This window comes from Runella sp. R5_40 (assembly GCF_057652295.1).
On record NZ_JBYFCH010000024.1, the window covers coordinates 1 to 57,671 of the forward strand.

37 protein-coding genes (1 of these 37 running past the window's edge) are annotated in these 57,671 nt (G+C 45.7%); 17 read left to right on the forward strand and 20 right to left on the reverse strand.

Annotation, left to right across the window (positions count from 1 at the left end; all coding sequences use genetic code 11):
• Nucleotides 1-358: 358 nt before the first annotated feature.
• Nucleotides 359-1,030 (reverse strand): hypothetical protein, encoded by a 672-nt coding sequence (locus AC23N5_RS26595; RefSeq protein WP_487757869.1) that lies wholly within the window; start codon nt 1,028-1,030, stop codon nt 359-361.
• A 202-nt stretch (nt 1,031-1,232) separates the two neighbouring features.
• On the opposite strand from AC23N5_RS26595, the gene AC23N5_RS26600 reads away from it, so the two are divergent.
• The 6 genes from AC23N5_RS26600 (at nt 1,233) to AC23N5_RS26625 (ending at nt 11,337) form a co-directional block, all read left to right on the forward strand.
• The gene (locus tag AC23N5_RS26600; RefSeq protein ID WP_183971528.1) at nt 1,233-3,428 is read left to right on the forward strand and encodes a peptidase domain-containing ABC transporter; all 2,196 of its coding nucleotides are present in this window, start codon (nt 1,233-1,235) and stop codon (nt 3,426-3,428) included.
• Nucleotides 3,429-3,432: 4 nt separating this feature from the next.
• Nucleotides 3,433-4,794: an HlyD family secretion protein gene (locus AC23N5_RS26605; protein WP_183971527.1), complete on the forward strand. Its 1,362-nt coding sequence runs from the start codon at nt 3,433-3,435 to the stop codon at nt 4,792-4,794.
• A gap of 218 nt (nt 4,795-5,012) precedes the next feature.
• On the forward strand, nt 5,013-6,437 hold the full coding sequence (locus AC23N5_RS26610; RefSeq protein ID WP_487757870.1) for a TolC family protein: 1,425 nt from the start codon (nt 5,013-5,015) through the stop codon (nt 6,435-6,437).
• A 121-nt stretch (nt 6,438-6,558) separates the two neighbouring features.
• Complete coding sequence (locus tag AC23N5_RS26615; RefSeq protein WP_487757871.1) at nt 6,559-8,886, forward strand: glycoside hydrolase family 65 protein; 2,328 nt, start codon at nt 6,559-6,561, stop codon at nt 8,884-8,886.
• Nucleotides 8,887-9,081: 195 nt separating this feature from the next.
• The gene (locus tag AC23N5_RS26620; protein ID WP_487757872.1) at nt 9,082-10,983 is read left to right on the forward strand and encodes a S9 family peptidase; all 1,902 of its coding nucleotides are present in this window, start codon (nt 9,082-9,084) and stop codon (nt 10,981-10,983) included.
• 3 nt (nt 10,984-10,986) lie between these two features.
• Nucleotides 10,987-11,337, forward strand: coding sequence for a DUF2200 domain-containing protein (locus AC23N5_RS26625; RefSeq protein ID WP_487757873.1), 351 nt, complete (start codon nt 10,987-10,989; stop codon nt 11,335-11,337).
• Between the two features lie 65 nt (nt 11,338-11,402).
• Here the strand turns inward: AC23N5_RS26625 and AC23N5_RS26630 are convergent, their stop codons facing one another.
• The gene (locus AC23N5_RS26630) at nt 11,403-12,479 is read right to left on the reverse strand and encodes a glycine zipper family protein (protein WP_487757874.1); all 1,077 of its coding nucleotides are present in this window, start codon (nt 12,477-12,479) and stop codon (nt 11,403-11,405) included.
• 646 nt (nt 12,480-13,125) lie between these two features.
• On the opposite strand from AC23N5_RS26630, the gene AC23N5_RS26635 reads away from it, so the two are divergent.
• On the forward strand, nt 13,126-19,311 hold the full coding sequence (locus tag AC23N5_RS26635) for an ExeM/NucH family extracellular endonuclease (RefSeq protein WP_487757875.1): 6,186 nt from the start codon (nt 13,126-13,128) through the stop codon (nt 19,309-19,311).
• A 334-nt stretch (nt 19,312-19,645) separates the two neighbouring features.
• Here the strand turns inward: AC23N5_RS26635 and lgt are convergent, their stop codons facing one another.
• The 4 genes from lgt to AC23N5_RS26655 all read right to left on the reverse strand — a co-directional run bounded on the left by lgt (nt 19,646) and on the right by AC23N5_RS26655 (nt 22,257).
• Nucleotides 19,646-20,491 (reverse strand): prolipoprotein diacylglyceryl transferase, encoded by an 846-nt coding sequence (gene lgt, locus AC23N5_RS26640; protein ID WP_487757876.1) that lies wholly within the window; start codon nt 20,489-20,491, stop codon nt 19,646-19,648.
• 19 nt (nt 20,492-20,510) lie between these two features.
• Nucleotides 20,511-20,708: a hypothetical protein gene (locus tag AC23N5_RS26645; RefSeq protein ID WP_122929350.1), complete on the reverse strand. Its 198-nt coding sequence runs from the start codon at nt 20,706-20,708 to the stop codon at nt 20,511-20,513.
• Nucleotides 20,695-21,210, reverse strand: coding sequence for an RNA polymerase sigma factor (locus AC23N5_RS26650; protein WP_487757877.1), 516 nt, complete (start codon nt 21,208-21,210; stop codon nt 20,695-20,697). The genes AC23N5_RS26645 and AC23N5_RS26650 overlap by 14 nt, the downstream gene beginning before the upstream one ends.
• A gap of 87 nt (nt 21,211-21,297) precedes the next feature.
• Nucleotides 21,298-22,257: an alpha/beta hydrolase gene (locus tag AC23N5_RS26655; protein ID WP_487757878.1), complete on the reverse strand. Its 960-nt coding sequence runs from the start codon at nt 22,255-22,257 to the stop codon at nt 21,298-21,300.
• A gap of 149 nt (nt 22,258-22,406) precedes the next feature.
• Between AC23N5_RS26655 and AC23N5_RS26660 the strand changes: the two genes are divergently transcribed.
• From AC23N5_RS26660 to AC23N5_RS26670, 3 genes are all read left to right on the forward strand, one after another.
• Nucleotides 22,407-22,733, forward strand: a complete 327-nt coding sequence (locus AC23N5_RS26660) for a rhodanese-like domain-containing protein (RefSeq protein WP_487757879.1) — start codon at nt 22,407-22,409, stop codon at nt 22,731-22,733.
• 77 nt (nt 22,734-22,810) lie between these two features.
• Nucleotides 22,811-23,050, forward strand: a complete 240-nt coding sequence (locus AC23N5_RS26665) for a hypothetical protein (protein ID WP_487757880.1) — start codon at nt 22,811-22,813, stop codon at nt 23,048-23,050.
• Nucleotides 23,034-23,240 (forward strand): DUF6132 family protein, encoded by a 207-nt coding sequence (locus tag AC23N5_RS26670; RefSeq protein WP_487757881.1) that lies wholly within the window; start codon nt 23,034-23,036, stop codon nt 23,238-23,240. Before AC23N5_RS26665 ends, AC23N5_RS26670 begins: the two co-directional genes overlap by 17 nt.
• Nucleotides 23,241-23,405: 165 nt before the next feature.
• Here AC23N5_RS26670 and AC23N5_RS26675 read toward each other — a convergent pair whose 3' ends face one another.
• Genes AC23N5_RS26675 through AC23N5_RS26685 form a run of 3 tightly spaced genes read right to left on the reverse strand, consistent with a single transcriptional unit; the run spans nt 23,406 to nt 38,353 of the window.
• Nucleotides 23,406-33,443, reverse strand: coding sequence for a DUF7933 domain-containing protein (locus tag AC23N5_RS26675; RefSeq protein WP_487757882.1), 10,038 nt, complete (start codon nt 33,441-33,443; stop codon nt 23,406-23,408).
• Nucleotides 33,444-33,478: 35 nt separating this feature from the next.
• Nucleotides 33,479-36,646 carry a hypothetical protein gene (locus AC23N5_RS26680; protein WP_487757883.1) on the reverse strand — a complete coding sequence of 1,056 codons (3,168 nt, stop codon included), beginning with the start codon at nt 36,644-36,646 and terminating at the stop codon, nt 33,479-33,481.
• A gap of 48 nt (nt 36,647-36,694) precedes the next feature.
• Nucleotides 36,695-38,353 (reverse strand): tetratricopeptide repeat protein, encoded by a 1,659-nt coding sequence (locus AC23N5_RS26685; RefSeq protein ID WP_487757884.1) that lies wholly within the window; start codon nt 38,351-38,353, stop codon nt 36,695-36,697.
• Between the two features lie 358 nt (nt 38,354-38,711).
• Between AC23N5_RS26685 and trxA the strand changes: the two genes are divergently transcribed.
• The 6 genes from trxA (at nt 38,712) to AC23N5_RS26715 (ending at nt 43,323) form a co-directional block, all read left to right on the forward strand.
• A complete protein-coding gene (gene trxA, locus AC23N5_RS26690) occupies nt 38,712-39,035 on the forward strand; it encodes a thioredoxin (protein WP_487757885.1) in 324 nt (107 codons plus the stop codon).
• A gap of 34 nt (nt 39,036-39,069) precedes the next feature.
• On the forward strand, nt 39,070-39,276 hold the full coding sequence (locus AC23N5_RS26695; RefSeq protein ID WP_487757886.1) for a YgaP family membrane protein: 207 nt from the start codon (nt 39,070-39,072) through the stop codon (nt 39,274-39,276).
• 124 nt (nt 39,277-39,400) lie between these two features.
• On the forward strand, nt 39,401-40,021 hold the full coding sequence (locus AC23N5_RS26700; RefSeq protein ID WP_487757887.1) for an arsenate-mycothiol transferase ArsC: 621 nt from the start codon (nt 39,401-39,403) through the stop codon (nt 40,019-40,021).
• 412 nt (nt 40,022-40,433) lie between these two features.
• Complete coding sequence (locus AC23N5_RS26705) at nt 40,434-41,036, forward strand: transposase (RefSeq protein WP_487757888.1); 603 nt, start codon at nt 40,434-40,436, stop codon at nt 41,034-41,036.
• Between the two features lie 577 nt (nt 41,037-41,613).
• The gene (locus AC23N5_RS26710; RefSeq protein WP_487757889.1) at nt 41,614-42,171 is read left to right on the forward strand and encodes a Tll0287-like domain-containing protein; all 558 of its coding nucleotides are present in this window, start codon (nt 41,614-41,616) and stop codon (nt 42,169-42,171) included.
• Between the two features lie 201 nt (nt 42,172-42,372).
• Nucleotides 42,373-43,323, forward strand: a complete 951-nt coding sequence (locus AC23N5_RS26715) for a hypothetical protein (RefSeq protein WP_183971501.1) — start codon at nt 42,373-42,375, stop codon at nt 43,321-43,323.
• Nucleotides 43,324-43,668: 345 nt separating this feature from the next.
• On the opposite strand, the gene AC23N5_RS26720 is transcribed toward AC23N5_RS26715, so the two are convergent.
• From AC23N5_RS26720 to AC23N5_RS26760, 9 genes are all read right to left on the reverse strand, one after another.
• Nucleotides 43,669-46,791, reverse strand: a complete 3,123-nt coding sequence (locus tag AC23N5_RS26720; RefSeq protein WP_487757890.1) for an efflux RND transporter permease subunit — start codon at nt 46,789-46,791, stop codon at nt 43,669-43,671.
• 12 nt (nt 46,792-46,803) lie between these two features.
• Nucleotides 46,804-47,862 carry an efflux RND transporter periplasmic adaptor subunit gene (locus tag AC23N5_RS26725; RefSeq protein WP_487757891.1) on the reverse strand — a complete coding sequence of 353 codons (1,059 nt, stop codon included), beginning with the start codon at nt 47,860-47,862 and terminating at the stop codon, nt 46,804-46,806.
• 2 nt (nt 47,863-47,864) lie between these two features.
• Entirely contained in the window at nt 47,865-49,190 is a 1,326-nt protein-coding gene (locus AC23N5_RS26730) for a TolC family protein (protein WP_487757892.1), read from the reverse strand.
• A gap of 58 nt (nt 49,191-49,248) precedes the next feature.
• Nucleotides 49,249-49,725 (reverse strand): MarR family winged helix-turn-helix transcriptional regulator, encoded by a 477-nt coding sequence (locus AC23N5_RS26735; protein WP_487757893.1) that lies wholly within the window; start codon nt 49,723-49,725, stop codon nt 49,249-49,251.
• A 302-nt stretch (nt 49,726-50,027) separates the two neighbouring features.
• Nucleotides 50,028-50,468 carry an SMI1/KNR4 family protein gene (locus tag AC23N5_RS26740; RefSeq protein ID WP_487757894.1) on the reverse strand — a complete coding sequence of 147 codons (441 nt, stop codon included), beginning with the start codon at nt 50,466-50,468 and terminating at the stop codon, nt 50,028-50,030.
• A gap of 190 nt (nt 50,469-50,658) precedes the next feature.
• The gene (locus AC23N5_RS26745) at nt 50,659-51,402 is read right to left on the reverse strand and encodes a hypothetical protein (protein WP_487757895.1); all 744 of its coding nucleotides are present in this window, start codon (nt 51,400-51,402) and stop codon (nt 50,659-50,661) included.
• A 182-nt stretch (nt 51,403-51,584) separates the two neighbouring features.
• The gene (locus AC23N5_RS26750; protein ID WP_183971493.1) at nt 51,585-52,316 is read right to left on the reverse strand and encodes a hypothetical protein; all 732 of its coding nucleotides are present in this window, start codon (nt 52,314-52,316) and stop codon (nt 51,585-51,587) included.
• A gap of 242 nt (nt 52,317-52,558) precedes the next feature.
• A complete protein-coding gene (locus tag AC23N5_RS26755; RefSeq protein ID WP_183971492.1) occupies nt 52,559-53,119 on the reverse strand; it encodes a Uma2 family endonuclease in 561 nt (186 codons plus the stop codon).
• A 52-nt stretch (nt 53,120-53,171) separates the two neighbouring features.
• The gene (locus tag AC23N5_RS26760) at nt 53,172-53,921 is read right to left on the reverse strand and encodes a TrmH family RNA methyltransferase (protein ID WP_487757896.1); all 750 of its coding nucleotides are present in this window, start codon (nt 53,919-53,921) and stop codon (nt 53,172-53,174) included.
• Between the two features lie 20 nt (nt 53,922-53,941).
• On the opposite strand from AC23N5_RS26760, the gene tamL reads away from it, so the two are divergent.
• Nucleotides 53,942-56,578, forward strand: a complete 2,637-nt coding sequence (tamL, locus tag AC23N5_RS26765) for a translocation and assembly module lipoprotein TamL (protein ID WP_487757897.1) — start codon at nt 53,942-53,944, stop codon at nt 56,576-56,578.
• A gap of 86 nt (nt 56,579-56,664) precedes the next feature.
• Here the strand turns inward: tamL and AC23N5_RS26770 are convergent, their stop codons facing one another.
• Complete coding sequence (locus AC23N5_RS26770) at nt 56,665-57,324, reverse strand: lysoplasmalogenase (protein WP_183971489.1); 660 nt, start codon at nt 57,322-57,324, stop codon at nt 56,665-56,667.
• A gap of 6 nt (nt 57,325-57,330) precedes the next feature.
• Nucleotides 57,331-57,671, reverse strand: partial view of a methylmalonyl-CoA epimerase gene (mce, locus tag AC23N5_RS26775; RefSeq protein ID WP_183971488.1) — the 3' portion only. Its footprint extends 67 nt past the window's final position; only the last 341 of its 408 coding nucleotides appear in the window; the start codon falls outside the window, past its right edge; its stop codon occupies nt 57,331-57,333.

Below are 57,671 nucleotides of genomic sequence, written 5' to 3' on the forward strand. Positions count from 1 at the left end.
TAGGGAAGCCCACTCTGGTACTGTTTGTTAAAAATACTCAATCTTGAAATTTTACCATAGTACAAACCTAAAGGGCGACCCCGTCTGCATTCTACCTTCGACATTCTCTCGTCGGGTTGTGAGCAACCCTCACCACGTTTGTAACCCTCCCCACAATTCGACATCGCTCGGGCGACCCCGTCTGCATTCTACCTTCGACACTCTCTCGTCGGGTTGTGAGCAACCCTCCCCACGTTTGTAACTCTCCCCACGATTCGACATCGCTCGGGCGACCCCGTCTGCATTCTACTTTCGACACTCTCTCGTCGGGTTGTGAGCAACCCTCACCACGTTTGTAACCCTCCCCACATCAGCAACCCTACTCCATACCTGTGCGCTTGAAACGTACAAACTGCCGTGTTCCAAAGTCTATTTGTGCCTTGCCGATGCAAGAAGGTGTGGATGAGCAAAATTGCACATTAATACGTTCCCGATAAACCAGCCCTACGCCCGCTGCGTATGTTTCTATCCGTTTATCTTGATTCACCAGCGTCGAGTCGTTTTGCTGAACCACCGTTGCTGTTCGGTCAAAGGCAGTTCCTGCTATTTTCAACGCTTTGTTTACGTCTTTTAGTACATACTCATCTTCCCCCAAATTGTTGTAACTGTTCCCATTCCACGAACGTTTTTCGGAGGGAGGAAATACCATTTTTACGTAGTCACGCCCACTTTCGTTGCGGACTGCGTAATCAATTTTTAACCGTACTGTAAACGTAGAATCTGGCGTCCACGGTTGACCTTCCAGTGTTCGGCGAAAACGAGCAATGCGATACACTTTCTCTCCCGCAGGGTCAAGATAACTTTCTGCCAACTTTTCTTTCCATTGAAACGCCCGAACCACCGCAGGACGTCCAAGGGCTACTTCTTCTTCGTTTACGTCATATTCCACAAATCGCCCTACTTCCAGTGGAAAAAAATCACTACCTTTCACAGTGGTTTCGCAATCGTCGCAGGGAGAGGTACAAGAATTTATCCCAAAAGTCAAAACCATGCCTATCAAAGTCCAGTTTAGTAAAGAACAACTTCTTAACAAAATGGTCATACGAAAAGCAAAATGTACATGCCTCATTGTCCTATTTTCGTCTTTGTTTGCCAAAATAGACCTATATTAGAATTGAGTTAGAATTAATTAATATTGGAACAAATATAACGGTCTATTGCTTTTTCAACTATCAACCCATCCAAGAAACCGCATGAATTCGCAGTATATAAGGCAAATTGTAGAACAACTTGCCATTTCGACTGGGCAACCCGTTGTAACCCACCGAACGACTTACGATCAAGTCGAGCAAACGTCTTCGTATTCAGGAACCGACATCCATCGGTTTATTGAAGACCTTCACCGAAGCGCACGGCACAACAACCTCACATTGGTCGTCAATTGTTTACCAAAGAATCAGTTTGTTCCATTTATTGAATCCGCGACCCATCCCGTTCTTTATTTTGAAAAACATAATTTGGGTCTAACACCCGTGATTGTGGGTAAAGATGACCAAGGAACTCCCATTCTCTGGAGCCCCATCATCGAAAATCGCCCCCGTCATACAACAGCAGAGGTATTATCTCCGCTGGTGTTTGAAAACCAGTCCGACACTTCCAAAAATGGCCAAGTACTGTACATCACGGCTTTTCCGATGCAGCCTTTGGTCAGCGACGACAGCACGCTAAGTCAAACCGAGAACGAAATTCTCAGTCCCGTTCAGCGGTTGATACGTCTGTTGCGTAACGAACGCAAGGACATTGGTTACATTTATTTTTATGCCGTTGTAGTGGGGCTCATCAGCCTTGTGTTGCCCTTGGGCGTGCAAGCCATCTTTAGTTTGGTTTCGAGTGGTTCGGTGTTTAGCTCGGTTTATGTGCTGATGGGCTTGGTCGTTTTGGGTCTTATTGGAAGCGGTATCATGCAAATCATTCAAGTGTCGCTGGTAGAAACCCTCCAAATGCGGATTTTTGCCAAAGCTGCCTTTGAGTTCACTTATCGTGTGCCGCGTTTGAAATACGAAGCCCTACGTCAGGACAATCCTACGGAGCTTATGAACCGCTTTTTTGACGTGTTGACCATCCAAAAATCGCTTCCCAAGTTTTTGATTGAGCTTAGTGCTGCTTTATTACAAATCATTTTTGGTTTACTTTTACTTTCATTTTATCACCCCTTCTTTATTGCTTTTAGCTTATTTGTCATCCTTATTTTCTTGGCCATCATTCGCATCAATGGTCGTAAAGGACTGGAAACTAGCATCAAAGAATCAAAATACAAATACCGCGTTGTGGCATGGCTCGAAGGAATGGCCAGCACGTTATTTTCGTTTAAAACCGCAGGCTCAACCCACCTCCCCATTCAGCGCATGGACGGGCTCGTGACCAATTACCTCACGTATCGCAACAAACACTTTAAAATCTTACAAGGGTTTTATTACTATTCGTTGGCATTTAAGGTCGTTGTCATTGGTGGTTTGTTGATTTTGGGTACCTACCTGCTTGTCAACCGCCAAATTTCGTTGGGGCAATTTGTGGCTTCCGAAATCGTGATTGTGTTGTTGACGGGAGCCGTTGAAAAATTACTTCTAAGTATTGATGTGGTTTTTGACCTTCTTACTGCCGTCGATAAATTGGGGTACGTTTCGGATTTAACGTTAGAAAAAGAAGGTGGTTTTCGCTTTTCGGCCACTCAGTTTCCCAAAGGACTTGAGCTTAAAACACGCCATTTAAGTTATGCTTATCCGGATGCGTCTCATCCCGCCATCAAAGATATTTCGATGGATATTCAGCCTGGTGAGCGGGTTTGCTTGACAGGACAAAACGGTTCGGGAAAACATACCCTTCTAAAATTGCTTTCTGGCATACTTACTGAGTATGAAGGCAGTCTTATCTACAATGGCGTTTCTATGCGTGACTTAGACATCACTACCCTCCGCAATTACCTGAGCATGAACTTTCCCAACCAAGAAATTTTTGACGGTACTATCCTCGAAAATTTGACCATGGGGCGGGCAGGAATTACGTTGGAACGCGTCAAAGATGCCTTAGAAAAATTACACCTTACGGAAGAAATTGCTCAATTGCCCGATGGCCTTGCCACCTCCATTATTTCGGGAGGGCGTCATTTTTCGTTGAGTTTTGTCACCAAAATAGCCCTTGCTCGTTGTTTGCTCACTCAGCCTAAATTGCTCTTATATACCGATGCTCTTCGACAAATCGAACGCAGCGAACGCATCCGAATCATTGAGTTCTTGACTGACCCTGCTCATGATTGGACGCTTGTGGTGCTTTCCAACGACCCTGCATTCATGGGAGCCTGTGATCGTGTTGTGGTCTTGGAAGAAGGCCAAATTATTGCCGAAGGCCCCTACAAAACTGTATTAAAGCACGTTGCAACGCTCGAAAACTAAGACCATGCTCAATATATCAAAACAGCGGGTCAATGTACCTGCCATCGAAAACGAAGTCAATTCACTTCATACCCTCCATTCCCCCAAAACAGCACGGATTGTGTATCGCTGGATTTTGGGTATTGTCATTGTTTTAATTCTAGTGATGTTTTTGCCGTGGCAACAAAACATCAACGGAAAGGGCTACGTCACGGCACTTACCCCCAAAGACCGCCCACAAAACATCCAAAACGCCGTAGCAGGACAAATCCAGCATTGGTACGTTCGGGAAGGTGATTATGTCAAAAAAGGAGATACGCTTTTAACGATTTCCGAAATCAAAGACGATTATTTTGACCCTCAAGTACTCGTCAGAACGCAGGAGCAAATTGAGGCCAAACAAGCCGCCATCAATGCTTACAATGCCAAAATTCAAGCCACTGACTCTCAAATTTCGTCCCTACGTCAAGGGCTACAATTGAGCCTTGAAAAAACACGCAACAAATTGCTTCAAGCCCGCCTAAAAGTAAAAAGTGACAGTGCCGATTTTATCGCCATAAATCGTGGTTTTGACATTACCAAAGAGCGACTCGAACGCGGCGAAGCCATGTACAAAGATGGAACGATTTCGCTGGTGGACTTGGAGAGTCGTCGGGTGAAGTTTCAAGAAGACCAAGCAAAAGTAACGTCCCAAAGCCAGAAATTGGCCATTTCGCGCAATGAGCTCATCAACGCACGCATCGAACTTAGTTCGGTTCAAGTTGATTACCAAAAAGATATTGCTAAGTCATTTTCTGACCGTAGTTCAGCTTTGTCAAGCCTCGCCGACGGAGAATCTGAGTTGTCTAAACTCAAAAACAAATACGAAAATATCCGTATTCGTCGTGAACAGTACGTTGTTCACGCCCCGCAAGATGGCTACATTATCAAAACCCTCAAAGCGGGTATTGGAGAAACCATTAAAGAGGGCGAATCCATTGTTACGCTGCAACCCGACAAACCCGATTTGGCCGTAGAATTGTACATAAAAGCCATGGATTTGTCGCTCATCAAACCTGGACGCCACGTACGACTGGAATTTGACGGATGGCCTGCGTTGCAGTTTTCGGGCTGGCCTGGTACTTCGGTCGGAACTTTTGGTGGAACAGTCGCCATTGTTGACCGCGTCAACAGTAAAAACGGCGAATACCGCCTCCTTATCAAGTCGGACCACGAAGGTAACGAAAACGACAAATGGCCCGACCAACTACGGATTGGTTCGGGAGTGAACGGTTTTGTGATGCTCAAAGACGTCCCGATTTGGTGGGAAGTATGGCGCCAACTCAACGGTTTCCCGCCTGACTACCTCAGCGATATTTTGCCTGCGGAAGAGAAGGAGAAAAAATAAAAAGGGGCAAAGGGCAAGTTCGCAAGAGGCAAGTTCGCAAAGGGCAAATTTACGTGCGTCGGGTTGCTCATAAATCAACAAATGCGTGCGTTGGGTTGCTCATAAATCAACAAAAGTGTGCGTCGGGTTGCTCACAACCCGACGAAACTGCAAGCTAAATTCCCACACGGACAACCTTTTCCTTAGTCGGAATGAAAAAAAATAAAAAGTGTACATCGATGAAATTCGTCATACAGTTATTTGTCGTCCTACTTTGCTGCGTGGGTTTTTTACCTACATGGGCACAGACCGACACAGGCAAGGTGTTTTCTTACCGCGATTTTTATGAGTTGGTGACCAAAAACCACCCCGTATTGCGGCAAGCCAGTAACCTTTCCGACCAAGCCAAAGCTGAGTTGCTGATGGCAAAAGGAGGCTTTGACCCAAAACTCGAAGCCAGCTTCGACCGTAAATATTTTGACAACAAAGCTTATTTTAACTTTTGGGACAACCAACTCAAAGTACCACTTTATTGGGGGGGAATTGATGTAAAAGCGGGTTTTGAACGAAATGTAGGCGACGTACTGGGAACCGATATTCGTACCCCACTCGATGGGCTCAGTTACGTAGGCTTCACCGTTCCCGTCTTGCAGCGATTTGTTATCGACGAACGCCGTGCAACCCTCCAAAACGCCCGTTTGTTTCAAAATATGGCCGAAGTAGAACGCGTTAAGTTGGTCAATAAATTGATACTTTCGGCCGCCAAAGAATACTGGACTTGGTACTTTGCGTACCGAAACTACGCCCTCGTCCAAGAATTTCACGACTTGGCCGTACAACGGTACGATTTGGTCAAAAAACGCGTAGCGCAAGGCGACTTACCCGCGGTGGATACCGCCGATGCCCAAGTTACGCTCCTCGACCGACGAATTATGCTCGACCAAGCCTTGGTAGATTTTCAAAATGCCCGACTCATTCTTTCCAATTATTTGTGGGACGACAACAATGGCCCGCGTGAGTTACCCAGCAATGCCGTTCCTCAGCTTAGTCCTGCCCAACGCATTGATAGCAATACGCTTACACAACTATTGGACATTTCCCGACAAAAACATCCCGAAATTCAAAAGTTGGACATTAAGACCCAGCAATTACGCATTGACGAGCGTTTAGGTCGCGAAATGCTCAAACCCAAATTCGACATTGGGCTATCGTCGCTCAACTATACCCACCGCTTTATCACGGGGCTCGAAATACCCAATACAGGGCCGTTTCCTGCTTTTTACAAGCTGAACGTTGATTTTTCGATGCCGTTGTTATTTCGCAAAGAGCGCGGTAAGCTCGAAACCATCCGCATCAAACAAGCTCAAAACAACCTCGAACTCCAGCAAGTACGTCGCGAAATCAACAACGACGTGCAGGCATCGTACAACGAAGTGCTGAACCTCGAAAAACAGATTCAAAACCAGCAAATTGCTATTGAACGCCAAGCACAAGTGCTACGTGCTGACGAGCAGCGGTTTGCCATTGGAGAAACCCAATTGCTTCAGCTAAATATGCGCGAGTCGAAACTCAATGAACTGAAAGTAAAGCTCGAATCCATGAAATCGAAGTACGAAAAAGCGAAGGCAACCCTGTTGTTTTCAGCGGGTTTGAGTGAATGGTAAACGTCCAAAAAGTTAACTAGCCATTAATTATTGAAAAAATCGTTATAAAAACCCTCGCTCGAAATGCCTAATTTTGGGGTCTGATTAAACACTTTCCCTAGTGGGTGGGGCTCTTCTAACGATGAAAAATTACATAAAACACGACCCTTGGTGCATTATTGAGGAAGGATTTTATCCTGAATACAACGAAATCACCGAAAGTCTTACCAGCCTTGGCAACGGCCGCATGGGCCAGCGAGGTAACTTTGAAGAACAATTTTCGGGCAAAACACTACTCGGAAACTACGTAGCGGGCGTTTTTTATCCCGATAAAACCCGCGTAGGTTGGTGGAAAAACGGCTATCCGCGCTATTTTGCCAAAGTACTCAATGCTTGTAATTGGATTGGCATCAACGTTGACATCGAGGGAGAAACGCTCGATTTGGCAACCTGCACCGTTTCGGATTACTCGCGCGTGCTCAACATGAAAGAGGGTATTTTGGAGCGTACTTTTGTGGCTACCCTCGCGAGCGGCAAACAGGTACGTGTTCACGCCCAACGTTTTTGCAGCATCGTTGATGACGAAGCGGGAGCGATTCGCTATTCGGTGACGCCGCTCAATTTTGACGGCACCATCACCCTGACGCCCTCGCTCGATGGCGATATTAGCAACAAAGACTCCAATTACGGCGAGAAATTTTGGGACGAAATCCATAAAGAAACGGCCTTCGGGGAAGCTTATCTTGAGATGCGTACGAAAGACACCCCGTTCAAAACGGAGTTGTTCAACGTATGTACAGGAATGAAAATTGACATTCTCGTAAACGGAGAAAGTGTTGATTTTCAAAGCAAACCCGTTAAGTCTGCGAAATATGTTGCGTGCAAAATTGAGCTAAAAGCCAAAGCCAACGAAGAGATTACGTTGTACAAATATGCCGTTAACTTGGCTTCGTTGAACCACGCACTTGAAGATCTTCTCCCCAATGCCAAAGCCTATATCGCGCGCATTTCGGCCAAAGGTTTTGAGCAAATGAAAGCCGAACACGCCCAAGCATGGGCCGAACGTTGGGCACAAAACGACATCATCATCGAAGGCGATTCGGACAGTCGCACTGATGCGGCGCAGCAAGGGATTCGTTTCAATATTTTCCAACTTGAACAAACCTACACGGGCGAAGACGCTCGCCTTAATATTGGCCCGAAAGGCTTTACGGGTGAAAAATACGGAGGTAGTACCTACTGGGATACGGAGGCGTACTGCTTGCCGTTTTACCTCGCTACGGCCGACCAAAAAGTGGCGCGTAACCTCTTGGTTTACCGCCACAAGCATCTACAAAAGGCCATTGAAAACGCCGCAATGCTGGGCTTCAACAACGGTGCCGCGTTGTATCCGATGGTGACCATGACGGGCGAAGAGTGCCACAACGAATGGGAAATTACGTTTGAGGAAATCCACCGCAACGGCGCGATTGCCTACGCTATCCACGATTACATCCGCCACACGGGCGATGAATCTTATTTAGCCGAGTATGGCCTAGATGTATTAGTCGGAATTGCTCGTTTTTGGGCACAACGCGTCAACTGGTCGGCAGACAAGAAAAAATACGTGATGCTGGGCGTAACTGGCCCTAACGAATACGAAAATAACGTCAACAACAACTGGTACACCAACTACCTAGCGGCTTGGTGTTTGCGTTATACGTTGTCAGCGGTCAGCAGTTTGCAGGCAGCAGACAGTGGGGTGCAGCCTGCGGTGTTGGGTACATTGAGTGAGGAGGAATTAGCCAAATGGCAGCATATTGTGGACAATATGTACTATCCTTACGATGCCGAGCGGCAAGTGTTTTTGCAGCAAGATGGATTTTTGGACAAAGAACTTTTGACCGTCGAAGACATCAAAGAACACCGTCCTATCAACCAAAAATGGTCGTGGGACCGCATTTTACGGAGCTGCTTTATCAAACAAGCTGACGTATTGCAAGGGCTTTATTTCTTTGAAGAAGAGTTTGATACCGAAACCATCCGTCGCAATTTTGATTTCTACGAACCCATGACCGTACACGAGTCGTCGTTGTCGCCTTGCGTACACGTGATTCAAGCGGCGAAATTGGGTTACAACGAAAAAGCGTACGAAATGTACCTTCGTACCTCACGCCTCGACCTCGACGATTACAACAACGACACCGAAGACGGCCTACACATCACCAGTATGGCGGGTACGTGGATGTCGGTGGTCAAGGGTTTTGGGGGAATGCGTATCAAAGACGGGAAATTGGCCTTTACGCCCTTTTTGCCTGAGCAATGGAAAGGTTATTCCTTTAGAATTGGTTTCCGTGGGCAAGTGGTTCGCGTCGCCGTTCGCCCAGGCGAAGTGGAAGTAGAAAACCTTTCGTCACAAGCGTTAAGTTTGGCCATTAATGGAACAGAAATTACCGTAGCGGCACAAGCAACGGAGGTTGTGAAAGGGTAATAAAATCAAAAATAGTACTTACCAAAAAGCGGAGTTTGACGACTCCGCTTTTTTATGTTACAAATATTTTACCTCTCCGAAGCTTTTGGTAGATGATAGAAAATGACAGAAGCCCTTTTACACCACTACAGCTTTTTTGGGCTTTATGTTTTCCCTCTCTATCTTTGGTTGTTAAACACTATCCTGAAAATCAGCATGAAAAATCTAGGCTTCCTTGGGCTACTTTTCATGGGCTTAACGGCCCAAGCCCAAACGCTATTAACGCCCGAACAACTCTGGAAGTTGGGGCGGGTAAGTGGTAAAGGCATTTCTAAAGACGGTAAATCAGTCGTTTATAGCGTCAGTACGCCCAATATCGACGAAAACAAAAGTAGTAGCAAAACGTACGTTATCCCCATCGGCGGCGGAAATCCCTCACTCATTACCAACGTGGACGACCTGCTCGTTAATCCTAAAATTTCGCCCGATGGAAAGTTCAAAATCAGCAGTGAAGAAGTAAAAGTAATGAAAGTGACGGGCAAAGATGCTTACCCTCAGCTTTCAAAAAGTAACGTCCTGATTTATGACCAACTCAATTACCGCCATTGGGACGAATGGGAAGATGGGAAGTTTGGGCACGTGATGCTCACGCCCACGGGAGGCGGAGCCGCCAAAGACCTCATGGAAGGCGAGCCCCACGATTGCCCGCTCAAACCCGACGGCGGTGATGAAGATTTTGTGTGGAGCCACGATGGGAAAAAGATCGTATATGTGACCAAGAAAAAATTTGGAACGGCCTACGCTATCAGCACCAATACCGATTTATATGCGTACGATTTAGCCACGGGCACAACAACCAACCTCACCGAAGACAACAAAGGGTACGACCTTCAGCCCGCCTTTAACCAACAAGGGCAACTCGCGTGGCTACAAATGAAACGCGACGGATACGAATCTGATAAACAAGACATTATTGTAAGTAACGGCACGACCAAAATGAACCTTACCGCCCAGCGCGACGACCTACACGTGGACGGTTTTAAGTGGAGCGAAGATGGGCGTAGCTTGTTCTTTACCGCCGCTACCAACGGCACGTCGCAGTTGTTTCAGGTGACCTATCCTGGCTTGACCAAAATGATGCCCATCATTACGCAAATCACCAAGGGGGATTTTGACGTAAATGGAATCATTGGTCAAAGCGGTAAAACCTTGGTCGTAAGCCGCGCGGACATGAACCACGCCAGCGAATTATATACCGTGGATATTGCTAGCGGCACCATGGCCCAACTCACGCACGTCAACGACGAAGCATACGCAAACCTCGGAATGTGCAAAACCGAACGCAGATTTGTCAAAACCGTGGACGGGAAAAGCATGTTGGTATGGGTGATTTATCCGCCTAACTTTGACAAAAACAAAAAATATCCTGCCTTACTTTACTGCCAAGGTGGCCCACAAAGCGCCCTGACGCAGTTTTATTCGTTCCGTTGGAGTTTTCAACTCATGGCGTCCAACGGGTACATCGTCGTAGCTCCCAACCGACGCGGTATGCCTGGCCACGGTACGAAATGGAACGAACAAATCAGCAAAGACCACGGCGGTATTGTGATGCAAGATTATTTGGCAGCGATTGACAACGTGAGTAAAGAGCCTTTTGTCGATAAAAATCGGTTGGGCTGCGTGGGGGCGAGTTACGGAGGCTACTCCGCATTTATGCTCGCAGGTATGCACAATAATCGCTTCAAAACCTTCATTGCCCACGATGGCATTTTTGATTTTCGCAGCATGTACGGCTCTACCGAAGAGCTTTGGTTTCCTAATTTTGACTACGGTGGTCCGTACTGGGACACCAAAAATGCGGCAGCTCAAAAATCTTATAGCCAATTTTCACCCAGCAATTTTGTCGCTAAATGGAACACGCCTATCTTGATTTTTCACGGTGAAAAAGACTACCGAGTTCCCCTCGAACAAGGCTTGCAAGCATTTCAAGCAGCGCAGTTGAGGGGTATCAAAAGTCGATTGGTGGTGCTGCCCGAAGAAAATCACTGGGTACTCCGCGCCCAAAATGCCCAAGTTTGGCAAAATGAATTTTATCGATGGTTGAAGGAAACTTTATAAAAAATGAACAATACCCGAGTTTATAAAATGGCTTTTGCGGGCGTTTATCCGCATTATGTTCAGAAAGTTGAGAAAAAAGGACGTAGCAAAGAAGAGTTGCACCAAGTGATTTTGTGGCTAACGGGCTACGACGAAACTGCTCTCCAAAAAGTGATAGATGAACGCACCGATTTTGAAACGTTTTTTGCGCAAGCCCCTCTGATAAACCCCAATGCTAACAAAATTACGGGGGTCATTTGCGGATACCGCATCGAGGACATTGAAGATCCTTTGATGCAACAAATCCGTTATTTGGACAAACTCGTAGATGAACTGGCGAAGGGTAAAACGATGGAGAAAATTCTACGGAAATAGAAAAAAAGTGTCCCGACATACTCTACTGTCGGGACACAAATGGCATTAAGCCTCTGACTGTTCACTTAGCTCGCGATTTGCCAACTATAGCGCAGTTGATAGTGGCCTCCGTGGTCGATGTAGTTCAACGTTTGAATGGGCGAGTTAGCGCTACCGTTAAAAGTAGCATTGATGCTTCCAAACTCGGCAATCGCCACTTGAGGCGCAAAAGTATCATCTTGGATAAGTCCAACAATCCACTCCACCAAGGCGCCCAAAATAAACCCTACCGCTGCCCCAACTACGATGCCAATGGGCCCACCAACAGTGCCACCAATCGCAGCGCCCACTGCCGTCCCAATAGCACCACCTACGGCCGTAAAAACCAATTGGAGTTTGTCTTTGATAGCATCGTAAAGGTCTTTGATAAAACTCGCAAAACCACCGCCGTCTTTTTCTGAAAGTGCTAAAAACACCGCAAAGCTTTTGGGAAATTTCCCTGCTGAAGTAAGGGCAAATTGCTTAATGGTTTTGGCAGGATTGTACGATTTTACGTCGCCATCGTCAAAATCTCCGCCCACAAAAATTTCACTGATGATAGATTCTTTTTTGGCGTCGTCGAGGGCAACACCACCCATGGCAATTTCATCACTTCCAGGCCATTCAGGATTTGTCTCGTCCACACATTTAACCGAATGAACATTAAACCGCAGTGATTTGTTGACCACTGCTCCACCCACATTGCCCAATAACTGCACTCCAAGGTACTTTTCCGTAAACTTCTGATAATACGCCTCATTGAAAGTCGTATTGACAAAGGCAAACTCGCTTTTGAGGTTTAACTGCGCTGAGGCAATTTTCGTAGCCCGCAAATCAACTCCCTTTAAAACAGCAAAGCTGTGCAGCTCAGGTGCCATTAGGTTGGTTGTTTTTACGCGCGTTTCAAAAGCCGCTTTACGATTTGCGGGCATTTTAGCGATGCGGTTTGCAACTGCCGTCCCCGCTTTACTAGCCCCTTTTTTCATTTTAAATACAGTTGGCTGAGAGCGCACCTGAAGCTCTTGCAAAATTTCTAGTTTGAGGATGTCGGTCACTTTTTTAACCAATGAGTTAAATACCTGATCATCCAAGGTTGCAGCATTTCCTAATCGAATTGTTTCCATACTCGTTGACAAAAGAGTTAAAGGTGAAAGGAAATAAACGTTGAGAATTCTCTCTGCAAAGGTCGCTGATAACCTCCTAAGTTTTTAGAGTGGAAATACGGGAAATAAAAAATGCGTTTTTTTACTTAATAGCCCGTTTTTATTCCCACTAATTACGAAAAACTACTTACGTATTTCTACTGATAATCAAAATATTACAACAATAAACGGAATATATTTTCTTCTAATTAAACATACATACAGCAGTAAAAATCGCCTTACAGCAAAAAGCACACCTTTTGCCAATATTCATATTTCTACAAATGGTTGATTTTTTCAAAGAACAGTAAATAAAAGGAACAAATTAATACTTCCTTTTGGGCACTTTTTTACAAATATGCTACGTATATATCTGAAAATTACGCGTAACCTGTTGTATATTTGGGATGTTACTTAGACAGGTCGCTATCCCAAATATAACATTTTGGTAATGTAGTAGTGGGTAATTTCGTGGCTTGTTATGGTAAGAAAATCAACAATACTTTTAATCCAAATTACAATATCAACACAAATCAAACTAATTTCCATGGCTCAAATTCTACATCATTTTTTTAGGCGAAGGTATTCAAAAACCTTTTTGGCGAAACTAAGCTTTCTCCTCCTCTGTATGTTTACTGCTCAAGTAACCGCATTTTCTCAAGCGTCATTTACAAAAGGGAATATTGTAGTTGTGCAAGTGGGAGACGGGGCAGCATCACTAGGTAGTACTGGAACAGTCGCATTTTTAAGAGAATACACTACTGCAGGAACGGCCGTTCAGTCCATTTCTTTACCTACCACTGTTAATGGGATAAATAAACGCCTTGTGTTATCAGGTACAGCTACTTCTGAAGGTGCTTTAGCTCGTTCTGTTGATTTTAAATATTTAACAGTGGCAGGTTATGATGCTGAAGTCGGAACAGCAAATATTACTACTTCAACTTCAAGTACTATTAATCGAACAATTGCAAGAATAAAATATGATGGTACGATTGATGCTTCTACTGGGCTAACAGATGGGTTTAGTGGAAGTAATATTCGTTCGGTTGTAACAACTAACGGTACAGATTTTTGGGTAGCTGGTACAGCTTCTTCAGCCTCTAATGCAGGAGTACGCTATACTACCTTAGGAGCTACTACCTCAACGCAATTAAGTAACACCGTTACAAACATACGTAATGTTGATATTATTAATAATCAACTTTATGTATCTCATGCTTCAGGAGCGGCTAACATCAAAATTGCAACAGTAGGAACAGGGACTCCAACTACGAGTGGACAAACTATGACTGGTCTTCCAGGCATTCCTACGACAATTACCCCATATGGTTTTTTCTTTGCTGATCTTGACGCATCAGTTGCAGGGGTTGACGTACTCTATATTGCTGATGATGGAGGAGGGTTAAAGAAATTTTCACTCGTAAGTGGCACTTGGACTGCCAACGGTTCTATTTCAGGAACGTATCGAGGCATAGTAGCAACGGTCAATGCAGGTAGCGTTACATTGTATGCTACTGGTAACTCTACTTTGGTGAGTTTTGTTGATAATTCAGGCTACAACGGTACCCTATCAGGAACAGTAACAACACTCGTTACTGCTACTAATAATACTGCATTCAGAGGAATAGCCTTTGCCCCATATGACGATGCGGCAGTAGTGGTTCCTAACCTCTCTATCAATGACGTAACAGTTACTGAAGGGAATGTTGGAACGACTACCATGACATTTACGGTGACGCTTTCTTCCCCAGCACCCGCAGGTGGAGTTACTTTTGACATTGCAACCGCCGATAATACAGCGACTGTTGCTAATAATGACTATGTCAGCAATGCGCTAACAGCACAAACCATTGCCCAAGGCGAAACGACTAAAACATTCTCAGTCACTATTAACGGAGATACAGACCCCGAGTCGAACGAGACATTCTTTGTCAACATCACCAATGTTACAGGAGCCAATGTAAGTGATGCCCAAGGTCTTGGAACCATCACCAACGATGACGTTAACTGCGCCACGCCAACCTTAATTTCTACCATTCAGGGAACAGGAGCTACCACTTCATTTTCGGGTACGCAAGTTATTCGTGGGATAGTTGTGGGTGATTTTCAAAACACAGGAGGGGTTACTCGCTTAGGTGGTTTCTACGTGCAAGAAGAAGATGCAGACCAAGATGGAAATCCTGCCACCGCTGAAGGTATCTTTGTTTTTGAAGGAAGTGGAGCCGCTATCGTTGATGTAAATGTAGGTGACCTAGTTTGTGTATCAGGTACTGTAGCAGAATATGCCTCAGGTGCTTCAAGTAGTTTGACCCAATTAACCAACCCCATTATTTCTATTGTAAGCTCGGGCAACCCACTTCCCACGCCCCAAAATGTACAGTTACCCATCGCTAATGCTTCTGATTGGGAACGATACGAAGGGATGCGGGTAATAGTAAAAGCGGCATCAGGAAACCTAGCCGTTACGGACAATTATACACTTGGTCAATACGGTCAGTTGACGCTTTCATCGGGCGGAGGCAACAACCAACCTGGCACCGATGCCCGTCTTGACCAATATACGCAGTTCAACGCGCCAAGTACGGCAGGCTACGCCACACACGAAGCTGAAAACGCCAAACGTATTATCATTTTAGACGACGGCCGCAGCGGCTCTTATCCCGACCCCATTATTTTTGGGAGAGGCGGTAATCCATTGAGTGCTTCTAATACCCTTCGTACGGGCGACGAAGTCGAAGAACTTGCGGGTGTCCTCGACCACCGTTTTGAAGGATATCGTATCCAAACCCTCACTAGTCCCAACTTTATTGCTACCAATACTCGCCCTGCCACGCCGCCATCATTAGGCGCTGCAACACTCAAAGTAGGAAGTGCCAATATCCTTAACTATTTCAATGGTAACGGTGCTGGGGGTGGTTTTCCTACCTCTCGCGGTGCTGATAACCTCAATGAATTCAACCGTCAACGGGCTAAAATCATCAACGGTATTGTGACAGGCGGTGCCGATGTAGTAGGTTTGATGGAATTAGAAGATGATGGCGCAGGAGCAGCTAGTGCCATCCAAGACCTTGTCAACGGACTCAATGCTGCTACAGCCAGTGATACGTACGACTTTGTTCGCTCTGGCGATATTTCAACCGACCAAATTACGGTTGGAATGATTTACAAACCTGCGGCAGTAGAATTAGTAAGTCCTTCAGCAGCAATTCCATTAACTGGCGATTTTGCCATAGTAGGACGTAGTTCTTTGGCTCAAACCATCCGTCAAAAATCAAATGGGGCTGTTTTTACATTGGTTGTTAACCACCTCAAATCAAAAGGTTCAAGCTCAACTGGCTCGGGAAACGTCGATATTAACGATGGACAGGGAGCTTCCAATGGCACACGTGTACGTCAAGTTGAAGCTTTACTAGCTTGGTTAGCGACAAAACCAACAAGCACCAACGACCCCGATTATTTACTCATTGGTGATTTTAATGCCTATGCCAAAGAAGACCCAATGACAGCTCTTGCTACGGGTGGATACACCAACTTGTTAAGTCCAACATCTTATTCTTATTTGTTTGGAGGGGAATTTGGTTCGCTTGATCATGCTGTAGGTAATGCTTCAATTACAAGCCAAGTAACAGGTGCCGAAAAATGGCACATCAATGCCGACGAACCTACATCTTTGGACTACAACACTGAAAATAAAACAACTGGACAGCAGTCAAGTTTGTACAGCAATGATGTTTTCCGCTCATCGGACCACGACCCAATTCTGATTGGATTAAACCTTTGTGCCGACCCAACGATTATGCTTTCGTCGGCAGTAGGTAGCAATGTGCAAACAGTTTGTGCCACAACTGCCATCACATCTATTACCTACGCCATCGGTGGCGGTGGAACGGGTGCGACTGTTTCAGGTCTCCCTGACGGCGTAACGGGAAGTTTTAATGCAGGTGTCTTCACCATCAGTGGCAGTCCAACCACTGCCGTGGGTAGTCCGTTCAATTATACCGTAACAACTTCAGGCGGTTGTTCGCCAGCAGTTACTGCCACTGGAACTATTACTGTCAATCCAGTTCATACGTTGACGCTTACTTCAGCCACAGCTACTTCTAATCAAACACTTTGTATTGATAATGGCATCACAGCCATTACGTACTCAGTTGGTGGAGGAGCAACCAATGCCACCGTTTCTGGCCTTCCAACAGGAGTCACTGGCGCTGTTACAGCAGGCGTATTAACCATTAATGGTACACCATCTGTTAGTGGCTCTTTTAACTACTCCATTTTGACTTCAGGAAATAGTTGTACTACAGCCAGTGGCTCGGGCACCATCGTTGTTAACCCTAATCACGTTATTAACCTTACCTCCGTTCCTACAACTACCGCTCAAACTGTCTGTGTAAATACGCCAATTACGGACATTACCTACGGATTTGATGGTGGAGCAACAGGAGCAACCGTAAATGGTTTACCAAACGGAGTGACTGCAAACGTTGTTGGCAAAGTCCTAACAATTACTGGAACACCTACGCAAAGTGGTAGTTTTAACTACACTATCGTGACAACGGGAAACAATTGCATAACAGTTAGTGCAACTGGCTCTATGACAATTTCTCCAGCGCATACGTTGACGCTTACTTCAGCCACGGCTACAGAAAATCAAACTGTTTGTATCAATACCCCTATGGTACCCATTACCTACAAGTTAGGTGGTGGAGCGACAAACACTACGGTAACTGGTTTACCCGACGGCATTACAAGCTTGCTCAGTGGAAACGTACTTACCATTAGTGGAACACCTACCAACAGCGGTAGCTCAAATTACAGCATCGTGACTACGGGTAATAGCTGCGCCGTGGCCAATCGCGCTGGCACGATTAAAGTAAATACCAAACCTTCCGTGGCTATCTCTTACGTAGGCATTCCATTGGAAGAAGGTAAAACGCTCGAACTTTGTGACGCTGACAGTAATCCAGTTAACAGTTTGCAGTTTTCAGTTTCGACATCTTGCGTTTCGGGTGCACCGTTTTGGCGCGTTCAGGCGGGCAGCGGAGCATGGAGCGATTGGTCAACAACAGCTCCTACATCTCAACCTTCCAACAACCAAGCCTACCGCTACCAAGCGGCGTGCTCAGACGTGACTTGTACAACAACCGTGACAGGAACATACACCTTGACCATCAATTACCGCGCTGCTGTTCCACAAAATGTATCTCTGCTAGTCGATGGTGTAACTGTAGCCGCAGGTGAGACGAAAGAAGTCTGTAGTTCGTCAGCCAATACGTTGACGATTAACGCTACGTGTGGTGCTGGAGAAATCATTCTTTATTCGGTAGATGGTAGCGAATATAGCACAGGAATCCCACAAGCATTACTCGACAATCAGTTTCACAACTACCGCGTCCGTTGCCGCCAAGCTGGTGGAACTGGTTCTTGCGTCGAAAGCGAATCTGGCGTAATGCGCTTAAAATTAGTGACCATCCCAGCCGCTCCTACAGCATCCTTATCTGCTACAGGAAGTTGCAATTCTTCGGCAAGCTTCAGTGGTCAGTCAACTTGTGGTAGCTTAAAAACCATTTGGTACAATGCCACTACAAACATCGCATTGCCCAACTTACCTACCACCGTTCCTACCGAAACTACTTCTTATTATGCCCGTTGTCAAACCGAAAACGGCTGTGTAAGCGAGAAAAGTAACGTAGTCACCTTTACAGTGTCGCCTACTCAGATTGCCCCTGTAGTGACTGCCTCTCAGCAGATTGTGTGTATGGGAACGTCCGTAACTATATCTGCCAACTGCCCAGCGGGAAGCACTACGTCTTGGAACACAGGCGTAAATACGCCAAGCTTTGAGGTTTCTTTTAATAATGTAACCAAACAAACCTACTGGGCGAAATGTATCTTTGAAGGAGGATGCCAAAGTGCCGAAAGCGCACGAATCGACGTGTACTGGAATGCTTTTGTGGTGACACTCATTAACATTGGTGAGTCAAAATCGGCCGTTAAAACCAACGACCGTTCGGCATGGACGAGCCAGTTTATCACCCGAGACGGCGGTCCAGAATTAGAACAGAGTACGCAGCAAAACCCGACTTTGTATTTTGTGGAGAATGCCAACAAAATCGCGCCCCGCTACTGGACCATCAATGTGGAAGCTTGTGGTTTGGGAACTGATGGCTCATTGACGTTTGATATGTTAGCAACCCCCGAAATGGGCGTGGTTCGTTCGTTTAACACCCACGAAAACAACGCCCCTTATTTTATGTACGCCAACCGCGAAGGCTGGACCGAACTTTATGCCCAAAACCATCCTGCCTATGGATTCTACCAAGACAATGGAAGCGGTCAAAACGTGTATGACGCAGGTTTACCAAAAGGGTTGTATAAGTTAGGTATTCGCTATTGGGATATGAAAGGCTGGGGAAGTATTTACCCCGCTACGCGTAAGGCCCAAGGCAACGTGCTTGCTTACCAAGAATATTGGTTCCGTATCCAATCGAAAGATGGTGTAGGTATTGGAGCAGCCAAGCAAGCAGCAGCGAACTTAGATCCCTACGGGATGACAAAAGGAGCTTTCGCTGAAGTAATGCCCAACCCAATCACTAATGTCCTTCGCTTAAACGTACAAAATAGCAAGGGACAAGAAGTGAAAACAATCTTAACGGATATTTCTGGGCGCCAGGTTACAGGCCGTTCGTTTATGGCTGACACCAATGCGCACCTCGAAGAATTCGATACAAAAGGACTCGAAACTGGGGTCTATCTTTTGAAAGTTTCTACTTCGGACAAGCACACTACGCTTAAAGTAGTGAAGCTACCGTAAAACAGAATTGTGTATCAACAAAAAAGCCCCGACCTTGCAGTCGGGGCTTTTTTGTTGCCTTGACTCAAACTACAATTTGGGCCAAAATCGGTTTTATGTATTTAATCAAAAATTTTAAAGTAATTCAAAATAGCCTCGGTAGAGGCGCAACATTTGTAGTAGCAGGGGCGATTTTTTAATTATTGCTTCGGAGAAGCATAACAAATCAACAAGTTATGCTTCTCCGAAGCAATATAAACTACTAATACACTAAAATTTATGCTTAACTACTTAATACTACAAATGTTGCGCCTCTACCGAGGCTATTTTCAATTACTCTAGAACTTTTGCTTTACTACTCATCCGACACAGCAGTGACTCGTCGCTTTTGGGCATAGACCAGAACAAGGAAACCCATCAAAATAGCAGGTAAACTGAGCCATTGACCCATATTTATAACCATCTCATTTTCAAAATTTTCCTGCGAATTTTTAAGAAATTCGACCATAAAACGAAAGCCAAAAAGCAACATCAAAAACAACCCTAAAATGGTTCCTTCTGGCAGCACTTGCCTTTTTTGTTTCCATAAATAAAAAGTCAATGCGAATAAAAATAGGCAGAAAAAGGCTTCGTAGAGTTGGGTAGGATGACGGGGAACTAGAGGCAATAAACGAAAGTCAGTTTCGTGGACAAAAACAAATCCCCAAGGCACGTCGGTAGGTTTGCCATAAATTTCGGAATTGAACAAATTTCCAGTTCGAATCAAAGCTCCACCCAACGCCACCGCAATGACGACCCGATCGGCCAACCATAAAAATGAAGGGTTACCTGCCTTCCGACTGTAAAGAATCAAGGCCAAAACAATGGAGATAATAGCCCCGTGGCTGGCCAAGCCGAAGAAAGGCAGGCTCACCAACGACAACAACCATTCCTTGGGTTGGGAAAAAAGAAGCTCCCATTCGTAGAATAAATAATGCCCCAAACGAGCACCGATGACGGTAGCAACTGCCACATAAACCAATAACGAATCAGCTTTGGCAGTATCCACTTTTTCGGCTTGAAAAATGAAGGTAATTAGCGATTTTCCTACCAAAAAGCTAAAGGCAAACAACAAACTGTACCAATGAATCGGCAAAGCCTTTCCCAAAAAGTCAATAGTGAGGAGGTCGGGATGAATATCCCAAATGATATATGCCAACATGTGAAAAAGGGTTATGAGTTTAACAACCAGAAGTAATGCCCATCAGAAAACAACTTACGCAAAAGTGGAGCAAAGGCCGTTGGACTCTTTGGTACCAAAGCACTGGTGCAGGACGGGGTTGGATGAGTCGCGAAAGCTCCGCAGCACTCCACTCCGACTGGTCGTTTACCTGCGTTTTGTAAGACTCCCACAGTGGTTTTAATTCATCTAAATTCATGGCCATTGGTTTTTAAAATTCGTTCGAGTTTTGCTTTAATTCGATTGATTCTGGTACTGACATTGGTGCGACTCAAGGTCAAAATAATTGCGATTTCGTCGTAGCTGTGTTCTTCCAAATAAAGCGTAATGATGGCCTTATCCAAATCGGAAAGTTGCTCAATCGCCCCGTAAAGTTCTTGGGTAGCCTGCGTTAGTTCGAGTGAACTTGTTGCCTCCGAAACCTGATACACATCGTCCGAATAAGGTTCATTTTTGGGGCGCGACTTATCCTTTCTCAGCTTCGTAAAGATGGTATTGAGCGCAATTCGGTAAATCCAAGTAGATTCTTTCGACTGGTGTTTAAACGAAGGAAATGACTTCCAAAGCTGAAGAACGATTTCCTGAAACATGTCTTTTCGGTCTTCGCTTTGGGAAAAATAAAGGCTGCAAAGGCTATGAATTAGCTTTTGCTGGGTAGTTATTAGCCGTAAAAATTCTTCCTGCAACGAAACTTTTGCCACAACAATAAAGGCTTAATGTGTTTTGAAGTATTAGTTGCAGGAAGGGCTATAAAAGTCACACTTTATCAAAAATAGAGTGCATTAATTCTAATTTTTCGGTTCGAGCAGCCCCATTCCTTCCATCCACGCTTGGCAGCCGTCGGGCCAATGTTTGACCGAGCCTTTTTGTTTTTTCCCCAAACCAAAGCCATGCCCGCCGTTTTCATATACCAAAATAGAAGCAGGTATTTTATACTTTCTTAGGGCATCGTAGTACATCAAACTGTTTTCTACGGGTACACCTTTGTCGTCGGTGGCATGTACCAAAAGCGTAGGAGGTGTTTTTTCGCTCACTTGCTTTTCGCTAGAATAATAGTCTATTTGTTCGGCAGATGGGTTTTTACCCAACAACAACTCAAACGAACCTGCGTGTTTGAAAGGTCCCGAACTAATCACGGGATAAATCAAAATCGAAAAGTTAGGTTTACAAATTTCGACGTTAGGGAGATTTTTCAGCCCTGTCATCGAAGGCGCTGATTGCCAATGCGTACTTACCGTTGAGGCCAAGTGCCCTCCTGCCGAAAAGCCCATGATACCAATGCGATTGGGGTCAACTTTGTATTTGGTAGCATTGCTACGCACCAATTGCATGGCTTTGAGCGCATCTTGGAGCGCTACTTCGTGTTTGTTGGCCCAAAGTGCATCGTCGGGCAAGCGGTATTTTAATACAAACGCCGTTACCCCAAAACTATTAAACCACTGCGCCACATCCACTCCCTCGTGGCCAGAGGCTTCAATGCGATAACCACCGCCTGGGCAGATTACCACAGCCGCCCCCGTCGGTTTTTCGGGCATATAGACCGACAGCGTGGGTAGCACAATGTTGCTAATGCGCAAAACTCCGTCATTTCCGACTTCGATTTTTTCCTGAATGTTACGATTTTTTAGGTCATTGGGAATTTGTCCATCGGGCCAAAGAGGAATGACGGTTTGAGAACGCGACATAGTACAACTGAAAAAGAGAGCTATAAGACCAAAAACAAAACGCAAAGATAAGGCGGATTTCATGGGGTTTGTGTTTTTTTCATTCGAGTTTAACATTGCTCTAAGTTTATTTTAGTACGATTTCTACTCATGTGTAACAAATATCACGCTTTTAGGCTGTTTTCTTCCTGACCTTTGTACCATACATTCACAATCTTAAACACCTCAAAGCCATGTTTAGCTTTTTTAAAACCAAGAAAAATTACGAAAACGTAAACGCAGCTACGTTCAAACAATTACTATCAGAAACACCCAACGCCGCAATAATCGACGTAAGAACAGCCGCTGAAGTGCGTTCAGGAGCCATCAAAGGAGCGGTGAACATCGACCTAATGAGAATGGATTTTCAACAAAACATTGCTAAATTGGACAAAAGTAAAACGTATTTTGTTTATTGCCGTAGTGGTAATCGCAGCGGCCAAGCTTGCCAATTGATGGGTGATTTGGGCTTTGAAAAAGTCTATAACCTCTCGGGCGGCATGATGAGTTGGCCTTATTAGGCAAGTTGGCAAAAGGCAAGGAGCAAATTTGCAAGGGGCAAAAAGTTCAAATACACATTTTAACAAAAAACAATCAAATGCCTGCAATACTTAGAAATTGGGATCTAATGCGGATGTTACGCATGGGCATGGGGCTTTGGCTCATCTACTCGGCCTTTGCCGACCACCAGCCGTTGTTGGGTCTTATGGGGGGATTGTTTGCCCTCCAAGCTGCGCTAAATGTCGGTTGTTGTGGGTCGAATGGATGCGCTTCTCCCAATTACCGTCAATCCAAAACTTCACTTCACGAAGAAACCGTTTATGAAGAAGTTAAGTAACCTCAACTGGGCATGGATTGGCGCGGGCATTGGCGCTGTGGGCGGCTATTGGTATTGGAAAGAAATTGGCTGCGTCACTGGCACATGCCCTATCAAATCGCAGTGGCAAACCATGGTCCCTTATGGTACCTTGCTGGGCTACTTAGGGGCTGATTTAGCACAGTCTTTATTGAAACCCAAAGCATCATAAATTTATTATTTTCAGATTAGTTTTTATACGAAACAGCCCGTCGGCAATGCTGACGGGCTGTTTTTTCTTCTTACTCAACGTTATGAAAACTATCTTTTAATAATCGGATGCTCGTTGGGGTTGCTCACAACCCCAACACACAATTGAGCAAACTCCGATGCACAATTACTTCTTAATCTTACGCGTCGTAAATGGTACGCAAAGTTGATCTGAGCAGCAGTTGGTACCCGCTTGGATGATGATTGGGCAACATCCTCCCGTTGGGCATCCGCCGTTGGTGGCAGTGTAGGTGTAATTTCCTACGGCATCCAACAATACTACGTGCTGACCCGCCAAAGCCGTCAATTCTTGACCATCTTTGAACCATTTCACTCCCGTGTAGTTGGTTCCAATACTTACTTCTACTTTGCTTCCGCTACACAACGGAATTGGTATTGTAAAACACTGACGGTCTAAATCGTCCTCTGCGTCTTGGTTATTGCCTGGAGTTGAATCCACGTCTTTCTCCCCTGCCGACGTAATCTCGGCCTTGTTGAAGTACAAGCCAGGTTGCAAGACTTTCACGCGGTAAGTGAGCGTTACAGTATCCCCGTTGGCCGCAATATTTCCAATTGACCAGTTGATGATGTTGCCCGTCAGGGTAGCTGCCCCTCGGCTTGTGGCAAAACTATTCGCCACAAATTGCACCGCCGTTGGCAATGTGTCTGTTACCGCGACGTTGGTAGCTCCATTAGCCGACTGGTTATAGACTTTAATGGTATAAGTCAGTTCCTCGCCCACTTGAGCGATTTTCTTACTAATCAACTTTTTCAATGCCAAGTCAATTTCTACCAAGCAGTTTTGAGCCGTCACCGTTACAGGAATTCGTTCACTTACTTCTCCTGCACACGTTCCGTTGGTACTACGGGCTTGTACATAAAACGTAACCGTTCCTGTGACATTTCCTGCGGGTTTGAAGCTCGTCGTACCGACCGCTACTGGCGCACCTCCCGAAGGCAATGTAAACCAATCAATCGTAGCTTGACCAATCACCGTGGCACGAAGCGTTGGAAAAGTATCGTTCAAACAAGCCGTTACACTTGACGCCAATACGGCTGGATTCGACGGCACACAACCACAATTAGGTTGTGCATAAGTAGTGGTAGCCGAACAGCTAGAGGCACTAAACGAGGCGGTTACTGTCTGGTTGCCTGCTCCCGTTAAACCTGTCAAAGAGAACGACATTGGACTTGAAAACGGTGCGTTGAAAGTCAACGTTTTACCTGCTGCTACGATGGTCAGCGTACCTGTGGTGGGGGCACTCACAAAATTCACTACTCCATTCAATGTATAACTACCCGTGGTTGTATTACACAACGTTCCTTCTACTGATACGTTAATGGCACATTGTTGGGTTGTTGAACAATTCTGCGGTGCTTTGTACGTGGCGGTAGCGCTACAAATCGACGTTGCCGAGAAGCTTACTTTCACTTGATGCTGCGCTCCGTCACTTACTAAACCAGCGATTGAATACACCTGCGTCACGCTAAATGGTGCCATAAACACTTGGCTCTTTCCGCCTACCGTTACCGTCATTGTACCCGTGGTTGGCGCATTGCTTACCGTCACAGTTCCGCTTACAGTATAGGTGTTAGTTGCTGTCACACAGTTACCTGGAGTAGCTGTTATTGATACTCCGCATTCATTGGTACGGCAGTTGGCAGGCGCCGTATAGGTGGCTGTGCCTACACAACTTCCATCGGCACTAAATTTCACCGTTACCAAGTGACCCGACCCATCACTCATCAAGTTTTTGATGTTGTATGCCTGAGGACTGGTAAATGGTGCGTTAAACACTTGGCTTTGTCCATCTACCGTCACCGTCATCGTACCTGTCGTTGGGGCATTTGTAAAACTTACGCTACCGTTCAACTCATACAGACCTGTGGTTGAATTACAAGCCGTTGGCACTGCTGTGAGGGTAGTTGTACATGGGTTGGTTTTGCAATTTGCTGGCGCCGAATACGTCAACGACGACTTGCAGGCTCCATCTGCCGAGAATGCGGCGGTAACAACCTGTGCCTGAGCGTCGGCTGGCAACCCTGACAATGTATAATTAATAGGACTCGTAAATGGTGCGCTAAACACCTGCTCAACACCTCCTACGCTTACAGTCAATGTTCCCGACGTTGGAGGGTTACTCAAGGTAAGTTTACCCGTTAGCGTGTAAGTCCCTGTTGCTGGGGTACAGCTTCCAGGTGTCGCTGTCATACTCATCGTACAAGCTACTGGCTCTTGCACGCAGGTTGGCACAATGATTTGCACAGTATCTCTACACGTTTGTCCTCCTCCTGTGATTGAATAAACAAACTTATACGTACCTGCTGTTGTCATTCCCGATACTGCATTTCCTGAAATAGTTGCAACCGCAGGATTAGAGGCCATTACACTCCAAACGCCACCCGTCGTAACTGGGGCTAAGGTCGCAGTCGTTGGAGAAACTCCACCGCTACCGCACACCAATGTTTGGTCATTTCCTGCATTCGGTTTAGTACAAACCGCACAAGGCTGAACAATCACTGCTACGGTGTCTTTGCAACCTGCCGTGGTCGTATAAATAAACTGGTACGTCCCTGCGACCGTCATGCCTGAAACATTGTTACCCGAAATCGTCGCTGCCACAGGCGTTGTGCCCAATTGTGCCCACGTTCCACCCGCTGGACTTGGCGACAAGGTCGTGCTCGTTGTCAACGTGTTCGTCGATGGGTTCGCACAAGCCAACGTCTTGTCTTGACCTGCGTTGGGTTTGGGACTCACCGTCACCACCACTTGCGCCGTGTCTTTGCAACCTGCCGCATTTTGCGCTACCAAGATATAGGTCGTTGTTCCCGTTGGTTTCACCGACGATGGCGTGGTTACTACCGTGCCATTGGCCGTTCCGATTGTCCACACTTGACCTTGATACGTGTTATAATTCACAATTTTAGAAATCAAGTCCACCGACTCACCTGCGCATATTGTCGCGCTGCCGTCGGCAATCACTGGTTTGGCTTTCACTTCTACCTGCGCCGTGTCCGTACACGTTTGCCCTCCTGATGTTACTGAATACACAAACTTGTAAATACCCGCCGCTGACAAGCCTGTGATGTTGCCACTCGCGTCGATGCTCGCAGCTGATGGGTTGGCTGGGCTGCCAATTGGTGCCCACGTGCCACCTGATGTCACTGCTGTCAATTTCGACGTACTCGTTGGCTGACATACCGCTGCCGCGTCTGGACCTGCATTTGGTTTCACACAACCTGCACATGGCTGAACGATCACTGCTACCGTGTCTTTGCAACCTGCCGTGGTCGTGTAAATAAACTGATACGTACCTGCGACTGTCATGCCTGAAACACTGTTCCCCGAAATCGTCGCTGCTACTGGCGTTGTGCCCAATTGTGCCCACGTTCCTCCCGCTGGACTTGGCGACAAGGTCGTGCTCGTTGTCAACGTATTCGTCGATGGGTTCGCACACGCCAACGTCTGGTCTTGACCTGCGTTTGGTTTTGGATTAACTGTCACCACCACTTGGGCCGTGTCTTTGCAACCTGCCGCATTTTGCGCTACCAAGATATAGGTCGTTGTTCCCGTTGGTTTCACCGACGATGGCGTGGTTACTACCGTGCCATTGGCCGTTCCGATTGTCCACACTTGACCTTGATACGTGTTATAATTCACAATTTTAGAAATCAAGTCCACCGACTCACCTGCGCATATTGTCGCGCTGCCGTCGGCAATCACTGGTTTGGCTTTCACTTCTACCTGCGCCGTGTCCGTACACGTTTGCCCTCCTGATGTTACTGAATACACAAACTTGTAAATACCCGCCGCTGACAAGCCTGTGATGTTGCCACTCGCGTCGATGCTCGCAGCTGATGGGTTGGCTGGGCTGCCAATTGGTGCCCACGTGCCACCTGATGTCACTGCTGTCAATTTCGACGTACTCGTTGGCTGACATACCGCTGCCGCGTCTGGACCTGCATTTGGTTTCACACAACCTGCACATGGCTGAACGATCACTGCTACCGTGTCTTTGCAACCTGCCGTGGTCGTGTAAATAAACTGATACGTACCTGCGACTGTCATGCCTGAAACACTGTTCCCCGAAATCGTCGCTGCTACTGGCGTTGTGCCCAATTGTGCCCACGTTCCTCCCGCTGGACTTGGCGACAAGGTCGTGCTCGTTGTCAACGTATTCGTCGATGGGTTCGCACACGCCAACGTCTGGTCTTGACCTGCGTTTGGTTTTGGATTAACTGTCACCACCACTTGGGCCGTGTCTTTGCAACCTGCCGCATTTTGCGCTACCAAGATGTACGTCGTTGTTCCCGTTGGTTTCACCGACGATGGCGTGGTTACTACCGTGCCATTGGCCGTTCCTACTGTCCACACTTGACCTTGGTACGTGTTATAATTCACAATTTTAGAAATCAAGTCCACCGACTCACCTGCGCATATCGTCGCGCTGCCGTCGGCAATCACTGGTTTGGCTTTCACTTCTACCTGCGCTGTGTCCGTACACGTTTGTCCTCCTGATGTTACCGAATACACAAACTTGTAAATACCTGCCGCTGACAAGCCCGTGATGTTTCCACTCGCGTCGATGCTCGCAGCTGATGGGTTGGCTGGACTACCAATCGGTGCCCACGTGCCGCCCGATGTCACTGCCGTCAATTTCGACGTGCTCGTTGGCTGACATACCGCTGCCGCGTCAGGGCCAGCATTTGGTTTCACACAACCTGCACATGGCTGGACAATGACCGCTACCGTGTCTTTGCAACCTGCTGTGCTCGTGTAAATAAACTGATACGTCCCTGCGACTGTCATGCCTGAAACGTTGTTACCCGAAATCGTCGCTGCTACTGGGGTAGTTCCCAATTGTGCCCACGTTCCACCCGCTGGGCTTGGCGACAAGGTCGCGCTCGTTGTCAACGTGTTCGTCGATGGGTTCGCACACGCCAACGTCTGATCTTGACCTGCGTTTGGTTTGGGATTCACCGTAATTGAGTGACTAGCACTTGCCGAACAGTTTGTCGTTGCGTCCGTATAGCTGTAACTAAAGGTAAGGCTTGCGATATTAAATCCTGGGTTCAAGGTTAGCGTACTTCCATTTTGGGTTGCTGCTCCCGCAGGGAAACCTTGAGGAAGCGTGAACGTGCCGCCAGCAGGCGAGCCCGTAAAGTTCACTGGCAGGCTCGTTTCGCAAACCGTCGTTGGCCCCGAAATTGTTACGACTGGACGCGCTTTTACCGTAATCTCAGCACTGTCTTTTTGCGTACAGCCTGACGTGGTTTGGGTATAATAAATGTAGAACGTTTTGGGCGCTGTAGCTGCCAACTGGGTCAGTGCTACCGTAGTATTCACCGTTGCACCTGTTCCTGTATCCGTCACGCCAGGCCCCGTCCAAGTACCATTCGTACCCGATGGGTCGGGATAGGTAACTTCTGCTCCCACACAAACACTTGCTGCCGCAAAGTTGACAGGCGTAGGTTTGGGATTAACTATTAATTGTACAAAAGCCGTATCCGAACAAGTTGTATTTCCTGTTGTATTGACAATCACCGCAAAATACTTCGTACCTGCGATGGTCAGCGCCGTACCTGTTGGGGTAAAGCTGGCGTTGGTTTGACCCGAAATAGCCGTTCCAAATGCCCCCGTTGTATCGGTCAATGGACCGAACCACTTGTACTCTACACCCGTACTTGGCGTTACCGCATAAGCCGAGGCCGTTGCTCCCGAGCAAATAGTTTGGGTTTTAGGACTCACCGCCGCGACTGGTTTAGTACAGGTAGGTGCACAAACAGGTGCCGTTATTTGCAAAGTATCTTTGCAGCCATTCAACGTATAAACAAAGCCATAGCTTTTTCCTTGGGCATTGGCATTGGTGATGGTCACTAAGCCTGCGCTGCTCACGGTCATTCCTGCTGGGTTGGCGGCCAAGGCTGTCCACGTACCATTGGCAGGTGCTCCTGTCAGTTGAACAGTCGCTGGTAAGCTGCCGTTGCTACAGGCCAAGGTTTGGTCAGGGCCTGCGTTTGGTTTGATATTGATGGTATCTTTATCCGACTCCGTAGCAGCACCAATGCTACTAAACGCCGTGAATGTTCCACTTCCTGCGGGGTCTTCTTTGGCTTCGTACAAGTCAAAATCATCTTTTGCTTCTACGATAAACTTATCGCCTGTATAATTGGCAGGCACTTGAATTTTCACCTTAAATACCCAATCAGGGAAATCACAGTTGACATCGTTTTGTCCCAAAGCCGAACAAGGCTTGCGCGCTGTATTAACAGCATCGCCTTCGTCCAAAATATTTGACGTATTGCGGCCTCCATCAGCCCCACCTTGGTCGGTAACAGTTTGGATGGTTACACCTATGGGTGGACTAAATGGATCAAATGCTGCGCCACCGTTCAACAACGGCGACGTGATACGCATGTTACGCGCTTCAAAACGGCGTTTTGGCAACGTAATCGTAATACCTCCGACGTTGGCGGTACCTGGGTTTTGGGCCGCATCTTCGTCGATGAGTAAGCGGGCAATCAAATCAGCCTCAACAAACTCGCCAGGTTTCACGCAGTCGTTGGTAATTTCTACGTCCATATTCACGCCTGCGGTAAATAATAGGTCGGCATTTCCTGCCTTGATGGTATCCGTACCGCACAATCCTTTGGCAAAACCACAAATCAAAAATACATCCCCAGGATTGTAAGGAGTGTTGGTCATGGTCGCCGTAAATAACCACGACTCAAGCGGCTGCATGATGCCATCGTTGTTGACATCGCCGCTTTTCGTAACGGTCAATACCGTTGGTGCGCCAACACTTCCTTTGAAAAGTTTATACGTTCCTTCAAAAGTTACGTTTGATAAAACTGTAGAACCGTTGTTAACCACACCAAATGTAACCGAAACTATGTCGTTTTGGGTACGAATGCTTTGAGGAGCAAGAATAATCCCCACTGCCATTTTCGCCGTTGAGCAGACTTCACCCACTTTTACTACTGCGGGGTCAGCATCGTCTTCGTCGCTCAAGGCACTGACTTCGCTAGGATTTCCTGTGCCGTTTCCGTAAATGCTATCGTCGCTTGGGCTCCGTTCTTTCCCTCCCGCGTCGTTGGCTGGATTATCGTCTGGCGTACTATCAATGTCTGTTCCGCCCGTAGCGGCACTGATTTCCGAACGGTTGACCAAATCGCCCGTTGCCGTATTTTCTACCGTTAAGCTAATTGACAAAGTAGTATCACGACCTGCTTTTAACAATGGTAATGGCGTAATCAGCGTTGCTTTCCCTGCCGTTGCCGCCCATTGAGTGCTTGTCGGAAGGCTCATTCCCGTTGGAATATAATCGGTAACTTGGATATTGGTCGCATCTACCGTTCCTTGGTTAAAGAGGCGAATCCTGTAGTTAACCGTTGCTCCTAGGGTCACTATCGAATCCTGTCCTGGGGCCAACGTTTTACGTAATGCCAAGTCAAAGATAGGATTAGGTACTACTTTCAAACACGCTTCCGCAATGTCTTCGTTGCCTGTCATTACAGGAATGCTACCATTGCTTACAGTGCCAATCATGGCATTCATCGGAATCGTATTGCAGTAATCGCCCGCCGTTGCGCTGGTCACAGGAACGATAATGGTGCAGGTACCTGGGGCAATCGTTGAGCCCGAGGTCAACCCTACTTCGTTAGTACTGCTAAAAGTACTGATAGTCGCACACGTTCCTGTAGCCACCCCTGCCAATACTACCCCCGCTGGCAATTCGTCCTTGAAATCTTGTCCAAGCGTAATAGGCGTACTGTTTCGGTTTTCGATGGTGATTGTCAGGGTACTATTTTGGTTGGTTTGTACCATTGCAGGAGCAAACGCTTTTTTCAATAATGGAGCCGCGATGTATGAGTTTTTAAATTCAATACATGCTTCGGTAGTATCTATCGTGCTACAAGAGCTAGTTTGAAGTGCCCCTGGCACTAATTTGTTACAATAAATCCCCTCCGCTGGCACAGTCACATCTACCTGAATCTGAGTAAGACCTGGCGGAAGCGAAGTACCGTTTGGAATAAAAATCACGTTACTTCCCGCAGCCGCAATGACTGGCGTAGCGTTGTTGACGCTTACGTTGGGATTGGCAGCAACAGTCATCTGCGCTGGGCTACTTGGAAGATTATCCACAAACGTCGAAGTCAACGTAATTGGCGTTGTTTCGTTGTTATTAATCTTGAGTGTCAAACGAACGGGTGTTCCTGGCTTGGCCGACGACGGGCTAAACTCCTTGGTAATAGTTGGCACGTTTGGCCCTGTGACAGTGATGGTAGCACAATCGTCGTCATCTTCGTTCAAGGCTGGAGCATTACCTGGCGTTGAATCGGGGTCGTTCAGCGGGAAAGCTGTATTTACCCACGCACAGTTGGTAAACGACCCTGCTTTTGTCGCCTTGGTTGTAATGGTCAGCGTCACCGACGCATTGGCCGCCAAGCTTGGTACAATCCACCCACCAATAGGGTTATAGGTCGTTCCAGAAGCTGGGTTACTGCCCAACACCAACAGTTCGAGTGGCATATTATCCACTACCTGAATGTTAGTAGCGGTCATTGTTCCCTCATTGGTCAGGGTCAAAGTCCAAACAAAGTCTGAGCTTACGGGACACGTCACCCCGTTGGTCGGGTTCACCGTTTTGGTCAACTTCAAGTCAATGAATGTTGGGCTTTTACAAACCTCGTAGGTAGCTAAGTCATCCTCGCTTGTGTTATTGTTATTGGGCGTAGAATTGGGATCAGCTTGATCGGCCGATACTACCTGTACCACCATTTTCTTGCATCCACAATCGGTTTCGGCAAGGGTGACAGGAAAATCTTGGTAGCAATCGTTAGAAGCATTGAAAACCCGCACCGTGTAAAGTTGGTTGCCATTTGGGTTAGGCAAACTACTAAAGGTAAAAGCGCCCCCCGTCAAGGTTTGTGCCGCAGCATACGCCGTTCCCGAATAGGTTCCACCTAGAGAAATTCCCACTTTATCCCCATTTGTTACGCTCGCTATCGCAATACTTGCGTTACTGTTTGAGCTTGTTCCCGTACAAGTCGCTGGCGTTGGCGTCAAGGTAGCGGTGGGTTTTGTACACACGCCCGATGGGCAGCTTGTTGGGTTAAGCACTACCTGTAAATCAGTGGTACAACCTCCTGAGTTAAACACCCGAACCGCATAGGTGGTTGCCGAAGCGGGGTTAGGCAAGGCACTGGCAATGACGCCCCCCGCTGGAATCGCCGTGGCAGTAGCGTACGTCTGAGACCCCGTATAAGTAGTACCAATGACGTAATCGTACTTATCCGTTACGCCAAAATTCGACAAAGTTATTTTACCGTCGTTGTTGGGACTGGTGGCGCCACAAGTTGCGGGCGTAATGGCAGCTACTGGCACTGGGCCACCACCGCCGCATGTTCCATTCAAACAAATATCATCATAACCAATGACAGGGCCAACTTTGACTGACCCCCAACTTCCATTTTCAATTAGTCGATTAACCAAACCAAACACAACCGTCCAAGTTACCTCGGCCGAACCATCTGAAATAAAATCAGCGGTATTTGGGAATGAAAACGTAAAAGGTGTTCCATTAACATTGGAAGCCGCTACATTTTGGGTTTGGTTATAAACCAGCACTCCATTTCGATACACGCCAACACCTTGCTTTTCGTAAGGAATGGATGTACCGTTATATTGCTTTTGAATAAGCTTAACCGAAAAGCTGGTTAACGTACCTGACTTTCCTGCAGGCAATTTGTACTCCACATAGATATTACCGCCGATTTCAGGTTTAAAAACGGTGTCTTTGGGCTTCCACCCTTCCGAAACTGCGTATTGATTCGTACCTGGCCGCCAATATCCCGACAAACAAAGTGCATTGGCGAAGTCGTTGGTGTTACTAAATCCTTTCGAGCCAAGTAGCGCCTGGCCACACCCACTGTTTGAGTTGGGGCAAAAGGTATTTTTATTTTGGGCAAGAATAGGTACAGTTTGCTTGTACAACCAGCCTTTGGTAGAAGGCACAGCGCCGTTACATTGGGCTGTCCCAGAGTTAAAATCCCATTTGGCGAGTACCGAAGGAGCAGAACTATTGCATTGTGCCTGAACCTGCATGGAAATCATCCCACACATGATTCCTAGGACTACGATGAGCGTAAAAAACTGTTTCATCCGATGGTTGAGTTTCAGAAATATGTTGTGAGCGATTAGTTTACTTTTAAGGTGAAAGTCAGTGTTGTATTTCCCACTGCTAGGCTTGGCACCGTCCATTGTTTTGTTGTGCCATTATATGTTCCCGAAGCGGGAGACACCGTTAGCAACGAGGCCGCAGGCTCTGGAATAGGCACCGATACGATTACATTGGTTGCGGTGGCTGGACCCGCATTGGTCAGCGTAACAGTGTAGGTAAGCTGCTCTCCTTGTGCGCCAGTTTGAGATATTGGCGTGGCAACGGCTACACTCAAATTGGCTTGAGGTACCGCTGCCGTAATGGTTACATTAACCGCCGTAGTAGCAACTCCAGCCCCCGAATAGCAGTTTGAGGCTGCATCAAAAAAGGCCGCATATACCGTTCCTGAAGTGGTGTATGCTGTTGGATTCGCAATCTTGTTGGCCGTGGTTGCAGGCGTGCCAGTATGCCATGTGAGCGTCGTACTTGCAGGTAAATTAGAGGCAGTAATGGTTGAAAGATTGACCGAACCTGAGCCAGAAATTGAAGTGCTGTTTACCGTAGGAGAATTTTGTCCCGCTACACAACTAAAATAAGTACAGGGATCGGTCGGTGCAAACACGACTAGCTTGGCCAACGAATGATATAGGTTGGCAAAAAACTTATCGGTATTACTTGTTATTGTACTTCCAGTCGTTAGCCCACCTAATTCGGTAATCAAGTCAACATCCGCCAAATAAATATCATTGGTAGTTTTGTCAATAACCCCCGTCGTTCTTTTAGTGGGGCTGGCATTATCTTGTACAATCACGCAAGCAGAAGCGGGAATGGCTGAGTACGAGCCAGTATATCCACCTCCTTGGTTGAACCCGGCCACACTACCAAAAGGACCACTGATAACAGATTCTCCCAATGTAGTTAGGGCGTTGGGGTTAGTATTACCTGATACCCCTGTATATCCCGACACAAACACGCCTGCATAGTTCTGGAAGGCTAAAATCACGTTGCTTTTAGAGGCTGCATTCCAGTTATTAAGTTCTGTTTTTTCGGCCGCAGTGTAAGCACCTGTTGCTCCACCTGCGTCGGTATTGTCAATCCCCAAATCCACAATTTGGCAACCCGCTGCTTCGAGCCCTGTTTTGGTAAAGGCCACCGTAAAGGGGACTAATTTAAAGGTAAAAGTAGAAGTACCTGTAAGGCTAAAGTTGGCAGCACTGAGCAGTTTAGTAGCAGCGTCTGTGCGTTGCGCCCCTCCAATACCATAGTCTTTTCCTGTTCTATAGCATACTGTAATCGTTCGCTTCAATGGTGGAATTTCGCGGTATTTGACTTCACTTACGCCAGGATTTGAACTTGCCAGTACATTTTTAGGTACATCGACAATCCCGTTGACATCGGCATAGGTATCGGCGGTTTCTGAGCCACTGTCCAAACCATTCAAGCCTGGTACTCCGTTGAAGGTTAGCCCTGACTCTACTTTATCTAAATCTAAATCTCCGTCTGAATCGGTATCCAAAAAATCTTCGCAACCATCAGTGTCGGTATCTAGCGGGGTCAATCCACCCAAATACGCGGAGTTTACACCATTGTTGGTTGTATAAGTAGCCGCGTTATCCGCATTTGAGGCAACGTAAGTAAGGGTTGGTTGGGCTTCCACGTTATCGGGAATCCCGTCATTGTCAGAATCTAAATCAAGGCTATTGGCAATGCCATCCCCGTCAAAATCACATAAACCTTGAACGGCGGTGTTGACAAACAATTCATTGATCCAAGGCGTAGAACGAGACGTTCCAGAAACCCCTAACAAACGATATGACTTGTAAGCAGTTATATTGGCGGCAAAAGGAAATGTTTCAGCATCATCACAAGTACCATAAATACAAGCAGCAGTAGTCGCCGTGCGCGTCGAAGAAACAATGTCTGTCCAGTTGGTACCATCATTACTTCCTTGCACTTTTATCACCGCTCCATTGGAGAAAAGATACGCTCCCACTGCCAGCTCCATTCCTTTTAACAAGGTAGGCTTCACAAAGTCAACTCGAACGTAGGTTTTCCCTGCCACCGCTTGAGCTGTTCCCGTATAATAAAATGAATTATTGGCGATATTTCCATCCAATAACACGCTAATACTTCCTGTAACTGCGGCGTCCGTTGACACTTGTAACTTGGCTTTATTGGTGAGGTTCGTATTATAATTCACCGCTCCACAATACGCGTCTTCGACCGTATCCAAGATACCGTCGTTGTCATCGTCCAAATCCACTTTATTTCCAATGCCATCGCCGTCGGTATCCACAAAAGGTACGACGCCTGGATCAACGATCGTTTCGGTGATGTCACAGGTAATTGTTGTATTGGTAATTATCAAGGAAACATTGCCTGCTCCCGCCGAACCTGGTTGAAGCTTAAAGTTTGTCGTTGTCCCGTACGTACCTGTCGTTGGTGTCACCGAACCACTCGAAACAGCTACTGAATACGTACCAGTACCTCCTTGAGGGTTGAGTTTAAAGGTAATTTCATCATCCGCAGTTGTAGTGGTATTTGCTCCGTAGGTACAACTAATATCCGACAAACCTGCCGTTAAAACAGGGCTTCCAAAGTAAAGCTCATTGGTCCAGCTATTGGCTGTTGTACCCGAAATGCCATAAATGCGATATTGCAAATAGGGTGTTGTATTTCCCGTGATTGGAAATTTCCGAGAGTTACCAGATGCCCCATAAGCAGCAGCGGTTGCGGCTGATGAAAACGGTTGCGTCCCCGTCAAATCTGTCCAGTTTGATCCATCATTACTTCCTTCAACCCGATACGTTGCACCGTTGGTGAGAGGTGTATTAGCAACAATTTCAATTCCATTCAAAATCGCCGCCGAGGGAAATACAAATTTATATACCTCTTTGTTGGCTATGGCCTGACTCGCTTGGAACCAAAAACCGTTGGTGGTGGCATCCCCATCCCTGAGTGCAGCGAGGTTTCCTCCACCAGTATTTAACCCCGAAGTGATGGTGATACCCGTTTTATTGGCCGCTAAGTTCCAATCTTTGTAGCAATCAGGATTCGCCACCATCGGAGCAGCTTTTTTGGGGGAAGAATTGGCAAAGGATACCAATGGCCAGCCCACCAACATCCCCAAACACGCCACCAGCATTACCTGTATGACATATAAGAATCCTTTGTAGCTGTTTTTGAGTAAAACATGGGTTCTCATAACATTTATTTGAATTAATATGGTTTATAATACGCTTCTTTCACAGTGTCAGATAAGATCAATCAATCGGCTATTGGGTCTTTTTTGCAATGCTTGTTGTTTGGCTTGACGATACGCTGTCTGTTCTCCTCGAAATTTTCGAAGCAATGCTAATTGCTCCTCTACGGGCGCCATCAGGCGCGGCGGTTCGTCGTATTTGATGGCGCTTTGGAGGCTTAAAGCTTCTTTCCAAGCCGCCTCGTTGAAAGGTTGGGTTTTGTCCATGTTGTCCACCCAGCCCGCCAATTCGTAGCGCATCATGTTCATAACATCGTAGGTTTCATTGATGCTCTTAAACTCAGCCGTCGCCTGCTTTGTCGCACCTTGTTGTTCGTATTGGTGCATCAACTGGCTCAATTCCATGCCGTATTGGTTGGCGTCTTGGAGTCGCTGCTGCTGCACGGCCTGCATCCCGAGGCAATACAAACGCAGGGTTTGGTAATAATTTGCCACCAATGAATGCTGAATCGGACGCTGCGAGTCGTTAAGAAGTATTTCGAGGTACGCCACTGCTTTTTGCCATTCCCCAAAACGAATATGAACCCACGCGGGTAAAACTTTACCTTCATAGTGCAGCATCATTGCAGCGCCTTCGTTGATGGGTTGCGTTTCGGGAGTGACGTTGGCCAGTGAAGTCGCGGTTTCAAGCGCTCCTTTTTCGTCTCCTGCTTCGGCTTGGGCTACCGCTAAAAAGTGAAGATTATGTACGTAGTTTTGATTGGCCGAAAAGGGAATTTTTTCTGAAATATGGTAGTCGGTTTCTTGTTTTTTTGCTTTGGCGTAAGCGCTTATTGCTTTTTCATAACTCCCCTTCAAATAGTATAAATGCCCTGGCATGTGCGTAATGTGCGGGGCATTGGGGGCTATTTTCACCATTTGCTCGGCAACAGGGATGGCTTTCGCAAATTCTTGGCGCAACTCCATAACGTGAATATAGTAGTGCATCAACGCCACGTTTTCGGGAAACCGACGCATTGCTTTTTCGAGCAATTGAATCGCTTCTTGTTGACTCTCCTCTTTTTCGTGTTGGCGCAGCATAATCGACGCCCACGCAATGGCTTCGGGTTCGTCAGGGTAGGTTTGGTATAGTTTTTTAAAAACTTGGAGTGTTGTTTCGGTCAATCCTTGGTTGACAAGTACTGCTGCTGCCTTGATAAAATCTTTTTCTACGGAAGAAACTGTCCCCGACAATGCCGTTGCTTTCTCGATAGCTTCTTGCCAAACGCTTTTATCATCTCCCCCAAAACCTGGCTGACAAAGGGCAATCCCCCAATATCCCATGGCGCAATCAGGGTCATTTTCAACCACTTGCTGAAACGCTCGGTACGCTTCGAGGTGCCAAAAACCGTGTAGATGATTGAGCCCTTGGTCAAACCATCGTTGGGCTTCTTTGTTTTTGGTCGTAATTTCTAAATGGCTATTTCCTATTCCCGTTCTAAAGACTGGTTTTGTTATGTTTTTCAGTATATCTCTTGAGCCCCCACCTCCAACACACAACGGAATACTATTTTCAACACTAAGAATATCCCCTTTCGCTGTTTCTGTCTTTTGTTGGCAAGCCCCAACCCCTCCCAAGGCAACGTAGGATAGGATAGTTCTAATCAAAAATGCCTTTAAGCGACATTTTTGCAGTTGAGGGGCACTATCAACAGAGGTATATACTATCATCGGCTAAACACAACATTGAGAATAGATTTTCACGTTGCCAAAATCAACAATTGTGCCAAAATAGCATTCTCAATATCCCAAATAAGACTCTATACCACTTCTTTTCTTTTTTAAACTACCAAAAACAAGACAAAAATGCCTCATACATCACAAAAAAGTATATACGAACAAAGTATATACCACTCTATTTCAACAAATTAACCTTAGTAAAGACATGCTTTATAACACAAAAACACAAATCATAAAAAACTAAGTTGGCCTATCAAAATTTTTATTCCTTTGTCCTTATGTGATATTCATCACGTACAAACACGTCCTTCTGCATTATCTTTGCTACATAAAAAAACACATACATGTCATGGACTCGAAACAACAATCTTTCAAAGACATCATTAGCGGAGATACGCCAGTCGTAGTTGATTTTTTTGCGGAGTGGTGCGGGCCTTGCAAAATGATGGCGCCTATCCTTAAAGATTTTGCCAGCCAAATGGGTGACAGAGTGCGGGTTCTAAAAATTGATGTGGACAAAAATCCCGCCGCTGCCCAAGCCTACCGAATTCAAAGTGTACCTACGCTTGTAGTGTTTCAGAAGGGCCAAGTCGTGTGGCGGCAGTCGGGCGTAGTGCAGAAAAAACAGTTGGAACACGTTGTCAACCAACTACCACGTACATACGCACAGTAATTATCCATCGTCGAACCCTCTAAACCCTATCACAATGAAACCAAACATGGGCGGTGCCGACCGCATTATTCGCCTCGTTGTAGCAGCCATCGTAGCTGTTTTGTACTTTACAGGAACGCTTACGGGTACCATAGGCATTGTGGCTCTGGTAGTGGCGGCAGTATTTTTCTTGACCAGCCTGGTAAGCTTTTGCCCACTTTATACACTCATAGGACTGAATACTTGTTCTGTGAAGAAGTAATACAACTTTGCCCTTTCCAAACACCTGCCTCAAGTAATTTGGGGTGGGTGTTTTTTTACAATTTCCCTTATCGTATTTTTACGATTAACAAATGTTTACTTGAAATCGGTCATAAATTTTAATCATGACTCCTCAACTCAATACCTACTTTGAATCCCTCAATCTCACCGAAGTATCCGCCGAACGCCAAGCTATTTTACAATCCTTAGTAAAATATATAAAAGGTAAATTAGCGACACAACAGCCTATTAATCTGACCTTTATTTGCACTCACAACTCCCGCCGTAGCCATTTAGGGCAAGTGTGGGCACAAGTGGCAGCGGCCTATTTTGGGATCAAAGATGTATATTGTTTTTCTGGTGGAACAGAAACCACCGCCTGCAATCCTCGAACCATTGCAGCTTTTGAGCGAGCAGGTTTGAAAGTCACAAAGACTACCGAATCTGACAATCCCGTTTACGAAATTAGTTTTGATGATTCGTCGCAACCCATCATCGCCTTTTCCAAAGTCTATGACCAAGCTCCTAATCCAAGCAGTGCTTTTGCCGCCATTATGACCTGCGATCACGCCGAGGCCAACTGCCCCTTTATTCCAGGAGCTGAAAAACGCTTACCGATTATGTACGTTGACCCCAAAGTTTCGGACGATACTCCCGCCGAAAGCGCTACTTACGACGCTCGCTGTCGGCAGATAGCGACTGAGATGAAATGGGTATTTGACAAGGTTGACCAGGTCAGACGATAGTCAGACCGACAGTAACCTAAAAGTCAGACCGACAGTAATTAGACTATACGCTCCGAGTCTGACTATCGTCTGACTCTCCCCATAGTGACTTATAAAACAAGTAATAGTCTGAATTATTGACCAGATCAGACGGTAGTCAGACCGACAGTAACCTAAAAGTCAGACCGACGATAATTAGACTATACGCTCCGAGTCTGACTATCGTCTGACTCTCACCATAGTGACTTATAAAACAAGTAATAGTCTGAATTATTGACCAGGTCGGACGATAGTCAGACCTACAGTAACCTAAAAGTCAGACCGACGATAATTAGACTATACACTCCGAGTCTGACTATCGTCTGACTCTCACCATAGTGACTTATAAAACAAGTAATAGTCTGAATTTGAGCAAATTTCAACTATTCACTGTATGCAAGTTTTAGCCGAACGCCTGTATCATGTATATAACCAAGGGAACAACCAAGAAATCATTTTTCACACCAAAGATGACTATGTCCAATTTCTTAGACACGTCAGAGAAAAGGTACTCCCTCATTGTGAAATAGTAGCCTATTGTTTGATGCCCAACCACTTTCACTTTTTAATCAATACGACTCAAAAATCAATAGAACCTGTTAAGTTGGGACAATTGACAAGCACAGTTTTAAATAATGGTTTCAGGCTATTACTTAGCGGATATGCCAACGAGTTTAACAAGAAATACCATAGAACAGGCTCTTTATTTCGCCAAAAAACGAAATTCAAAAACTTGGAAAGCGACGGTGAGAAGCCAAGCAACAATTACCCTTTCGTATGTTTTCATTACATACATCAGAATCCATTTGTGGCAAACCTTTGCCCCAAAATAGAGGATTGGGAATTCAGTTCGTTCAGGGATTATTTAGGGTTACGGAGTGGTACTTTGGTTAGCAAACAACCCGCGTTTGATTTGATTGGTATTCAACAGGATAGCTTTTACCAAGAATCCTATCAAGTAATTTCCGAAGCTAAAATCAAGTATTTGTATGATTGAGCCAGACGGCAGTCAGGCTCCTTCGCATCATCTAACATTGTAACCCACAAAACCCATCGGTCTGACTATCGTCTGACCGAGACATCCTCATGCTCAAGTCAGACGGTAGTCAGACTTCTCCTCATCAGCGACTTAGCTAACATCGTAGCACAAACAATTCATCGGTCTGACTATCGTCTGACCGAGACATCATCCTCTTTTTTACTCAAGTCAAACGGTAGTCAGACTTCTCCTCATCATCGACTCAGCGAACATCGTAACAAAACAATTCATCGGTCTGACTATCGTCTGACCGAGACATCCTCATGCTCAAGTCAGACGGTAGTCAGACTTCTCCTCATCAGCGACTTAGCTAACATCGTAGCACAAACAATTCATCGGTCTGACTATCGTCTGACCTATGTGACCTATGTCACAGTTTCTTATTTGAAAGCAGCCTACTTTTGTAGCACATTAAACATCTATCAAAATGGCTGCTTTTTTCTTTGGTGTTGTTCTGCTACATTTGGTAGCGGGCTTCGGCTGGGTATTGTATAAAATTGCGTCCCCGAAAAAAAACTCAAACTAATCGTCTCCTATGAAATCGGTACTTGCGGCAGGATTGTTGTTTGTTATGGCTATCGTCGGCACGGCTTTTCAGCCTAGTTCGCAGGCTCCTATTGATTACCGAAAACTGGGCGACTCCCTCAGCCTTCAAGCCCAACAAGTACTTGTGCGTAACTTACTAGGCGCGATTCAAAAAGGAGGTTCCGACTATGCCGTCGATTTTTGTAGTGAACGAGCCATGCCCCTGACCGACTCATTGTCAAAGAAATACAAAGTTCGTATTCAGCGGATTTCGGTCAAAAATCGCAATCCTAAAAATGCGGCATCCCTCTTTGAACGCAAATTACTAGAATCGTTTGCTTCGGCTAATTCTCCCAAAGACACCCTCCTCCAAACACCCAAAGGCATTATTTACTACAAGCCGATTCGGGTAGCGATGCCCACTTGCCTCCAATGCCACGGCAACCCCAAATCGGACATTAATTCAGCAACGCTTTCTACCATCAAGGAAAAATACCGCTTCGACAAAGCCACAGGCTACGCCCTCAACGACCTCCGTGGCGCTTGGAAATTGTCGTTTGAGGAATAAAACTTCCCCTTTTGCTTCTTACCGTTTACTCAATGTGTGGAACTTCCTCCACAATTTTACCCATAACACTGCGTTTTTGGGCTAGGAATGGCTTTTTTGATATTCTTGGCATACAAACACAATTGAGACCTCATTTATACAAAACATGAAACAACGCTGTACTTGCTTTAATTAAGTTACACCAAACAATCAATTTCAATCATGGAAAACAATCAGCAAGGAAAAAGCCCTTTTGCGTGGGTAGCGCTAATCATCATGACTTTAGCGACAGGTACGTTTGGCATCTTGTTTTACAATCAAAAACAAGAAACGGAGTCGAAAGAGGTAAGCATCGTCCAAAAAGCCAAAGAATTGGCCTTCACTCAGACAAAATTAGACTCGGTGTCGCGTAGTTTGGACATCAAGATTGCCGAAGTGCAACAGTTGGGCGGAAACGTCGAGGAACTAATGAAAGTAAAAGCGAAGTTGGAGGCTGATAAAGTAGCATTGCGTAAAAATGCCAAATTTGAAGTTGGTAAATACACCGCTAAAATCAAGGAATACGAGCAGTTTTTGGCCGACAAAGACGTGGAAATTGCGAAGCTGAAAGAAGAAAATGGTTTGTTATCGGTTGAAAATCAATCTTTAGCCAGTGAAAACACGAACCTAAAAACAGAAAAAGAAACCCTTACGCAAACTAAAATGCAGCTAACGGATTCGGTAACAGCCTATTCTAGCAAAAACCGTGAACTTAGCCAGAAAGTAGCAATTGGGGCGGCACTTAAAGCCGAAAATATCAAAGTGTTGGCCGTTTCACCAAAAGGCAAAGTTCGTACCGACGACACTTACCGTTCAAAACGCGTTGACAAATTGAAATTGCAATTTACGCTTCCGCCTAACCCATTGACAGAAACGAACGAAAAAGAAATTTATGTTCGTGTTCTTGATCCCGAAGGAGCGGTTATCACAGACGAAGCGATGGGTTCTGGGAAGTTTAACTGGCAAGGTCAAGACATGATGTTTACGACCAAAGACCGCGTGGCTTATCAAAACACCAATCAAACTGTTGAAATGATGTACGATAATCCACAGCGCCTACGCCCAGGGAAATACAACGTAGAAGTTTATTCTGAAGGTTTTAGAATCGGAAGCAGCCAGTTTACCATCAAGTAAGTGGCCTGAAACAAGAAATCCCTTTCATATATACACAATGCCCAATTACCCAAATGCGGTCAGGTACTTACCCGACCGCATTTTTGTTTTTAAAATTGGACATGGTTTTTTCTTACCTTCGGTTTTGAGAAACCGAATACGCAGGTTTTGAGAAACCTGCTCACACCGTGCCGCAGGTTTCTCAAAACCTGCCCGAAAGAGATACACCAACTCGCCCGAAAGAGACCCACAAACCTGCCCTAATCAAAACGCTAACCTACCCAACCGAGAACCAAAAACCCACTACACAACAAACCCTCGCTAGAATTCTCTAACGAGGGCTTATCAGTTTATTTATAGAAACCGCTAGACTACTTCTGCCAAATCGGCCTTTTTGGCTTTCTTTTTCTTGCGACCGCTGAAACGTTCTTTGATACGGTCAACCACCAAGTACGTACCTGGCACGATGAAGAGCGTCAAAACAAGTGAGCTGGTCAAACCTCCGATAATAACCCAAGCCATCCCATTCTTGGTTTCGGCACCTGCACCGCTTGCCAACGCAATCGGCAACATCCCGAACACCATCGCGAGCGTTGTCATCAAGATGGGGCGCATCCGCTCTTTTCCTGCTTCAATCAGGGCATGCACTACGTCGTAACCTTGTTCTTTGAGGTGATTGGTGAAATCGACAATCAAAATCGCGTTTTTGGCCACCAAACCTAGCAACATAATCATCCCTACAATGGAGAATACCGTCAAACTTTCCATCGTAAGGGCCAAGGCCAACAAGGCACCGATCAACGCCACAGGAATGGAGAATAATACTACAAACGGATAAACCACGCTTTCGTACAAACCCACCATCACAAAATAAACCAGCAAAATCGCGATTCCGAGGGCTAAGCCAAGGCTTCCAAAAGCATCAGATTGTTGTTGCATTTGCCCCAAATATTCTACCGAAACGCCATCTGGCAGTTTTACTTCGTTCATTTTTTTCTGAATGTCAGCCCCTACCGTACCCACAGGACGACCTACGACTTGGGCGTTGATGGTAATCGACGAAAGGCGATTGATACGTTCCAACACACTCTCACCCGATTGCTCCTGCACTTGCGCAAACTGCGATAACTCAAACGTTTTTCCTTGATTATTGACAAACAACAAGCGACTTACATCGTTCAACCGCGAGCGGTCAAACTGGTCGAGACTGACCAAAATGTCGTATTCGTTGCCGTTTTGTTTGAATTTCGCACGGTCGTTTCCTCGGAATGAGTTTTGTAAGGCCATCCCAACGTCCATGGCACTGATACCCAACTGTGCCATTTTTTCGCGGTCAAGTTTTACAGTCACTTCAGGCTTAGGGTCTTTTACCGAAAACTTCACGTCTTGCGTTCCTGGTACCGACTTCACAATGTCTAATGCCTGTGCCGCCGATTTCCGTATGGTTTCAAGGTTGGTTCCCTTGATGGCAATCTGAATCGGTGCTTGCGATGCCCCTACAATACTGGCTGGGCTTACGGTCACTTTAATGCCTGGCAGTTCTAACAATTCGTGTTTGAGCATTTGCCCAAATTTCTCAGTAGAAAGCGTCCGCTGTTTTTTATCCACTAACTTAATGTTCAACTCCGCAATGTTGCTGTTGGACGATGCCCCAAAGTTGGTACTTGTGTAACCCACGTTGGTAAAGACGTTGGTCACTTCGGGGTGCTTCATAATCATTTGTTCCGCTTTTTGCGACAACTCATTGGTTTGGTAAATCGAGGCTGTCGGTGCTAATTCGAGCTGAATATTCATTTCTCCTTGGTCACTTTGCGGCATAAATGCTGCTCCGATAAAGCCTGCTGGTACAAGGTAAATGGTTGCCACCAACATCCCCAAAATGGTCAAATACATCCATCGTTTGTGACCCAACACCCACTTCAAGAAATAGACATAAACAGCCGTAAGACTATCAATAAAGCGCTCAAAACCGAGGTTAAGTTTTCCCCACAAGCTATCTGGATTTAAGCTTTCGAGTTTTCCAAAACGTGATACCAACAACGGCGTCAACGTAAACGAAACCACCAAACTCATCAAGGTCGAGAACACCACCACGAGCGAGAACTCACGCAAAATATTTCCAATCAATCCACCCGTTAAAGCCAACGGTACGAATACCACCACGTCCACCAAGGTAATGGCCAAAGCCGTGAAGCCAATTTCACTCCGTCCATCGAGGGCGGCTGTTCGTTTGTCTTTGCCCATTTCGAGGTGTCGGTTGATATTTTCCAACACCACAATCGAGTCATCGACCAAAATCCCTACCACCAACGAAAGCGCCATCAAGGTCATCAGGTTCAACGAAAAACCTGCCAAGTACATCAGCAAAAAGGTCGGTAGAATCGACGAAGGCAGCGCGACCAATACGAACAGCGACGAGCGGAAGCTGTGTAAGAACAACAACATCACGACTGATACAATAAGAATCGCCAAAAACAAGTCGTCCACCACCGCGTGCGCCGAAGCCAAAGTATAAACCGACTGGTCGGAGGCAATGTTGAATTTCAGGTGAGATTTGGCGTATTGTTTTTCCAAAACCTCCATTTTTTTGCGTGCCAACTCACTCACCGACACCGCGTTGGCATCCGACTGTTTGCTAATCTGAATCCCAATCGAAGGCTTGGCATTGATGTGGTTGATGGCCGTTGGTTTGGCCGTTGCATCCACTACTTCGGCAATGTCGCGGAGTAAAATTTCACTACCGTTGGTACGGCGCGCCAACACTAAGTCACGCAAGCGCGACGTTGTTTCGAGCGTCGCGTCAAAACGAATAGCGTACTGGGCGGTACGGGTTTCGAGCTGCCCCGCTGGGTAGCTGGTATTGGCGTTGTTGATGGCTTGTGACACTTGTACAATCGACACTCCGTATGCTCGAAGCTTGTCGCTATCGACATTGACCTGAATCTGACGCTTGTTTCCACCTACGACGTTGACCTGACCTACGCCTGGCACGTTGGCCAACTGTGGTTTCAACTCATCATCAATCAAATCGTACAATTCGGTGGGCGACAAATCGGCGGTTACCCCCATACGTAGCACGGGAATTTCGTCGGTCGAAAACTTATTCACAATCGGGCGGTCGGCTTCGTCTGGGAGGATGTTGATAATTTGTTCAATCTTCCGTTGGGCATCTTGCTGAGCTAAAGTGGTATTTACACCATTTTTCAACTGAATCGTCACCAACGACACGCCTTGTTGAGACGTCGAAGTCATGCGATCTAAGCCTTCCAACGACGACAGCGCGTCTTCAATCCGTTTCGTCACGTTGGTTTCTACCTCATCGGCCGAAGCGCCAATATAGGTAGTTGCCACGCTAATCACGTTGGCTTCAAATTTGGGCAATAAGTTATATGACAACTGTTTATAGCCCAGCACCCCGAATAAAATCAGGACGATAAAAACAGTAGTGACCAACAAGGGTCGTTTAACGGCTATTTCGGTAATTGACATGGTTGTAATTTTTTACTTAGTAATCTGCACATTACGTCCTTCGCTGAGGTTCAATTGACCCGTCACGACCACTAAATCACCTGTTTCAAGGCCACTGAGCACCTCAATGTTATCGCCCAATTCACGCCCAACTTTGATGATACGCTGGTGCGCTACGTTGTTGTTTACCACATAGACGTACGGGTTTTTCAAACTTTCGACCAACGCCAAACGCGGAATAAGCAACGCCCGCTGATTTGATTTTTGGGAAAAATCGACGTTTACAAACGTTCCTGCTTTCAATCCCGCAGGGCTAGCAATCGTAATTTCAACGGGATAATTGTGCTCATTGCTTCCTTGCGGCGCGATGTAGCTCACCTTTCCTGTCAGTACTTTATCAGGAAAAATATCGGTCGTTACTTTCACAACTTGCCCTACCTTCAATTGATACACGTCACTTTCGTTGACCTGAACATCCACTTTCAGACGTGCTACGTCCAAAATCGTCCCGACCACCGTACCCGCACCCACAAACTCACCTGGTTCGATGTCTTTTTTCACAATACGACCGCTGATTGGTGCCTTCACCGCCGCATCGGCAATTTGTTTTTTGATTTGTTCGGCCTGATTAAGGGCATTTTCGTAGTTGAACTTCACTTCGTTGACCTGTATTTCGGTGGTTGCGTTTCCTGCCAACAAAGTGGTGTAGCGATCCACGTCTTTTTTGAGTTTGTTGATGGTCAATTGCGTCGATTCGAGCGATAATTCTTTCAATTTGTTATCCAATTGTACCAAAACTGCCCATTGACTCACTTGCGAACCAAGGTCAAAGTTGACGTTGGTAACACGTCCTGCGGTCATGGCCGTAATAGCCGCTTCCTTAAACGGAACCAAGTTTCCTGTTTTAATCAATTGTTGAGACACCTCTCCTTCCGCTACCCGACTGACAGTGACTGGAATAGGGGTATTATTATTGGTGGTTGGCAATGCTTTTTGAGCATCAATTTTCTTTTTATTGGCCGTCAACCGAAAAGCAATCAGTGACGCAGCGACTACCAAAACCAGAGCGACGATAAATGAGGACTTTTTCATTTCTAGAGTTGATTATAGAAAGTTAGCAACGTTCCTTGCGACTGTTCGAGGTCGAGGCGCGCTTGGTAAAAATTAATGAGTGAGTTAATGTAATTCGATTGAGATTGACGGTACGAATTGTCGGCGTTGATGAGGTCGGTCAACGACTTGGTACCTTGTTTGTACTGCAACGTCACGACGTTATAAACCTCTTGAGCTTGCTTCACGGTACGTTCATCGTTTTGGATGCTTGTACTGGCTTTTTGAATTTGGGTTTGGGCGTTGTTAAACTGCAATCCAAACGCCGCCACGTTCATCCGCAATTGTTCTTCTTGGGTCAAAATCGTGAGGCGCTGTTGTTTGTACTGCGCATCCCGCTGAAAACCATCGAAAATCGGCACGTTTAAGCGCAATCCCACGCTTCCGAAGCCCGTAAAATTGCGAAAGCCATCGGCAAATTGGTTACCCAACGCCATCGAACCATAACTGGCCGTAAAGCTCAACGTCGGTTGGTAGCCTGCCTTAATTCGCTGCAATTGAAGTTTTTGTAATTCCAAATTGGTCGCCGCTTTTTGGTACGACACCAACCCTGGCGCGTTAAATTGACTCGTTTCTACCTGCGGCGTTTGACGAAGTAGCAACGAATCCGAGACATCTACCTCTTGGTCTTGCGTGAGCCCCATTTGGTATTTGAGGCGGTTGAGAGCCAGCGCCAAATTGCTTTCGCTCAACGCCAACTGCGAGCGCGTGTTGTTATAAGTAACTTCGGTATTGGTGACGTCAATGGCTTGAATCACGCCATTATCGCGCTGTAACCGCAAGACATTCAACACTTTTTCGGTACGGTCTAGGTTATCTTTCAACAACGCAATCTGCTGTTTTACAATAAATACTTGGTAGTAATTGCTCGCGATGTTGTAGATAATCTCTTCTTTCGTTTGGCGCATCGACAAGTCGGCCAATTTTTGGTTGGGCTCAGCGGCTTTCAAACCAAGCAAAGCGGCTTTGTCGTAAATGGTTTGGGTCAATTGCGCCGAAGCCACGGTTTGGTACTTCGAACCCAACGAAATCCGCTTAGGTTCGGGGCCTGCAAAGCCCGCTGGTAGGAGCGTGCTTTGGAGTTTGAGGTTATCGGTGAAGTTTCCAGTCGCCGATACTTGCGGCAGATAAGTGCCCAAGGCTTGCCGAGCTTGCTCGTTGGCCGTCTCCTGTTGGTACTGAGCGATTCGCACCGAACCAAAATGCTGAAGGCCGTAGTCGAGGCAAGCTTTCAACGACCACGTTTGCTGCGCGAAGCTCGGTAGCGAAGCCGACAGCAGAAGCGTTAAAAAGACTGCGATTTTTTTCATGGTTGTACTTTACTAAGAAAAATTACAAGTTGACATATCAACTAATTGAACAAAAAATTTAAAATTCAATGGTCGAAGCTACTTTTTGTAAAAGCTTCATCAAGGTTTCTGATTCTTCTTGGGTGAGTTTACTAGTCACGTCTTGGTTGATGACCGCTGCCAAATCAGCGATTTTATCCACGGCAAATTTCCCTGCGGGCGTGAGGTGGATAAGGTTACGACGGCGGTCCACGTCATCGCTCACAATTCGGATATAACCATCTCTTTCCAAGGTACGAATCGAGCGCTGAATCGCCGATTTGTCCTTTTGGAGCAAATTGGCAATGTCTTGCTGCGAAAGTGGCTCATCGGCCGAATAGCGAACTAAAAACAAAATCGGGAACTGCTCAATCTGAATCGACAGCCCCGTCTGTCCCAACTCACGATTGATTTTTCTCACAAACAAATGAGACACGTGGTTGATGTTGAAGGTTAGATACTGGCCCAAATGTTTCCAGATTTTTTCCTTGATATGTATTCCTTGTTGAGATTCCATGCGGCAAAAGTAAAACAAGTTGACATATCAACCAATTTTATTTTAAAAAAAATTATGAATGGTAAAAAAAACGCTACCAACGATGAGGAATAGGATAGATTGAAGTCAAGTAGTATTTTTAGCTGTATTTTCTCCGATGGCGCGAGCATCCCCGCTCGTGCCTTTTATTAGCAGGCTTCTAGCCTCCTATTTTCCCTACCAAGGCTTGAAGCCTTGAAATTGTCAGCACGAGCGAAGACGCTCGCGCTATCGACAGTACGCAGTGTTCTACCGAATACTATACACAACGAGGGTGGATAACATTATTCAACACTTATTTTATCTATAAATGATTGAAAATCTTGAAAAACATGGTAAACTTTAAAAGGGTATCCGTTTAAATCTATAAAGTAGATATCATTTTTTATTTCTTCTTTAACACGAAAAGCAAAAAAGGTATTAGAATCCATAGTAGAACAAAATACTTTATAAGCGCCTATTATATTTTTACACATTAAGTATTCATCTGACTCTAAGTAGTCAAGGTAGCCAAGCAAATATTCATTATTTAGCAATTGTTCTAAAGACATAAAAGTGTCTAAATACTCAATAGTAACTTCATTATTCACATTAATTAAAATAGTTGCATTTTCGATTCTTCCACCGTTAGTATATTCCAAAAAATAAGCATATTGACTTGGAATGTTAGCAAAGTCACTACTTTTTTCACACGGCATTAAACTGCCAAATTGAAGTTTTTTCAAACTTTTCAACATCTTAGTATTTGCATTTAATTACAAACTTGTCTCTCTCAATGGCGCGAGCGTCCCCGCTTTTGTCTTTTATTAGCAGGCTTCTAGCCTCCTTATTTTCCCTACCAAGGCTTGAAGCCTCAGAATTGTCAGCACGAGCGGAGCAATCGCCAGCAGAAGCTTCATAGAATGTTTTTTATAATTATGATAAAATAGGATTCTCCAAAGGCTTGGCTTCTTTTAAATCCTCATAGACTTTATCAAAAGCAGACAACATATTTTTGCCTTGCTCTTCTTCTGCCGCCCACTCTACCAACGTACCTCTGACAAGCTGATAGATTTGCTCATAGTTAGGATTGCCTGCCAATTTGGCAATGATGAGTTTGTCGAATCCCTCGCTATATCCTATTAACATTATTTCTCCAAAATCTTTAAATTTTAGTGGTTCGGCATTGATTTTTTGGTCTAACCACCTTACATCTCTCGACTTTTCCAAAACGGGCACAATCAGATTCTCATATTGCCATTTGAACTCCTCGAAATAACGCACTATATCCTCTTCCTCGCGGTTGTATCTAATTAAATCAGCCCCGCCATACATCATAGCGTCGTCGGGATATTTTTCATATTTGTTATCAATACAAATAGCATTAGTCCCGAATGTGGCTAATGTTGGCAAATGAGATAAAAATGTAAACCCCCTTGCCTGCTCAAAATACTTCTCCCAGTATTTTTCAATATCTTTGTATCCTCTGATGAGGCCATATTTTATGCTACTGCCATGAATCACTTCGGAAACATCAAAAGTGATTTGGTCAAAACCAAACGGAAGAATTTTGGTAAATACATAGGCAGGATCTTCTGCCAAATGCTCGAAACCTTGGCTTTTGAGGTAGTCGGTTGCAATCCCAATCAGGTATTTTTCTACATCTTCAAAATGTACCATATCAAAAAAGGTTATTATTTTATTTCTATACGCCGCACCCCGATGGCGCGAGCATCCCCGCTCGTGCCTTTTATTAGCAGGCTTCTAGCCTCCTTATTTTCCCTACCAAGGCTTGAAGCCTTGAAATTATCAGCACTAGCAGAGCAATCGCCAGCAGAAGCTTCATAGAATGTTTTTTATAATTATGATAAAATAGGATTCTCCAAAGGCTTAACTTCTTTTAAATCCTCATAGACTTTATCAAAAGCAGACAACATATTTTTGCCTTGTTCTTCTTCGTTAGCCCACTCTACCAACGTACCTCTGACAAGCTGATAGATTTGCTCATAGCGCGGATTGCCTGCTAATTTGGCTATGATGAGTTTGTGAAATTCAGTGCTATGTGTCATAGGAGCTATTTCTCCAAAATCTTTAAATTTCAGCGGTTCGGCATTGATTTTTTGGTCTAACCACCTTACATCTCTTGATTTTTCTAAAACGGGTATCAATAGATTTTCATATTGCCATTTGAACTCTTCAAAATATTGTTTTAAGTCCTGTTGTTCGTGGTTATTCCTTATTAAATCAGCCCCACCGTACATCATAGCATCGTCAGGATATTTTTCATATTTTTTATCAATAAGAATCGCATGTGTTGCTATTGTAGGTACATCAGAAGTCAATGGATACCCTACTATCTCATAATATTTCTCCCAATGTTTTTCAATGTTTTTATATCCTCTGACGAGAACATATTTTACACTACTGCCATGAATCACTTCGGAAATATCAAAAGTGATTTGGTCAAAACCAAACGGAAAGAATTTGGTAAATACACAAGCAGGGTCTTCTGCCAAATGCTCGAAACCTTGGCTTATGAGATAGTCAGTTACAATCTCAATCAGGTATTTTTCTACATCTTCAACATGTATCATATCAAAAAAAGTTATTGTTCTATTTCTGTTCGTCGCACCCCGATGGCGCGAGCATCCCCGCTCGTGCCTTTTATTAGCAGGCTTCTAGCCTCCTTATTTTCCCTACCAAGGCTTGAAGCCTCAGAATTGTCAGCACGTGCGAGGACGCTCGCGCTATCGGGCACACGATGGGTAGTCTCCGACGCAAAAAAAACGCCGAGATAGCAACATCCCGACGCATAGTTATTCATTTTGAAAAACAGCTAATCCATTTCTCCAGAAAATAGAGCCGATGCCTTTATTTCAAACATAGGTAGCACAGGTTTTGCCGAGCAAACATCATCTTCAAGGCAAACTTTTACATCGCGGCGAGACGTGTAAACATACACGACTTCATGTTCGGGAATGATGTTCCAAATCACTTTTACACCTGCTCTGAAATATTCTGTAATTTTCTTTTCTAGCTGATTGATTTGGTCATTGTTGGAAATAATCTCAATCACAAACTCAGGAATTACATCCTCCCCCGACCTACTCTTCTGTACTTGTTCTCGGGTAAAATAGGAAATGTCTGGACGGCGCATTTGAATACCTGACAACATCACATCCTGTTCTGCGACTAAAGTTCCTACTTTTTTATATCCTTGTTCGAAAAATAGACCAAGCAGTAGGTCATAGATATAAAGCTGTTCTTTTTTCATTCCTGTAAATTGAATTATATCCCCGTCGTTCCATTCATACTTGTAACCGTCATTAGGTTCCCAATCAAGAAACTCTTCCAGCGTACGAGGTAATTGCACAGTATTTTGTGAAGTTTGTATCATGGTGGTAGTTCTTTTTTCAAAAATACAATTTTTTAGCCAAAACTCTTCCTCCCTACTTTCGCCGCCAATTATCCAGCACAATCGCGGTGGCAATGCCCACATTGAGTGATTCGGCCTCTCCGAAACGAGGAATTGTCACCTTATCTGTCACAAATTTTTCAACCTCGCTCCCAATCCCGTTCGACTCGTTGCCCATTACGATGTAGCCTGTTTTGGCAAATGTAATTTGGTGAATATTTTTTCCTTCCAAAAACGTCCCATACACGCTCACCTCGCGCGCTAAGCGCCCCTCAAAATAAGCCCCTAAATCGGTGTAAAAGCCCTGAACTCGCGTAAACGAGCCTTTGCTGGCTGCCACCACTTTGGGGTTGTACCAATCGGTGGTCGTGAGCGAGCACACCATTTTACGAATCCCGTACCAGTCTGCAATCCGAATCATTGTCCCCAGGTTGCCAGGGTCGCGAATATCGTCCAGTACCAGCACGTATTCTCCTTCTTCGGCATACAAAAAATCGTTCGATTTCGTTTTAACCACGGCAAGCGCCGCATCGTTGGATTGCAGCGTTCCTGCCCGTACGAGCTCGTCAGGCGTAGCTATTTCAACCCGAAAAGGTTGTTTCTCTAAGCTTCGCGTGTTTTCTTTGTAAAATTTGTCGGTTGCCACCACCATTTCTACCTCGAAATCGGAGGCAAGTAGTTCAAGGACACTTTTAGCCCCTTCCACCAAAAAAGCGCCGTATTCTTGACGGTATTTTTTTTGCTGGAGCGAGGTGAGGTATTTTAATATGTTCTTAGAAAGCATCAGGTATATAATTGTCGATAATGCACAATAAGGCAACTCATTTTCGCCCCTTTTTGGGGTATTTGTCGCTGATTTTTCTTCTTATTTTAGGTGCTTGTTCTCCCAAAAGTACCCTCAAAAAAGATGAATTTTTGCTTGGAAACCAAAGTTTCCGAGGAAATAGTGCCGTCAAAACCGAAGATTTGGCCGCCCTCCTTCCCCAGCGCCCCAACAAGCGCTTCTTGGCCATACCTGGGGCAACGGTTTCGCTGTGGGTATATCAATACTTCGACAAACGCTACGACCGCACTCCCGCCCGCCAAAAACTTGACTCCCTGACCAATTATTATGAACTTCAGTTTGAGCGCTATGCCAACGACAGCCGAAAGCTTGCCAAACTGCGTCGCAAATACACGCGTTTGGGAACAAAATACCAAAAACGCATCGAGTCGGGCAATTGGTGGATGCAAACCGTAGGCGAACCTCCCGTCTATTTTTCGGACAAAGATGCGCAAAGCAACGCCCAGAAAATCAAAAATTATTTGATTAACCAAGGCTACCGCGATGCCCACGTCTCTTTTGCCACCGATACCCTTTTGCGCCACGTCCGAACCACTTATAGCATCAAAGAAGGGCTTCCGCACCGCCTCCGAAACGTCGATATTTTTACCCACAAAGATGCCGCCATTGACTCCTTGTTGCAAAAAAACAAGGAAGTGTCTTTTTTGAAATCTAACAAAAACTACCGCAATAGCGACGTCATCAACGAAAGCGGACGCATTGAACGCCTCATGCGTGAAAATGGCTACTATGGTTTTGATAAAAACTACCTTCGCCCCGTTCAAAATGCCCTTGGGAAACGTTACGGCGGTTTTTTGGTAGATACCAGCGCGCACGACCCCGCCACCGACTCCTTGTTTCACATCGTGGACATTAAAGGTTTGCAGGTCAATTACCCCCGCAATCAGACCACGCATACCCAATATCGGTTTAGCAGCGTGGGTTTTCGGGTAGAGCCACTTCCCAATGACCCCAACAGCACACCACGAGCTACCACTTCTTTTCGCGGAATTACGTATTCCTTTTTGCCCAAACAAAACTACGCCCCTCGCGTTTTGGATAGCAAAATTTTGCTCCGTCCAGGGGCACTTTACAAACAAAGCGATTGGGAAGAAACCTACCGTCAGTTGAGTGTGCTTGACCAGTTTCAATTTATTAATATCGAATCGGATACTACCAACGGCCAAATTCGGACGCTTATTCGGGTATTGCCCCAAGACAAGTACCAAGTAACGGGTGAAAGTGGCGTAAACGTGGTACAAAACCTTCCTGGCCCTTTTTTGAATGGCACTTTTCGGGTTCGTAATATTTTTGGACGGCTCGAAAACTTTGAAGTGTCATTACGCGGTGCCTTGGATGCCAATTTTGGGTTAAATAATACCTCTCAACTCGTTCGTACGCTAGAACTGGGTGCCAATACCGCCCTTATTTTTCCCCGTATTTTATTTCCTGGAAAACTCGCGTCGCGCCTCAACCGCAAGACCCCACGAAGCATCCTAAGCCTTGGCTATAACTACACCAACCGCGATTTCTTAGGCGCTGACCCTGATTTTGTACGAAGTGGTTTTCAGGCGAGTTTGCGCTACAACTGGAAAAAAAGCGAGTACGAATACCTCAACTTCACGCCCATTGATTTGAGTATTTTGGAAAGTAAACAAAGCCAAAAGTTTTCCTATTTGTTGGATTCACTTTACACCTACGGAGGCAATCCCCTGAAATTCAGCTTTCAATCGGCGGTTATTTCGAGCATGAGTTTTTCGTATGTGTTTAATAACAACATCATTGGTCAAAACCGAAAAGCGCACTATTTGCGCTGGTTTGTAGAAGCTGGGGGAACCTCGCTCAACCTGCTCCGACAACAAAGACTCCCGCTCATTCTCACAGGTTTTGAACTCTATAAATTTCTAAAATTCAACGGAGAATACCGAACTTACCACCCCATTGGCCCCAAAAGTACGCTGGTCTATCGGGCCAATGCTGGTTTGATTTTTAATTACAACAACCGACGCGTTGCTCCCTACGAAAAGTCGCTCACGGGCGGTGGTAGCAACAGCCTCAGGGCATGGCCTCCTCGGCGGCTTGGGCTTGGGTCGGCCTACCCCAACGTCGATTTGCAAACGGGAAGTCCGATTTTCCGCAACGGCACGACCACCACTTTGCAGCCTGGCGTCACCGAATACAGCAGCTTTGAGTATCGTTTTGAGCAACTAGGAGACGTTTTGATGGAAACTAACCTCGAACTTCGGGGGCATCTGTTTCGGTTTGTGGGCGATGTTAATTACGCTTTGTTTATCGATGCTGGCAATGCTTGGCGCTTACGCCTCGACAAAAACGCCACGCCCAACCAAAATACCCTCAAAGGCGCTTTCGACGTTAGTCGTTTTTACAAAGAGATTGCAGTGGGCACAGGCGTAGGGCTGCGATATGACCTTTCTTATTTCATTTTCCGCCTCGACATGGGGATCAAAGTCTATGACCCGAGCCGCATTTTTGAAACTAAAGACGCCGACGGAAAGCCAATCACCATCGACGAGCGCTATGTGCTTCCACGGTTTTCATTCCGTCGTTCTAGTGCCAATTTACCCGTCTTTAATATTGGTATTGGTTATCCTTTTTAGCATTTTGTTGAGATAGCGCGAGCGTCCTCGCTCGTACTGACTATTCACTCGTCGGGTTGTGAGCAACCCTCCCCACAATTTGCCCCTTACTTCTTCACTCCCCAAATAATCAGCCACTGGGCTGCGGCGTAGGTCGTCATTACCAAGAGCGATGAAGCATCAAAAGGTTGCATAAACTTATTGAGGGCAATGGTAGAATCGGACAAAATAAAGAGCACGGCACCCGCCAAAACCCATACATAGCTCGCTTGACGAACCGAATATTTGCGCAAGGCCGCCGCCACTCCCATACTGCACAAACACACCGAATAAGCCACTACGGGAATCCAAAGCCCCTTGGTCGCGGCATTATTCATCATCGAAGGGTATAAAATCGCCAAAAAACTCAGCCCGTACAGCGCAAAGGGAGCGACAAGTTGCCAAGTTTTTCCTGCTAATTCCTGCTTTCCTTTGGCCGTTTTTTGCTTTGTAAATGCTGTTATGTAAAACAATTGCATCACCAAAAAAGACCCAAGCCCTGCCATGAACATCTGAGTTCCGCTAAACATCAAAAACACATCACCGCCAAGGCCAAACCACATCCCAATCCACAGCAACGGATGCGTTTTTAGGTAGTCGAGGTGCCAATAAATGAGCGATAACATAATGAGTGGCTTCAATACATATACGCCTTCCCGAAAACCCACATAGCCGCAGATGATTTCTGCGACTACGATGGCCATGTAGATAAATAGTTTTATGTTCATCTTCAATCAGTCTTTTTTCTCTTGGCAAAGCTCAATCAACACGCCATTGGTGCCTTTGGGGTGAAGAAAACACACCAGTTTGTTGTCTGCACCGTTTTTGGGCGTTTCGTTCAGTAGCACAAATCCCTCATTTTTAAGCCGTTCCATTTCAGACAAAATATCGTCCACCTCAAACGCAATGTGGTGAATCCCCTCCCCTTTTTTCTCAACAAATTTCGCAATCGGACTGTCGGGATTGGTCGCTTCGAGTAATTCGATTTTGGTCTGGTTGATTTTAAAAAAGGAAGTAGTCACGCCTTCCGAAGCCACTTCTTCGTGTTTATAAGGAGCAACATTGAATAATTTGG

Coding starts and splice junctions, on each gene's coding strand:
- AC23N5_RS26610 (WP_487757870.1), top strand. CDS start 5,013: ATGAAATTCGTCATACAGTTATTTGTCGTCCTACTTTGCTGCGTGGGT.
- AC23N5_RS26755 (WP_183971492.1), bottom strand. CDS start 53,119: ATGATACAAACTTCACAAAATACTGTGCAATTACCTCGTACGCTGGAA.
- trxA (WP_487757885.1), top strand. CDS start 38,712: ATGGACTCGAAACAACAATCTTTCAAAGACATCATTAGCGGAGATACG.
- AC23N5_RS26720 (WP_487757890.1), bottom strand. CDS start 46,791: ATGTCAATTACCGAAATAGCCGTTAAACGACCCTTGTTGGTCACTACT.
- AC23N5_RS26625 (WP_487757873.1), top strand. CDS start 10,987: ATGAACAATACCCGAGTTTATAAAATGGCTTTTGCGGGCGTTTATCCG.
- AC23N5_RS26750 (WP_183971493.1), bottom strand. CDS start 52,316: ATGATACATGTTGAAGATGTAGAAAAATACCTGATTGAGATTGTAACT.
- AC23N5_RS26655 (WP_487757878.1), bottom strand. CDS start 22,257: ATGAAATCCGCCTTATCTTTGCGTTTTGTTTTTGGTCTTATAGCTCTC.
- AC23N5_RS26680 (WP_487757883.1), bottom strand. CDS start 36,646: ATGAGAACCCATGTTTTACTCAAAAACAGCTACAAAGGATTCTTATAT.
- AC23N5_RS26760 (WP_487757896.1), bottom strand. CDS start 53,921: ATGCTTTCTAAGAACATATTAAAATACCTCACCTCGCTCCAGCAAAAA.
- AC23N5_RS26675 (WP_487757882.1), bottom strand. CDS start 33,443: ATGAAACAGTTTTTTACGCTCATCGTAGTCCTAGGAATCATGTGTGGG.
- AC23N5_RS26615 (WP_487757871.1), top strand. CDS start 6,559: ATGAAAAATTACATAAAACACGACCCTTGGTGCATTATTGAGGAAGGA.
- AC23N5_RS26725 (WP_487757891.1), bottom strand. CDS start 47,862: ATGAAAAAGTCCTCATTTATCGTCGCTCTGGTTTTGGTAGTCGCTGCG.
- AC23N5_RS26735 (WP_487757893.1), bottom strand. CDS start 49,725: ATGGAATCTCAACAAGGAATACATATCAAGGAAAAAATCTGGAAACAT.
- tamL (WP_487757897.1), top strand. CDS start 53,942: ATGCACAATAAGGCAACTCATTTTCGCCCCTTTTTGGGGTATTTGTCG.
- AC23N5_RS26745 (WP_487757895.1), bottom strand. CDS start 51,402: ATGGTACATTTTGAAGATGTAGAAAAATACCTGATTGGGATTGCAACC.
- AC23N5_RS26710 (WP_487757889.1), top strand. CDS start 41,614: ATGAAATCGGTACTTGCGGCAGGATTGTTGTTTGTTATGGCTATCGTC.
- AC23N5_RS26645 (WP_122929350.1), bottom strand. CDS start 20,708: ATGAATTTAGATGAATTAAAACCACTGTGGGAGTCTTACAAAACGCAG.
- AC23N5_RS26700 (WP_487757887.1), top strand. CDS start 39,401: ATGACTCCTCAACTCAATACCTACTTTGAATCCCTCAATCTCACCGAA.
- AC23N5_RS26595 (WP_487757869.1), bottom strand. CDS start 1,030: ATGGTTTTGACTTTTGGGATAAATTCTTGTACCTCTCCCTGCGACGAT.
- AC23N5_RS26685 (WP_487757884.1), bottom strand. CDS start 38,353: ATGATAGTATATACCTCTGTTGATAGTGCCCCTCAACTGCAAAAATGT.
- AC23N5_RS26660 (WP_487757879.1), top strand. CDS start 22,407: ATGTTTAGCTTTTTTAAAACCAAGAAAAATTACGAAAACGTAAACGCA.
- AC23N5_RS26730 (WP_487757892.1), bottom strand. CDS start 49,190: ATGAAAAAAATCGCAGTCTTTTTAACGCTTCTGCTGTCGGCTTCGCTA.
- AC23N5_RS26635 (WP_487757875.1), top strand. CDS start 13,126: ATGTTTACTGCTCAAGTAACCGCATTTTCTCAAGCGTCATTTACAAAA.
- lgt (WP_487757876.1), bottom strand. CDS start 20,491: ATGTTGGCATATATCATTTGGGATATTCATCCCGACCTCCTCACTATT.
- AC23N5_RS26695 (WP_487757886.1), top strand. CDS start 39,070: ATGAAACCAAACATGGGCGGTGCCGACCGCATTATTCGCCTCGTTGTA.
- AC23N5_RS26670 (WP_487757881.1), top strand. CDS start 23,034: ATGAAGAAGTTAAGTAACCTCAACTGGGCATGGATTGGCGCGGGCATT.
- AC23N5_RS26665 (WP_487757880.1), top strand. CDS start 22,811: ATGCCTGCAATACTTAGAAATTGGGATCTAATGCGGATGTTACGCATG.
- AC23N5_RS26605 (WP_183971527.1), top strand. CDS start 3,433: ATGCTCAATATATCAAAACAGCGGGTCAATGTACCTGCCATCGAAAAC.
- AC23N5_RS26770 (WP_183971489.1), bottom strand. CDS start 57,324: ATGAACATAAAACTATTTATCTACATGGCCATCGTAGTCGCAGAAATC.
- AC23N5_RS26705 (WP_487757888.1), top strand. CDS start 40,434: ATGCAAGTTTTAGCCGAACGCCTGTATCATGTATATAACCAAGGGAAC.
- AC23N5_RS26715 (WP_183971501.1), top strand. CDS start 42,373: ATGGAAAACAATCAGCAAGGAAAAAGCCCTTTTGCGTGGGTAGCGCTA.
- AC23N5_RS26600 (WP_183971528.1), top strand. CDS start 1,233: ATGAATTCGCAGTATATAAGGCAAATTGTAGAACAACTTGCCATTTCG.
- AC23N5_RS26620 (WP_487757872.1), top strand. CDS start 9,082: ATGAAAAATCTAGGCTTCCTTGGGCTACTTTTCATGGGCTTAACGGCC.
- AC23N5_RS26630 (WP_487757874.1), bottom strand. CDS start 12,479: ATGGAAACAATTCGATTAGGAAATGCTGCAACCTTGGATGATCAGGTA.